This is a genomic window from Rossellomorea sp. LjRoot5, from assembly GCF_964253455.1.
Lineage (GTDB): Bacteria > Bacillota > Bacilli > Bacillales > Bacillaceae_B > Rossellomorea.
Map to the genome: position 1 here is coordinate 572,844 of NZ_CAXUQN020000001.1, position 57,671 is coordinate 630,514.

A 57,671-nucleotide genomic window follows, 5' to 3' on the forward strand; every position below is an offset into this window, starting at 1 on the left:
CGAGCTTCCGTACAGCGGGAAGATGAGAGTGACGGTCATGCATCAGAACATCCCGAACATGGTGGGACAAATCGCTACGGTCCTCTCAGGTTATGCCGTCAACATCGCCGATATGATCAATCGCAGTAAGAATACGTGGGCATACACCATGATCGACCTTGACCAGAAATTAGCGGAGCATGAACACGCCGACGTGAAACGAAAAATGAAAAACATCACCGGCGTCGTTTCCGTACGCCTCATATAAAGTCACAAACACTCTCTCAAATGCTGAGGGGGTGTTTTTTATCACCCTTACTATCCTGAAAAAATGTGGACAAGCAATCCAGCACGTATCATTCCACCGTAAAATACCATATTAGTAAGAGAAGTAGAAAAGGATAAGCCACCAATCGTTGCATCGGCCGACTCTCCTTGATACTATTTTCATAAAGTAAAGATAATCAGTGAGAGGAGAATACCATGGGAATTCATCATTATTTTAAAAGCTTATCAGATCTTGAGACCCTTATCCGCTGTCCGGGTCGATTCAAATACCACGAGCATAATGTGGCAAGCCATTCCTTTAAAGTAACGAAAATCGCCCAGTTTCTTGGGACGGTGGAGGAACAGAACGGAAAAGAACTGGATTGGAAAGCACTCTATGAAAAAGCATTGAATCATGATTACGCAGAACTGTTCACCGGTGATATCAAAACACCCGTGAAATATGCTTCGGGCAAATTACGGGAGCTCTTCAGCCAGGTGGAGGATCAGATGGTGAATAAATTCATCACAACGGAGTTCCCCCCGCAATTCCAGGAAGTATACCGGGAACGTTTTAAAGAGGGGAAGGATGAGACCCTCGAAGGAAGGATTCTATCCGTCGCAGATAAAATCGACCTTTTATACGAGTCATTCGGTGAAATCCAAAAAGGAAATCCTGAACCGCTGTTTATTGAAATTTATCAGGAGGCACTGACGACGATCGTAAAATATAAGGACATGGAATGCGTACAATACTTCCTCGAATACATCCTTCCTGATATGCTGTCTGAAAAATTCATCCCCCATCATGAGCTGAAAGAACGGACACAGAAACTGATCCGGGAGGCTGAAGAATAAGAACCCCCTTTCCAGATAGGGGAAACTTCGGTAGAATATGTGTTATTCCCTTATTTACAAGGAGAGTTGAACGTGTCCAAAATTATTTTAGGCTTATTTTTACCGGGATTGCTTGTCGTTCTGTTCACACGGGTGACATATAATCATTATGTCGGCTTGATTCTGACCGTTGCTCTCATAGCGGCTTCGGTGTCAAAGGGATATACGGATTCATGGTTGCTCATAGTCATAGACGCGGCATCGCTCACCGCCGGATTCTGGTATAGTGACCGGATGATGAAAAAAGCGAAGAGAAGTGCATAGGCACGATAAAAAACAAGGCCATCCTTTGGGGACGGCCTTGTTTTTTTATCGCTTATGGTGGTGTTTATGTTTGGGATTCTCCACAACATCCACATCTTCAGCTCTTACGAAGGCAAGACGGTGATTCAGGTGAATCAGATAAAATTCGTCGTCTCCCCAGACGATCTTGTGGGTCGTCTCCGGATTGTACGTATAAACCGGTGCGCTGTAATAGCTTCCTTTCACTTTCTCAGTGGCGACATATTTCTGTCCCGGTGTGAGTGTATATTGAAGTACATCCATTCCTCTTACCGGAATGCCTTCAGGAAATGCTTCTGCTTCGGGATAAGCCAAACCGTAAACTGGGATTTCCGTTTTCCCTTCTTTCAGGGTGATGACGATCCCTGAACCTTTTGTGGTGTTTTTTCCTTTTGGATTATAGAACCACGCTTTCTGGGCTCCATACCAGATCGCTGTCCAGTCCCCTTGGTCTTCCGCCTTATAAAATGTTTGACCTGTGACTGCTTTATTTCCCCAATTCGACGCATCTAAAGGATGGGCATTTGGCAGTGCCGCGTCTTTGATAAGAGGAGCATCAAAGCTCGGAGCGCTATACAGGTAGACGAAGTTTGCCGGTTGCTTTGGCACAGGCTCGCCCTTCGGTGTCTGAAGATCCGGCATGTTCTTGTTGAAGTTCGGATTGATCTGGACTACGTCTTTTTGCTTCTTCCCTGACTCAAGGGGTGCCCCCAAAATCTTCATATAATGAGCCCAATCCCAGAATGGGCCCGGATCCCAGTGCATAGTGGACTGTCTGGCTGCGGATGTACCCGGCACTTCATCATGGGCGATGATATGATCGCGGTCCAACGGGATATTGTACTCCCTTGATAGATGCTTTACTAAACGTGCGGAGGCATGGTACAGCTGCTCGTTGTACCAGTCTGCCCCTTCAATGGCGATTCCTTCATGTTCGATTCCGATACTTTTGGAATTGAAATACCAGTTGCCCGCATGCCAGGCTACATCTTTATTATCGATCATTTGAGTGATATCGCCATCTGAAGCGCGGATCACGTAGTGGGCGGAAGCCTGGGTCGTTTCCCGCTGAAAAACGGTTTTGGTTAGATCATAGCTGATTTCCGTATCGTGGAGGACGATGTACTTGATTTCCTGGTTATCATGTGGACGATTGGCTTTGTCGTAGTTGCCGTAAGACCACTCATAGAATGTTCCGTCATGATTGATTTTCTTGTATGCTGCAGGGACGAAATGGCAGGCAAGGCCTTTCGGACAGTCGGCTTTGTTTTCTCCGTCGTCTGTTTTTAAATGCAAAGGGTTGATGGTTTCTTTATCAGGAGTGATTGGTTTAGGAGCGAGATGGATGGAAGAGCCATCTTCTGTCTGTTTCGCCGCTCCTTCGTTGATCGTTTCATATACTCGATCGGCAAAATCCCTTGCTCCTGTCTCATCAGAAGAACCACTGTATTTGGCAACGGCCCCGTACCAATCGTCAAGACCCGTCGGAGTTTTACCGATTGTCTGATCCGCATACTTTGCAAGTAGTGCCGCAGCTCCACGGATGTTTTGCTTTTTATCTTTTTTCAGGTTTTCTGGTGGAAGGGAAAGCAGGTCCGCGGCCTCAGTTAATGTGTGAAGGGTCGGATCTGAGAGAGTCAGCTCGGTTACCTTACCAGTTGTCACCCCCTGCATGGGAGCGTCTTCCTTCCCTGAAAGAAACATATGTAACGGTTTGTCCGAGGTGCGAGGATCTTCCAAATTATCCACACTGACTTCAGTCAGATGCATCAATCCGTAGCCCCCCGAAGCGCTTGGCTTGCCATCGTGATGCTCCCATAAGGACATGTTATAACTCACTGAAAGGAGTATTTCGACGGGTACGCCAAATTCTTGAGCGGCTTGTCGGAATGCTTCCTGCAATTCGGATGAATCCACCGTGGCAGCACGTGCAATTCCTTGAGAAGAAAGTGAAGGGGACAAGGGTGTCACGGCGGCCCCCAATAAGAACCCCGTTAAACTAAGACTACCTGCGACTTGCAACCATTTCGATTTTTTCATACATTCCTCCTGTTTCGATGTATTTTAGTAGAATCTATAAAGAAGCTTATAGAAAAATAGACTGAATAGTCAATCAATTATTGGATATATGCCTAGATGAATATTCTTGGAAGAGGGATTGAGGGCACAAATGGTTGAATTGTGGATAAAGGAGGAATTATGTGAATAACATAGCATTTCAAATGGTTATTCACAGTATGAAATCGAATACACGGTAATTGTTCACAAGAAATTTGACGAATTGTGAATAAGTTTAAGGATTTTCCACAAAGGACATCGACTTATGCACATAGTTATACACAGGATGTGCATAGAAATGATCGAATACTGTCGAAAGAAGATGGTCAATCCTCTTTTCTTTGTCGAATGTATAATCCTTTCTTTCCTCTTTCTCAAACCGAAAAGTTATCCACAATGTTAAAAGGACTGATTTTGAAGGTCCGTCCCTGAAAAAAGAATAAACGAACTTTTGTTCGCTTATTGTTGGTTAATAGGGAAGGAAATGTGGTAGAATGGGTATAAATGAGTGTGCAGTGTTTAAGATGGGTATAAGTAGGTAAATACAAGGTAGCAGTCCTTTATTATAGGAGGTTTCACGGTGAAAGATCAATTCGAGCTCAAATCTAAATATAAACCAGAGGGTGACCAGCCCCTTGCCATAGAGAAGCTGGTACAGGGTATAAATGAAGGGAAACGACATCAAACATTACTTGGGGCAACAGGGACAGGAAAGACCTTCACCGTCTCCAATGTAATCAAGCAGGTTGAAAAGCCGACTCTCATCATCGCCCATAATAAAACGTTGGCGGGACAACTCTATAGTGAGTTTAAAGAGTATTTCCCTGATAACGCCGTTGAATATTTTGTAAGTTACTATGATTATTATCAGCCGGAAGCATATGTCCCTCAAACCGATACCTTCATTGAAAAGGATGCCAGCATCAATGATGAAATCGATAAACTGAGACACTCTGCCACATCTTCCCTTTTTGAACGGAAAGATGTCATCATCATTGCCAGTGTGTCCTGTATTTACGGTTTAGGTAATCCGGAAGAGTATCGTGAGCTCGTGCTTTCCCTCAGAACAGGGATGGAAATCGAACGGAATCAATTGCTTCGTAAGCTCGTGGATATCCAATATGAACGAAATGATATCGACTTTCAGCGCGGGACTTTCCGTGTGCGCGGAGACGTGGTGGAAATTTTCCCTGCTTCCCGTGATGAACACTGTATGCGTGTAGAATTTTTCGGGGATGAAATAGACCGGATCCGTGAAGTGGATGCCCTCACCGGCGAAATCATAGGCGATCGTAATCATATGAGATTATTCCCGGCATCCCACTTCGTAACCCGCCAGGAAAAATTGGAGGTCGCAGTCAAGAATATTGAAAAAGAGCTTGAAGAGCAGCTGACCATCATGAAGGAAGAGAATAAATTGCTTGAGGCCCAGCGTTTAGAGCAAAGGACCCGCTATGATCTGGAAATGATGAGGGAAATGGGCTTTTGCTCGGGAATTGAAAACTACTCACGACACCTTACGCTCAGACCGGCAGGATCGACTCCCTATACTCTCCTGGACTATTTTCCAGATGACTTTCTGATTGTGGTCGATGAGTCTCACGTTACGTTGCCTCAAATCCGGGGGATGTTCAATGGGGACCAGGCACGTAAAAAAGTGCTTGTGGACCATGGATTCCGTCTGCCTTCAGCCATGGACAATCGTCCCTTGCGCTTTGAAGAGTTCGAGAAGAAAACCAAGCAGCTTCTCTATGTTTCCGCAACTCCCGGACCATATGAGTTGGAACATAGTCCTGAGATGGTCGAGCAGATCATCCGGCCGACGGGACTTCTTGACCCTATCATCGAGGTGCGTCCGATCGAAGGCCAGATAGACGATCTATTAGGTGAGATCAATGAACGGATCGAGAAAAACGAACGGGTTCTCGTTACGACGCTAACGAAGAAAATGTCAGAGGATCTCTCTGCCTATTTAAAGGAAATCGGAATCAAAGTCCAATACCTCCATTCTGAAATCAAGACGTTGGAGCGTATCGAAATCATCAGGGATCTTCGTTTGGGAAAATACGACGTTTTAGTAGGAATCAACTTACTCCGTGAAGGTCTGGACATACCTGAAGTGTCGCTTGTCACCATATTGGATGCTGATAAAGAAGGCTTCCTGCGTTCTGAGCGGTCCCTGATCCAGACGATCGGCCGTGCAGCCCGTAATAGTAACGGAAGAGTCATCATGTATGCAGACAAAATCACCGACTCCATGCAAAAAGCGTTGGATGAAACCGAACGTCGCCGGACGACCCAACAGGAATACAACAAAAAACACGGCGTGACCCCGACGACCATACAAAAAGAAATCAGGGATGTCATCAAGGCGACTCATGCCGCTGAAGAAGCAGGGGTTTATGAAGGAGAACAGACAAAGGTTTCGAATATGTCTAAACCGGAGCGACAAAAACTTATTGCTAGCCTGGAAGTGGAAATGAAGGAAGCCGCCAAGGCACTGGACTTCGAACGTGCCGCGCAGCTTCGTGATACCATTCTTGAGCTCAAGGCGGAAGGATGAACGAGTTATGGCGCAGGATCAAATAATCGTACAAGGAGCTAGGGCTCATAATTTAAAAAATATAGATATCAATATCCCACGGGATAAACTGGTCGTTTTAACCGGACTATCGGGTTCGGGGAAATCTTCCCTTGCCTTTGATACCATTTATGCAGAGGGACAGAGACGATATGTTGAATCCCTTTCTGCCTATGCCCGTCAATTTCTCGGTCAGATGGATAAGCCCGATGTCGACGCCATCGAAGGGTTATCACCGGCGATTTCCATCGATCAAAAAACGACGAGCCGCAATCCCCGTTCAACAGTTGGAACCGTAACGGAGATTTATGATTATCTTCGTCTGCTGTTTGCGAGGGTCGGAAAACCGATCTGTCCGAATCACGGGATTGAAATCACTTCCCAGACGATTGAACAGATGGTGGACAGGGTCCTTGAGTATCCAGAGAGAACGAAACTGCAAGTACTTGCACCCGTTGTTTCAGGCCGGAAGGGCACCCATGCAAAGACACTGGAAGACATCAAGAAGCAGGGGTTCGTACGGGTTCGTATCAATGGTGAGGTACAGGATCTTGGGGAAGAGATCTCATTGGAGAAAAATAAAAAGCACTCCATCGAAGTGATCATCGATCGGATCGTAGTGAAGGAAGGAGTGGCAGCACGCCTCTCCGATTCCCTTGAAACGGCACTGAGACTGGCGGATGGTCAGGTAATCATCGATGTCATCGGGAAAGATGAGCTGTTATTCAGTGAACATCATGCCTGTCCATACTGTGGATTTTCCATCACTGAACTTGAACCAAGGATGTTTTCCTTCAACAGTCCGTTCGGGGCATGCCCAAGTTGTGACGGACTGGGAACCAAGCTTGAGGTGGATAAAGAACTCGTCATCCCAAATTGGGACCGTACCCTCGATGAGCATGCGATCGCTCCTTGGGAACCGACAAGTTCTCAATATTATCCATCCCTGCTGAAAGCGGTCTGTGACCATTATGAGATTCCCATGGATATCCCCGTAAAGGACATCCCGAAACATCAAATGGATAAGATCCTTTACGGATCGGGTAAGGATGAAATCTATTTCCGTTACGAGAACGATTTCGGCCAGGTCCGGGAAAACTATCTTCGCTTTGAAGGGGTCATCCCAAATGTGGAACGCCGCTACCGTGAAACAAGCTCGGATTATATCAGGGAGCAGATGGAAAAGTACATGGCGCAGCAGGACTGTCCTGCCTGCAACGGCCATCGCTTAAAAGAAGAGAGCCTCGCTGTGAAAGTGGATTCCCTTCATATTGGCGAAGTAACGGCTTTTTCGATTGAAGAAGCGGAGCAGTTCTTCCATAAGCTTGAGCTATCTGAAAAAGATATGAAGATCGCCAACCTTATCCTGAGGGAAATCCGTGAACGCCTTGGATTCCTTGTCAATGTAGGTCTTGAATATCTGACTCTCAGCCGGGCGGCAGGGACGTTATCAGGCGGGGAGGCACAGCGGATTCGTCTGGCCACTCAAATCGGTTCACGTCTGACGGGTGTTCTCTACATTCTCGATGAACCGTCCATCGGATTGCATCAGCGGGATAATGATCGTCTGATCGATACGTTAAAGAATATGCGTGAAATCGGAAATACGTTGATCGTTGTAGAGCACGATGAAGACACCATGATGGCTGCGGATCATCTGATTGATATCGGCCCTGGAGCGGGGGTTCATGGTGGAGAAGTCATTTCAGCAGGAACACCACAGGAAGTAATGGATGATCCTCACTCATTGACCGGTCAGTATTTATCAGGGAAGAAATTCATCCCTCTTCCACAGGAAAGACGTAAGCCCGACGGCCGTTACCTGGAGATTGTGGGTGCGAAGGAAAATAATTTGAGCAACGTCAAAGTCAAGCTACCTTTAGGGATCTTTTCAGCTGTGACCGGGGTATCAGGATCAGGGAAGAGTACGCTGATCAATGAAATCCTTCACAAGTCACTGGCTCAAAAGCTTCATAATGCGAAATCAAAGCCTGGTGAGCATAAAGAAGTGAAGGGCATAGAGCATCTTGATAAAGTCATTGATATCGATCAATCACCGATCGGCCGTACGCCGAGGTCCAATCCGGCTACGTACACCGGTGTGTTCGACGATATCCGAGATGTATTTGCCACCACTAACGAAGCAAAAGTCCGTGGTTATAAAAAAGGTCGCTTCAGCTTTAACGTCAAGGGTGGCCGCTGTGAAGCTTGTCGCGGAGACGGGATTATCAAGATTGAAATGCACTTCCTGCCGGATGTGTACGTTCCCTGTGAAGTTTGCCACGGGAAACGGTATAATCGTGAAACACTTGAAGTGAAATACAAAGATAAAAATATCTCCGACGTCCTTGAAATGACCGTCGAAGATGCTGTGAACTTCTTTGAAAACATCCCTAAGATCAAACGTAAGCTGCAGACCATTTTTGATGTTGGTCTAGGCTACATCACATTGGGTCAGCCGGCCACTACGTTATCAGGTGGGGAAGCCCAGCGTGTGAAACTGGCGTCTGAATTGCATCGCCGTTCGACTGGCCGCTCTCTCTACATCCTCGATGAGCCGACGACAGGACTTCATGTCGATGACATCGCCCGTCTCCTTGTCGTCCTTCAACGACTCGTTGAAAACGGGGACACCGTCCTTGTCATCGAACACAATCTCGATGTCATCAAGACAGCCGACTACCTTGTGGACCTTGGTCCGGAAGGAGGGGACAAAGGCGGTAAAATCGTCGCAACCGGCACCCCTGAAAAAGTGGCCAAAGTACAAGGTTCCTATACAGGTAAATACCTGAAACCCGTACTCGAACGCGATCGTGAACGGATGAAAAAGAAAATTCGCGAAAAAGAAGAAGTCACAAACTAAACATGAAGAGAGATGCACCATGCATCTCTCTTTTTTCGAACAATGAACAGGGCGTGAGTTTTCACTTCATCTTTATTTTAGTAAGGGGGGCTGTCATTGTTACATGATGGTTTATGACTGAGTTTCAGGTTGGAAAAACAAGCTTGGAAAATTGATTGAAGCGGAAGGTGCTCGACTCCTGCGGGAAAAGCGGGAAGGTTGAGACCCCGCAGGGCAAAGCCTGAGGAGGCTCAACTCACGCCCCGCGGAAAGCGAGCACCTGCAGCGGAAATCAACTACCACTCACTTCATTAGGAGTATCTTAACACAACCAAAACACCTCCCCATACCTATCCAAACTCAGCCTCCAGATGGAGTCGAATCACACTTCCCATATGAGAAAATAAGATTATAACAAATGCATTGAAACTTTTTGCCCAGCGTATCGTAAATAATAGTAGAGGAGATGATGAAGATGGAGACCAATAAGGTACTGTCAGCACTATGCTATTTTAGTATCTTTTTTGCCGGCTTCCTTTTTCCCCTGATCGTCTATTTTGTATCAGATCATCCATATGTGAAAAAGGACGCTAAATCAGCGTTTTTATCTCACTTGTTACCGGTCATAGCGGTTCCCCTTGTGTTCGCAGGTTTGGTTATGGATATGGGGGTTTTCGCAAGTGGTGCAGGATTGCCGGTTTTTACCGTCATTATGATCGGTTTAGCCATATTACTCAGTGTTGTCGTGGTCATTTGGAATGTGTATAAGGGCATCAAAGTACTTTTATAATCAATAAAGGGGATGAAAGAGTATGAATGAAGAACGTAAACGCATTTTGGATATGTTGGAAAATGGAACGATTTCGGCACAAGAAGCTGTGGCATTGCTGGAAGCACTTGAAGAAAAGCCGCATACATCCAAGCCGAAAAAAGAGAAGGATTTCCTTGATGAGTTTGTATCCATTTTTCAGGATGAAAAAAAGGGTGAAAAAGAGCACTCAACCCATTCAGGGAATCCGAAAGATAAGCTCCTTGATTTTATGAACTCGGCTCTCTCTAAGATCAAGAGTTTCGACTTCGACTTTCAATGGAATCAATCGGTAGAATTGTCCCATGTCTACCAACAGCCGAATACGGACTTTGAAAAAATCGATATCGATGTGGCCAATGGGAAGGTGGAGCTTATTCCATGGGATGGTGAGGAAGTCCGGGTGGAATGTGAAGCAAAGGTGTATCGTACGGAAGATCAAGAAGAAGCGAGAAAGCAGTTCATGGAGAATACGTCCTTTGCCATCGATGGGGATACACTTTATTACTCGACGCAATTAAAGTGGATGAAGGTAGACTCCAAGCTATATATCCCGAAACACCAGTATAAAAGGATTTCTGTCCGTTTATTCAATGGTGGGTTAAAAGCCGGGGATTTAGAGGTTCAGGACCTCCGCGCGAAGGCTGCCAATGGGAAGATCCAGATCGACCGCCTGACTTCGAAAAAAGCGGAAGTCGAAACGTCTAACGGTGCGATTTCCATTTTAAACGCAAAAGCAGATCATGTGGAGGCGGAATCCATTAACGGCAAAGTGCACGTTGAAGGGGATATCTCCTACTCAGATGTTCAATCCCTGAATGGAAATATCGTATGTGCACTGACCGGAGAGAAATCTGATACGGTATATGCGAAAACAGTAACGGGCAATATCGATTTGTTTGTTCCTGAAAACATCAATATTTCCGGAGAAGCCAAATCGAATTTCGGTAGTTTCAAGGTCGAACTGCAGGGTATTGATGTATTAGAGGAAAAAAATGAAGTGGTGCAGAAATCGATCCGATTCAGCCGTAAGACTGATTCAGCCGATAAGCTTCATCTTTTTGCGGAAACAAAAGCAGGATCTGTCCTCATAAAAAAACATGAACAGAAGAATGTTAATAAGGACAACGCATAAGATGAGAAAGAAGGAATAACGATGAAAAAACGATTAGCACGATCAAGGTCTGACCGAAAGCTTGCAGGGGTGATTGGAGGATTGTCCCGTTATGTAGGGATTGATTCAACGATCCTTAGGGTGATCTTCATCATCCTGCTCATTCCAACGGGATTTTTCCCTCTGGCTGTTGTATATGGTTTATTGGCCTTCGTGCTGCCACATGAGGAGGAAGCCATCAGATAATGAGATGGATTATTGGAATTTTAATCAATGCAGTGATCTTTATTGCATTAGCCGGCTTTTTTGACGGGTTTGAAGTGTCGGGGATCGGAGCGGCCATTGGAGCGAGCTTTATCCTGTCGATTCTGAATGTGCTCGTGAAACCCATTTTGATCATCCTGACATTGCCGGTCACGATTTTATCACTGGGACTGTTTCTATTTGTCATCAACGCCATCACGTTATTACTGACAGATGGACTGATGGGAAGCAGTTTTGAACTATCAGGTTTCGGCATGGCGTTTCTGGCATCAATCATTTTGTCACTTGCCAATTTGGTCATCCAGAAAGCGGTCCTCGACCCGATCAAAGAGAAATGAATGAAAAAGAACTCCGGTTTTCTCAAGCCGGAGTTTTTTTATGATCAAAAAAGGGGTTTTCTATTTTGAAATAGAAATACTTGGAAAGAGGAGGGGGTCATTTGAAAATGACAGCGGGTGTGATCAAGGGGTATGGGGAAATCGATGTACCGTACACACTATTATCTAAGGGAGTAAAGGCTGAAGGGATTGCCATCCTCTTGCCGGGGATCGGTTACACCGTGCAGGCACCTTTGCTTCATTATTCGACAGGCATTTATCTGGAGAAAGGATATGACGTGCTGCATGTTAACTATCAATATACGGGTGCGGACTACGAAAATTTTTCTGTAGAAGAGGTGGACGATGCTTTAAAGCACGATGTGAATAAAATCATCGGTCAGGTTTTGCAGAAGCATGCCTATCCGCATATCCACATAGTGGCTAAGTCGTTCGGCACACTGGCTTTAGGTAATGAAGCAGTAAGGGAGTCCTTGCAGGATGCCAAGTTCATCTGGTTGACCCCCCTTCTGAAAGAGGATGAAATCTTTCAGGCCATGTTGGATTGTAAGCAGGAGGGCCTTTGTATCATCGGGGATGAGGATCGTCATTATGATGAGGGGCGATTCAATGAACTTAAAAGGAATCAACGCCTGGAGGTGCATCTGGTCAAAGGGGTCAACCACAGCCTTGAACATGGCTTCAAGGTTCTCGATTCCATCTCCACCCATAAAGAGATCATGTCGATCATCAAAGCATTCTCAGAAGCGTAGCCTGTGCTGCGCTTTTCTTCATTCGTTTGACCAAGCAAGCCTCCTTGCGCTTTTCTCCATTATTGCTAAAATAGGTTAGAGTACGCTTATAAATGTGAAGCGGTGTAACGTGAAGGAGGAGCTACTTTTGGCTAAAGTTCGCACTAAAGATATCGTCGAGAAGTTCAATTTGGAGCTTGTCGGTGGAGAAGAAGGTTTACATAGACCGATTACGACGAGTGATATTTCCCGTCCCGGACTTGAAATGGCTGGATATTTCAACTACTATCCCGCCGAACGCATTCAATTACTGGGGAAAACCGAATTATCCTTTCTGGAATTGCTGGATGAAACAGAACGCAAGCGCAGGATGGAAGCGCTTTGTACAGATATCACCCCGGGTATCATTATTTCGAGAGACCTGGAGATACCGGATGAGCTGGTGGAAGCAGCGAATCGACATGATGTTCCTGTCATGCGATCATCCATGAAAACGACACGGTTTTCTTCAAGACTGACGAATTACTTGGAAAGTAAGCTTGCTCCTACAACGGCAGTCCACGGTGTATTGGTCGACATCTATGGGGTCGGTGTATTGATCACCGGGAAAAGCGGCGTCGGGAAAAGTGAAACCGCCCTTGAACTTGTGAAAAGAGGGCACCGCCTTGTGGCCGATGATTGTGTGGAAATCAGACAGGAAGACATGGATACGTTGATCGGCACTTCTCCTGAGTTAATCGAACATCTCCTTGAGATCCGGGGACTCGGCATCATCAATGTGATGACGTTGTTCGGTGCCGGAGCCGTGCGAAGCTACAAACGTATTACCCTGTGCATCAATCTTGAGCTGTGGGATAAAACGAAACAGTACGACCGCCTTGGACTGGAAGAAGAGAAAATGAGAATCATCGATACGGATATTACGAAATATACCGTGCCGGTCCGTCCGGGACGAAATCTTGCCGTCATCATCGAGGTTGCTGCCATGAACTTCCGCTTGAAACGAATGGGCGTCAATGCAGCCGAACAATTTACAAACCGTCTGGCTGATGTGATTGAAGACGGGGAGAATGAAGATATCTGAGCTTTACATATAATAAAAAAGGAGAGACACAATGAACGAGAATATTACGCCAATCGATCCTATTGCCATTTCCCTCGGTCCGATCCAGGTACACTGGTATGGAGTCATCATCGGACTTGGAATTGCACTGGGACTTTACTTAGTCATTCGTGAAAGCAAGCGTTTAGGTCTTCATCCCGATACCTTCATCGATTTGCTCGTCTGGGCGATTCCCATCGCCATTATTTGTGCGAGGATTTATTATGTTGCCTTTGAGTGGGACGAATATTATGCTGATCACCCTGGGGATATCATCAAAGTATGGAATGGCGGGATCGCCATCCATGGTGCGTTGATCGGATCCGTCCTCACCACGGTTGTTTTTGCAAAAATAAAAGGTTTGTCTTTCTGGAAACTGACGGATATCGCCGCACCAAGCATCATCCTCGGTCAAGCGATCGGACGCTGGGGGAACTTTGTGAACCAGGAGGCACACGGTGGTGAAGTGTCGCGCTCATTCCTTGAAAGTTTAAAGCTTCCTGATTTTATCATCAATCAAATGTATATTGACGGTGCCTATTACCAGCCTACCTTCTTATACGAATCTCTTTGGAGTTTCGCAGGGTTGATCCTGCTTCTTATCTTGAGAAGAAAAGCCGACTGGCTGCGACGGGGAGAATTGTTCCTCGTCTATGTGATCTGGTATTCAATCGGGCGATTCTATGTAGAAGGTTTAAGGACGGATAGTCTGATGCTCGGGTCTTTGCGATTCGCTCAAGTGATTTCCATCGTCCTGATCATTGCCGCAATCGCTGTGTTCGTTTACAGAAGAAAAGCGGGTCTTGCCCAAAAGGCGTACGATGAAAAGACAGATACAGTGAACGCATAATAAAAGGGGAGAAGAAACTATGTGGATGTCATCTTTGAAAAATGGCGGACTCACAGGATTGAAAACAACGTGGTCGCTGGGGAAAGTCATTTTTCCCATCACGCTGATCGTCTTTTTGCTGCAATACACGCCGGTCCTGCCATGGATCATGGAGAAAATCTCGCCGTTCATGAGGTTACTCGGTCTTTCTGGTGATGCGGCGATTCCCCTTGTCCTTGGAAATTTCCTTAACCTATATGCAGGGATCGGAGGGATATTGTCCCTTGATTTAACGGTGAAGGAAGTATTCATCATTGCGGTCATGCTGTCTTTCTCACATAATCTGTTCATTGAATCGACGGTGGCATCAAAAGTGGGCGTGAAGATCTGGCTGATTGTCACGGTAAGGATCGGACTTGCTCTCCTGTCTGCTGTCATCATCAATCTCGTATGGAGCGGGGGATCTGATATTGCCAAGTATGGGATGATGCCCCCACAACAGGCGGAGCCCGATGGCTGGGGAGAGATCGTCTTGCTTGGCCTTGAGAAAGCTGGGTTCGGTGTCCTTCAATTGGCCCTGATCGTCATCCCTCTGATGATCATCATCCAGGTGATGAAAGATTTGAAATGGATGGACGCATTTTCCCGCTGGATGTCCCCAGCTACACGGGCCCTCGGGATGAATGAGAATACGTCGACCACGATGGTGGCGGGACTCGTCATCGGTCTCGCCTACGGGGCGGGTGTCATGATCCAGGCAGTCAAGGAAGACGGGGTCAGTAAAAAAGATGTCACGATCGCCTTCCTCTTTTTAGTGGCGTGTCACGCAGTGGTGGAGGATACCGTGATCTTCATCCCCCTCGGCATACCTGTACTGCCACTTCTTTTGATCAGGCTGGTGACTGCGATCCTGTTAACCATGCTGGTCGCTTATATCTGGAATAAAGTTGATGCTAAGAAAGAAAAGGAGCTGCATTATGAGCAGGATTACAACAATTCTATTTGACTTGGATGGGACATTGATCAACACGAATGATCTGATCATTTCATCCTTTTTGCATACATTGAATCATTATTATCCGGGGCAATACGGGGAAGAAGACGTTCACCCATTTATGGGGCCGCCTCTTGAAGAGTCCTTCGGTGGATTGAACCCCGATAAGATGGAAGAAATGTGCGCTCACTACCGCGCTTACAATCACGAGCATCATGATTCCCTCGTGACAGAGTTTGAGGGAGTCTATGAAACCGTGAAGACCCTTTACGACAATGGATACAAATTAGCGATCGTGTCGACGAAGGTCCGTGATGTGGTATTGAAAGGATTGGATCTGATGAATCTTCGTCCCTTCTTTGACGTCATCATCACCCTGGATGAGGTGGAGAACGCGAAACCCCATCCTGAACCGATCGAGAAAGCATTGGTCGCATTGGGATCTTCACCTGGTGAAACCATCATGATCGGAGACAACCACCACGACATTTTAGCCGGGAAAAATGCAGGCGTCCTGTCTGCAGGCGTTGCTTGGAGTGCCAAGGGAAGAGAACATCTTGCACACTATGAACCGGACTTCATGCTTGAAAATATGAGGGATTTATTAGCGATTGTTGGAGTCCCGACTGTATGAGACGGACGACCCGCTATCCTGTTGAAGGAGCAAATTCCCTCTGGCATGTGTACAAAACCGTGCCATTCGGGAAGGTCGTCAAAAATTTCATCGTCATCCAGCTTGCCCGTTACACGCCATTTTTAGGAATGAAAAACTGGCTGTACAAGACGTTTCTAAGGATGAAGATCGGTGAACACACGTCTTTCGCCCTGATGGTGATGCTGGATGTGATGTTTCCGGAGAAGATTTCCGTGGGACGGAACACGGTCATCGGGTATAATACGACGATCCTTGCCCATGAATATCTGATCAAAGAGTACCGCCTTGGTGAGGTGGAAATCGGATCGGAAGTGATGATCGGGGCCAACACGACGGTTTTACCAGGTGTGAAGATCGGTGACGGTGCCATCGTCTCAGCAGGAACCCTTGTACATAAAGACGTGCCGGCAGGGGCATTCGTCGGGGGGAACCCGATGAAAGTCATCTATACGAAAGACGAGTTGGCCGAAAGATGGCGGGAAGATAGCATCTATGGGTTGAATAAAGAAGAATAAGGGAAAAGGCAAAGATAGAGTGGATTCTGTCTTTGCCTTTTTTATTTTTGCGAAAAGGGCAGGAAGTAAGGCGGAATTTGTCGAATGGCAGGTATAATCAGATATTTTTTGAAAACGGCAGATAACTCAGCACCCCCTCAGCACCTTCCAACTCCAGCAGTACTCCCACCGATAGTTCACCCCTTAAAAACGGTTGACGAATAAAAAAAGAAACGCTACACTACAACTAACTTTATTTTATTAGCACATTAGCGAACTAAAGGATTTCTGAATAATCGAGAAGTAGTAACAATCCCTCATTAAGGGAAAAATAGATGAATTAATACGCCAAAGGTGGTTCTTATGACTAAGTTATTTATGTTCGAGAAGCCATTGGGAATGAGAGATACATTTCCTGATTTATATGAGATCAAAGATCAGACGAAAAAGAAAATGGAACAGGCCATGAAACTGTGGGGTTACCGGTTCATTGAAACCCCGAGCCTGGAGTATTATGAGACCGTCGGGGAAGCATCGGCGATCCTCGATCAACAATTATTCAAGCTATTGGATCAACAGGGGCATACACTTGTGTTGAGGCCGGACATGACAGCCCCAATCGCACGGATTGCAGCATCGAAGTTATTGAAAGAAGAAGCGCCTCTCAGACTTGCCTATTCCAATTCAGTCTTCAGGGCCCAGCAGCGTGAAGGCGGGCGGCCGGCAGAATTCGAACAGGTAGGGATCGAATGCATCGGGGATGATTCCGTCAGTGCCGATGCCGAAGTGATTGCCCTTATGGTGTCGGTCCTCAAAGAAGCAGGCTTGGAGCATTTCAAGATTTCCATTGGGCATATCGGATTCGTACAGGAACTGTTCACTCAAATCGTCGGGACCGAAGAACGGGCAGACACGTTAAGAAGATATTTATATGAAAAAAATTATGTCGGCTACCGTCAGCATGTCAATGAACTGGCCCTGTCATCCATTGATAAAGAGCGGCTATTCAGGTTCCTGCAATTAAGGGGGTCAGAAGATGTGCTCGGTGAAGCGCATGCCCTCCTCGAAGGAGGAAAAGGACTGGGTGCATTGGAACAGCTGAAGGATCTGTGGCGTATTTTAAAAGATTATGAAGTCGAGAAATATGTCAAATTCGACTTGAGCCTTGTCAGCCATATGAGCTATTATTCCGGCATTTTATTTGAAGTGTACGGGGAAAATGTAGGGTTTGCCATCGGAAATGGTGGACGCTACAATAAGCTCCTTGAAAAGTTCGGCAAGAATTCCGGTGCGACAGGCTTTGGGTTACGTCTTGACTACGTACTGGAAGCCATGAAGGTAGAATTATCTTCCACTCTTCAGCAATGTGTACTGTTCAGTGATGAGCGCAGGAAAGAAGCCATCAGCCTGGCGCGTGACTTGAGAAATGAAGGGGTCGAGGTTGTGTTGCAGAACTGGAAGGGTGTTGGAGATGTGGACGAGTTCACGAAGGGATTCAGCAACGTCCACTTCGTCGTGGGGCAGGACCGGAAAGGCGGTGAGACATCATGAGTTCGTTAACCATTGCCATGCCTAAAGGCAGGATATTCGAAGAAGCAGTGGAGCTATTAAGGAAAGCCGATTACAATCTTCCGCCTGAATTCGATGATTCACGTAAGCTCATCATCGAAGTGCCTGAGGAGGACTTGCGTTTCATCCTCGCCAAACCGATGGATGTCCCGACTTATGTGGAACATGGAGTCGCTGACTTAGGGATTGCGGGGAAGGACGTCATGCTCGAAGAAGAAAGGGACGTCTACGAGCTCCTCGATCTGCGAATCAGCGGATGTTACCTGGCGGTCGCGGGACTGCCGAATACGAAGATGAGTGATGTGGCGCCTAAGATTGCGACTAAATATCCGAATGTCGCTTCATCCTATTTCCGGGAACAGGGAGAGCAGGTGGAGATCATTAAATTAAACGGATCCATCGAACTGGCCCCATTGATCGGACTTGCCGACCGCATCGTCGATATCGTCTCGACAGGCCGCACCCTGAAAGAAAACGGCCTGGTTGAATACGAAACCATCGTCGGCATCACCTCGCGACTCATCGTCAATCCTGTCAGCTACCGAATGAAAGACGAAAAAATCGAAGACCTCGTCACCCGACTCACACGCATCATCGGGTGAGAGGGACGGACCTCTCTTGTTCGAGTCCGGAATGTAGTGTTGGCAGGCATTAAAGAAGTTTTCGGGACGGATGATCGGTGAAAATCGAGGTCCGTCCCTCAAAATATATGATTACATAGGGAGACTGGTCCTGATACTAGGTCCGTCCCTCATAAAGGTTGGTGAATTCTGTGAAGATTATTAGGGATATAAGCGGGGCGTCGATTAAGCGTTCTGTGGATAGTGGTACGGAGGAGCAGCGCAGGGCGGTCCAGGGGATCATTTCTTCCGTGAAAAAAGATGGAGACAAAGCCATACGTGAGTATACAGAGACATTCGACGGAGTCCATTTAGAGAACTACAAAGTGTCTGAGAGTGAGATTGAGGAAGCTTTCTCCTCTCTCGATCCGGAAATGGTCTCCATCATTGAAGAAGCGGCTGATAATATTCGTGCCTTTCATGCACAGCAAAAGAGGTCGTCATGGTTCACGACAAATGAAGACGGAACGATGTTAGGTCAAAAGCTCACACCCCTTGATTCGGTTGGTGTGTACGTTCCGGGTGGAACTGCAGCCTATCCATCATCCGTATTGATGAATGTCCTGCCGGCAAAAGTGGCCGGAGTAAAGAGAATTACAATGGTTTCACCTCCAGGCAAGGATGGAACGTTATCTCCGGGTGTTCTCGTGGCCGCGAAGGTAGCAGGAGTGGAGGAAATCTATAAAGTCGGTGGTGCCCAAGCTGTAGCCGCACTTGCATACGGGACGGAATCCATCACACCCGTGGATAAAATAACGGGGCCGGGGAACATTTACGTCGCCTTGGCGAAACGGGAAGTGTTCGGTGATGTGGATATTGATATGATTGCCGGACCGAGTGAAATCGTGATCCTGGCAGACGGAAATCAGCGGGCAGATGAAATTGCTGCAGACCTTCTTTCCCAGGCAGAGCATGATGCGCTTGCCTCAGCAGTCCTGGTGACCCCTTCATCGGCACTTGCAAAAGAGGTATCCGCTGAGGTAGAGCGTCAACTGGCTACTCTGCCGCGGGAACAGATCGCCCGTCAATCCATCCTCGATTACGGTGCCATTTATGTGACGGGAGATATAGAAGAAGGGATCAGGCTCGTCAATGAGCTCGCGGCTGAGCATTTGGAAATCTTGACGGATAAGCCCTTTGAAACGATGGCGAAAATCCGCCATGCCGGAGCGATCTTCCTTGGACGATACAGCTCCGAGCCTGTCGGGGATTACTTTGCAGGACCGAATCATGTACTCCCAACGAACGGGACAGCCCGTTTCTCAAGTCCATTGAATGTGGATGAATTCATGAAAAAGACAAGTGTCATATCCTATAGTGAAACGGCACTGGAGAAAAACTATGGGAAAATCGCTAAACTTGCCCGCTTAGAGGGTCTTGAAGCCCATGCGAGGGCTGTGGAAATACGATTCGATAAAGAGAAATAGAGAAGAGGGACGGACCTCCAACAGGAGGTCGGTCCCTCCAAAAAAAGGAGGACATCATGGTGAGAAGTGCAGAGATTGTGCGTAAGACGAATGAGACAGATATCCGGTTGAGTTTTGGAATCGATGGGGAAGGGAATTCGAAGATCGAGACAGGGGTCCCGTTCATGAGTCATATGATGGATCTGTTCACGAAGCATGGACAATTTGATTGTACGATTGAGGCAAAAGGGGACACGGAGGTCGACGATCATCACACGACAGAGGATATCGGCATCTGCCTCGGACAGGCATTGCTTGAATCACTCGGAGACAAGAAAGGAATCAAGCGTTATGGATCGGCCATGGTCCCGATGGATGAAGCCCTGGCTCAAGTCGTGGTGGACCTGAGTAACCGTCCTCACCTTGAATTCCGTGCAGAGCTTCCCAGTCAGAAAGTGGGGACATTTGATACGGAGCTTGTTCATGAATTCCTTTGGAAGCTGGCCATCGAAGCAAGGATGAACCTTCATGTCATTGTGCATTACGGTCACAATACCCACCATATTATTGAAGCGATCTTCAAAGCGTTGGGACGTGCCCTGGATGAAGCGACCACGATCGATCCCCGGGTAAAAGGGGTACCATCAACGAAGGGAATGTTATGATTCATGATCGGAATTGTGGATTATGGAATGGGAAATCTGTTCAGCGTCAGTAAAGCACTGGAACGATTGAACGTCCCTTACTTTATAAGTGATGTACAAGAAGAGTTATTGAGAGCCGATGGGTTGATTTTGCCCGGGGTCGGGGCCTTTAAGGATGCCATGAGTCTCCTTGAAACCACCCATTTAAAAGAGACCATCCTGACGTTTGCGGAAAGCGGCAAGCCGCTCCTTGGCATTTGTTTAGGCATGCAGCTCCTATTTGAGGAAAGTAAGGAAAATGGAACGACGAAAGGATTGGCTCTGCTGCCTGGGGAAGTGCTTCGCATCCCGAAAGAGGACAGAGAAGGGAATGCCTATAAAGTTCCTCATATGGGCTGGAATCTTCTCCGTTACCAGAAAAGCTCTACCCTCTTAGAAGGGTTAATGGAAGGATATGTTTACTTCGTGCATTCTTATTACGTGCATGAAGGATCCAAAGACGTGATTGCGGCAAGCGCAGATTATGCGGGAGTGGAAATCCCTGCCGTCGTGAGTCGTGGCAATATTTACGGCATGCAGTTCCACCCTGAAAAAAGCGGGGAGCTTGGCATGCAGCTGTTAGAAAACTTTACAAAGCGAGTGAAGGAGAGGGTCTCATGAGTTTTACGATTTATCCAGCCATCGATATGCGGGGCGGGAAATGCGTACGATTGGTGCAAGGGGATTATAATCAGGAAACGGTGTACGGAGACTCCCCTTTCGATATGGCAAAGAAATTCGCAGGTGAAGGGGCAGAGTGGGTTCATATGGTGGATCTTGACGGGGCAAAGGAAGGCACCCGGATCAATGACGAATTCGTGATTGCCGTTGCAGAAAAACTCGATGCCAAGGTTCAAATTGGAGGCGGCATCCGATCCAAAGAGGATATCCAACACTATTTGAACAGGGGTGTCGACCGGGTCATCATTGGCAGCATTGCTGTTTCCAACACGGAATTAGTGAAAGAATGGCTTCGGGAATATGGTGATAAGATTGCCATCGGACTTGACGCGAAGGATGGCTATGTGGCGACCCACGGCTGGCTGGAAACCTCTGCTCTTAAAGCCGTCGATCTTGGAAAGGAACTCGCTGAAGCCGGTGCGGAAACATTCATTTTCACCGATATTGCCACAGACGGAATGCTATCTGGTCCCAATGTTGAAGCAGTTGTGGATCTTGCCGAACAAACGGGAAAATCAGTGATTGCGTCTGGAGGCATTAGCTCACTTGAAGATCTAAAGACGTTAAAGGAATATGAATCCCGTGGTGTTTCAGGTGCCATTTGCGGGAAATCCCTTTACACAGGGAAGTTCACTGTCGGTGAGGCTGTAAACGAGGTGAGGTCATGTTAACGAAACGTATCATACCTTGCCTGGACGTAAAGGACGGCCGGGTAGTAAAAGGCATCCAGTTCGTGGAACTGCGGGATGCGGGAGACCCCGTTGAACTTGCCAAAGTATACGATGAGCAAGGTGCGGATGAACTGGTGTTCCTGGATATATCCGCCTCACACGAAGGCCGCAAAACCATGGTCGAGGTCGTTCAACATGTGGCAGCCGAATTAGCAATTCCCTTTACAGTGGGTGGAGGGATCAATTCGGTGGAGGATATGAAAGCGATCCTCCGGGCCGGGGCAGACAAGGTCTCCCTGAACACAGCAGCCGTACTTCGGCCTGAACTGGTCCGGGAAGGGGCCGATTACTTCGGCTCCCAATGTATCGTAGTGGCAATTGATGCCAAATATGACGAAGGAACCAAGGGCTGGAAGGTTTACACCCACGGAGGCAGGAAGCTGAAAGACCTTGATGCCGTTGAATGGGCGAAGGAAGTAGAAGCACTCGGAGCGGGGGAAATATTACTGACAAGCATGGACAGCGATGGAGAGAAGAAGGGTTTTAACCTGGCTCTTACAAAGGCGGTCAGCGAAGCGGTGTCGATTCCCGTGATTGCATCCGGCGGTGCCGGGAATGCCGCCCACTTTAAAGATGTGTTCACAGAAGGTAAAGCCGATGCGGCCCTGGCAGCTTCCATCTTTCACTATAAAGAAACGAGTGTAGAAGAAGTGAAAAGCTACTTACGGAAAGAAGAGGTGCACGTACGATGACAAACACTGATTGGATCACATCCGTGAAGTACGACGACAAAGGCCTTGTGCCCGCCATCGTACAGGATGCTGTAACGAAGGATGTACTGACATTAGCCTATATGAATGAAACAGCACTTAAGAAAACCGTTGAGACCGGGGAAACATGGTTCTATTCCAGGTCACGCCAAGAACTTTGGCATAAGGGTGAAACGAGCGGGAATACACAAACGGTCGAGAATATCATGTGGGATTGCGATCAAGATGCCCTTCTGGTCCGCGTCACGAAGAAAGGTCCTGCCTGCCACAAGGGTGAGGACAGTTGTTTCCATGAAAAAGTCTTTGGTGAGGAGAGATTATCAAAAGAAAATATTCTTCCCACTCTTGAAAAACTCATCGAAAATCGTGAAATCGAGCGACCTGAAGGAGCATACACAACCTACCTATTTGAAGAAGGAGTCGACAAAATCCTTAAAAAAGTAGGAGAAGAAGCATCAGAAGTGATCATTGCCGCAAAAAACAGGGACAGTGAAGAGTTAAAATGGGAAGTCGCCGACCTCCTCTACCACGTCCTCGTCCTTTTAAGGGAACAAAAACTTCCACTCGAAGATGTGTTGGGTGTCCTCGTGGAACGTCATAATAAATAACACTCTTGAGGGACGGACCTTCGCGCCTGGCGCGAAGGTCCGTCCCTCAAAATATGGTAGTTTAGTACGGGTGTATTGTATGATATACTACTGTAGTTATACTATGAACGTTTCGGAGGACTTTGATGAGAAAAGGGTCAAAATTAAGTAGTGAAGAAGCGAAAGTGTTGTCTTTTGTCCCGACTGGTGAGTATTACTACAATAAAGGGATGAAAGCTTATCAACGTCGTGAACTTAAGAAATCGTTAAAATATCTAAATAGAGCATTTCAATTAGAACCGATTGAACCGATGATTGCCTGTCAATTATCGATTGTGTATACAGAACTGGGCGAATACAAGCGTTCCAATGATTTATTGCATAACATAATAGAGGATCTCGATCCCCATATGACGGAATGCCATTATTTCTTAGCCAATAACTATGCCCACCTTGGCTTATTTAAAGAGGCGTATGAACAGGTCTCCACATATCTTAATAAAGAAGAATACGGTGAATTCGTCGAGGATGCCGAAGACTTACTGGAACTTCTGGAACTTGATTCCGACTTGATTGTGGATGATCTATATGAGCATGATGAGCTCATCGTCCAACAGGAGAAAGCAAGGGAGCTCCTCGAATCCGGTCACTTTCAGAAAGCCGTGGATACCTTACAGGGGGTCATACGGGACTATCCGGAATTCTGGTCCGCTTATAATAATCTGGCCCTTGCTTACTTCTATCTGGGGGAAGTGGATAAAGCAACCGCCACTCTGGAAGAGGTGCTTGAGAAGAATCCGGGTAATCTTCATGCACTGTGCAATACGGCCGTCTTTTATTTCTATCAAAAGCGCCATGATGAGCTGGATGAATTGATCCAGGGTCTCGAGAAGGTCCGTCCCCTGCTTCATGAGCACCGTTACAAGCTTGGGGCCACGTTTGCACTTGTGGGGCATTCAAAGCGTGCGTATGACTGGTTGAAGTCCCTTCAGAAGATCGGCTTCGAAGGTGACGCGAGCTTCTATTACTGGTTGTCCTATTCAGCTTATGAAACGGGTCATGAAGATACGGCCCGCAATGCGTGGAAAAAGGTACTTGATATCAACCCTGAAAAAGAAGGGCTCGAGCCTTGGAACGACCAAAAACAGGAAGAAGGCTTTGAAAATCACGTCACATCCATTTTAAAAAAGCTTCAAAGTGAGTATACGGAAGAGAAATTATTCGGCCTATTCCTGACGTCCATCTCTGATAATCAAAGGGCCATCCTTACTCACGCAGATTTTTGTGATGTAGAGGACCTGTCGATTGTCGAGAAGGTGTATTTGGCGCAGGTATTGAATAGTAACGGCAACAGCTCGATCAAAGTAAATCAGGAAATCCAAAATATGCATCAGGTCGCCCTTCATCTATATGGCGATCATCATCCGATCACGAGCGTGGAATCCGGTTTGTTCCTGACGTGGTTCACAATCGCCTACCGGGGCATCAAAGAACGGGAAACCTTCAAGAATGCCAAAGCATTTGCAGCAGCAACAGAATTTGTCTGGAGTCGCCTGCGGAATGAAAAGGTGACGAAGAAGCAGCTTTGCGACCGGTTCGACTTATCCACGAGCACCCTGACAAAATATATAGCGGTCGTGGAAAGTTACCTTCCATGAGCATATTTTTGGACGATGTGAACGTATTTTTTATAGGATAGGTGTATAAAGTTCATACTATGGATGGATGTCATGAGCACCATCACAACCTATGGCCATAGTATTTAATGAAGAATGTGCTTACGATTGTTTCGGAAGGAGAATGTCATTATGTCTGAAGAAAAAATGTATGATGTGATCATTGTAGGTGCAGGCCCTGCAGGAATGACTGCAGCTGTTTATACGTCACGTGCAAGCCTTTCAACGCTTATGCTTGAAAGAGGAGTGCCGGGCGGACAAATGGCGAATACGGAAGAAGTAGAAAACTATCCTGGCTTCGACCATATTCTTGGACCTGATCTTTCAAATAAAATGTTCGACCATGCGAAAAAATTCGGTGCGGAATACGCATACGGAGACATCAAGGAAATCGTGGACGGCGAGGATTTCAAAATCGTCAAAACCGGTTCGAAAGAATTCAAGGCCCGTGCCGTGATCATCACAACGGGTGCAGAATACAAGAAAATCGGTGTCCCTGGTGAAAAAGAACTGGGTGGACGCGGAGTATCTTACTGTGCCGTGTGCGACGGAGCGTTCTTTAAAGGAAAAGACCTTGTTGTCGTAGGTGGAGGGGACTCTGCCGTCGAGGAAGGGGTTTACCTGACAAGATTCGCTAACAAAGTGACGATTGTTCACCGCCGCGATGAGCTCCGTGCTCAAAAGATCCTGCAACAGCGCGCCTTTGATAACGAGAAAGTTGATTTCATCTGGAACCATACAATAAAAGAAATCAACGATAAAGACGGTAAAGTCGGAAGTGTGACCCTTGTATCCACTGAAAATGGAGAAGAAACAGACTTCCAGGCAGATGGTGTCTTCATTTATATCGGAATGCTTCCATTGACGAAGCCATTCGCGAACCTCGGAATCATCAACTCTGAAGGATACATCGAAACAAACGAACAAATGGAAACAAAGGTACCTGGTATCTTTGCAGCCGGAGATGTCCGTGAAAAACAACTTCGCCAAATTGTAACAGCAACAGGTGACGGCAGCATCGCCGCGCAAACCGCTCAACACTACATCGAAGAGCAAAAAGAAAAAGTCAAAAACGGTTAATGTAACGAAGCCTTACGGAAGGGAATACCTTCTGTAAGGCTTTTTTGTCTTTTGGTTTGTTAAGTTTTCTACCAGAGATAAAGGAATTAAGAATACATTGCCGAATCCTTATATAGATAATGGAAAACTTGAACTTATGTTGTTCAGCACACTAACGAGGAGGTCTCACTTTGAAAAAAACAGTCATGTTGGCTGGTCATGCCAAGCTGCCACAAGGGATGGCAGCAAGTGATATTCATCAGACTTTAACAGTGACATTAGAGACAGATTTAAAGTATTGGGTGATTTTAGATGCATCTTGCACACTTGCAACCGGTCATGCCCAAAAGTTTCTGGATCAATTATTAAAGGGACATAGTTTACTCGATGATCTTGAACCTATCATTGAAGAGATTGAGGGACATTATCACGGGAAAGCCCAATCGGCATTGGTTGCTGCAGTAAAAGATGCTTATAAACAATATCTTTACATCAACCAGAATGAAAAATTAGAATTTTCTAATAAATAATTGACAAAATTCTTATCATCTAATACACTATATTTATCAGATTACTCCTAGGAAGGTTTCCCTTCCATGATCAGTAATTTATTTCTCTAGCTATAACTAAAATAAACTGTTAAGCCTATCGGACTTCCTGTCAGAAGCCGTAAGTAGGCCGTAGCCAGTTATATCATATTCTTTGCATACGTGTGTGCAAGGATTGATATAGCTGGCTATTTTTATTGCTTAAATAAAAAGGAGGAGAAAACATGAACGTAATTCAAGAGGGTTTAAAATCTTTTACGGGTCAATACGATACATTTGAGGTGAAGGAGCATCCTTATCATCATCGGCTTTACTCCATCGAAGTGAGTAACGGGGTACTTCGCACATTTTTGGAACAGAATCAGGATGTAAATGCGCAGCAGTTGGAATATGTCCCATATATGCGATTGGTGTTGGCAGAACGGCTGCAGAAAATTGCAGGTGAAACCTTTGTGGAGACGATCCGCTCCATTTTACATGATCGAACATCCGGAGGATTCACAATCGGAATGCAGAACCAAACGGTGTCTGATCAAGATTATGTTAAATTCTCCACAGCCCTTACCCATCTAGTAGGGGGAGTCAACTTTGATGCCATGTCCAACACCTATTATGCAAGGTTCAATGTGAAAGACACGGACAGCAGTGATTCATACTTACGTCAGGCCTATCGATTATTCACGTTGCATACAGATGGAACGTTCGTAGATGAGCCTACAGACTGGTTGTTGATGATGAAGTTTGCCGAAGAAAATGCAGTCGGGGGAGAGTCAAGATTGCTGCACTTGGACGACTGGGAGGACTTAGAGAAATTCTCAAACCATCCTTTGGCGACGACGCGTATTGAATACAAAGCGCCTTCAAGTAAAAATGTGAGTAAAACAATATACAATCAAACCTTCTATGAACAAAATGGGAAGCCCTGCATCTGCTTCATTGATCAGTTCGCTTATCCTGCAACATTAGAAGAAGCAACGTATTTAAAAGAACTTTCCGACTCCATGGAGAATAGTGCCGCTACAATTGCGCTACCTCTTCCAATAGGGGATATTGTCATGATTAATAATCACTTTTGGCTCCATGGAAGGGCGGCATTTGAGAAAAATCCAAACTTATATCGTGAATTATTAAGACAAAGAGGTTACTTTGCAAAAGTATAAGAGTGGCTGTCACTAGGAGGGAAAAGGATGAAAGATATTATTGTCATTGGAGGAGGCATTGTTGGTTTATCAACGGCTTTCTCATTAAGTAAGCGTTTCCCTCAAGCGAATCTTGCTGTGTTAGAAAAAGAAAGCGGCTGGGCCAGGCATCAAACGGGAAATAACAGCGGCGTGATCCACTCAGGGATCTATTACAAACCTGGGAGCTTAAAGGCGAAGTTTGCAACCGAGGGCAGTAGACAGATGATTCAGTTCTGCAGGGAACATGGGGTGGATTATGATCAATGTGGAAAAGTGATTGTTGCTACCAAACAATCCGAACTGTCATTGTTAGAAAATTTATTTCACCGGGGGATGGCAAACGGACTGGACATTTCTATTATAGGTGAGGAACAGATCAAGGAAGAAGAACCTTATGTGAAAGGGATAAAAGCGATAAAGGTACCACAGGCTGGAATTGTCGATTACAAACAAGTGTGTGAGAGGATGGTACAATACTTAGAAAAACGTGGGGCAGAACTGCATTTAAACACAGAAGTCAAAAAAGTGCTTGAGCATGATCAGAACGTGGAAATTGTGACAAACGATCAAACTTTCCAGGCAAGGTATGTAGTGAATTGCACGGGTTTGCACAGTGATCGGGTGACAAAAATGGCTGGAGTCGAAATTGATTTGCAAATAGTCCCGTTTCGTGGGGAATATTACGAGTTAATACCTGAAAAGCATCACCTTGTAAAAAACCTGATATATCCTGTGCCTAATCCGGACTTTCCATTTCTGGGCGTCCATTTCACAAGAATGATCGGTGGCGGGATCGAAGCCGGTCCGAATGCTGTGCTTAGTTTGAAAAGGGAAGGATACAAAAAGACAGATATCGATGTGAAGGACCTTTCTGAAGTGATGAAGTATAAAGGATTCTGGAAATTGGCCTCAAAGTATTGGAAAGAAGGCGCCAAAGAAATGTGGCGTTCTTATAGTAAAAAGGCATTTGTCAAAAGTCTTCAAGAGCTGATCCCTTCCGTACAGGAAAAAGATCTTGTGCCAGCTTCTTCAGGTGTCAGAGCTCAGGCACTTCAATCAGATGGAACATTGGTTGACGATTTCTTCATTGTTCCAGGTAAACGAAGCATTCACGTTTGCAATGCCCCCTCACCGGCAGCTACTGCATGTTTACCTATAGGAAAAGCTATTGCTGATAAAGTCCCTGAACTTGAAATGAGTCCAAGGATATTTATCCATTCTTAAGCCGCAACTCCTAAACGCAGGGCCCTATTTATATAACGGGGTCCTGTTTCTTTTTCCCGCCTTCATCCTTTCTTCCTATATGCCATTACTCATAGATTGATAGATAGGGGAGGTATTTCGGGATTTTTGGAGAAATAAGAAGAAATACAACTAAGTTTATCGAAATTTACTTGTTAATTGAAAGGTGGGGTTGTCGTGAGTACCGAATTATCCGAATTAGAACAAGTCACACAGGAATTAAAAGAGCTAAGGACGTTGAATCGTGAACTAGAGGCGATTATTGAAAGCTCATACGATGTCATCTACATTACGGATAAAAATGGAGTGACCCTTAAAACGAACTCTGCAATAGAACGGATTACAGGTATCCCAAAAGAATACTATATAGGCAAAAGTGTGGAGGCACTGATGAAAAGGGGAATTCTAAAGAGTTCTGTCACACAGAAGGTAATCGAACAAAAGCGATCGGTTTCTACAATTCAATATAATTACTCAGGGAAAGAAACTCTGATCACGGGTAATCCAGTCATTAATGATGATGGTGACATAGAAAAAGTAGTCACCAACATAAGGGATTTATCGGAACTGAATGAGTTGCAAACGGCATTAAAAAAGGCGAATGAATTAAATGATAGCTACAAAAAGGAAATTGAACGATTAAAAGGGGTAACCAAAAGAGCCGGAGATGTCGTGATTGCAAGCCATCAAATGAAACTGATTTTTGAGATGGCAGAACGCATTGCCGATGTGGATGCCACAGTATTGATTTTAGGTGAAACGGGTGTAGGGAAAGATGTATTGGCTAAATTTATTTATAGCCAAAGTATACGGGCTAAGCAGGGGGAGTTCATTAAACTTAATTGTGGGGCCATTCCTCCCGATCTTTTAGAGTCAGAGCTATTCGGATATGAAGGTGGAGCATTTACAGGAGCGAATTCCAATGGAAAGCCGGGAATGCTCGAGCTTGCAGATAACGGGATTCTATTTCTGGATGAAGTGGGTGAATTATCGTTAGCATTGCAAGTGAAGCTCTTAAGGACACTTCAAGAAAAAGAGATACGACGCGTGGGAGCCACCAAATCAAAGAAAGTGAATGTACGGATCATTGCCGCCACGAATCGTAATTTGAAAGAGATGGTGCAAAATGGTGAGTTTCGTGAAGACTTGTATTATCGCTTAAACGTCATCCCTATAGCGATTCCCCCATTGAAGGGGAGAAGAGATGATATATTGCCGCTGATTCAGCTGTTTTTACATCAGACAAATCGCAAATACGAAAAAGATAAAATAATCAATGTAAAACTGAACGAATTCTTTTACCGCTACAATTGGCCTGGAAATGTCAGGGAACTATCCAATCTGATTGAACGAATGGTCCTGACGACGGAAGAACAGGAATTAACCGTAAGAAACCTTCCTATAGAATATAAAGAGTCTCATAATTCAAGTTTGGCATTCACCGAGCTGATGACACTGAAAGAAGCGGTAGAAATAGCTGAGGAAAAAGTATTGTCGCTTGCTGTTAAAACATGTCATACCACATACGAAATAGCAAAGACCTTAGGGACGAGTCAACCTACAATAGTAAGAAAATTAAAAAAATATAGATTGAATGTAAGAGAATAAAACATTCCATAAGGCTCAGTCTTCCGTTTACGTCCCCAATGATTTATCAAAATCGCATTGGGCATTAGTGAGAGCCAGGATTACAATCAGAACTCGCTAACCATCTTTCTAAAAGGTAAAAGACCAATCAAAGACCGAGTAGGGTCCTTTGAATTGGTCTATTTTTATAAATGGCAACTCCTCGATTCAAAAATAAATCACCTGATTCAAATTTGAATCAGAAAAACGGCACTATCCCCTCCATATTGGACATTTTGATTCAAAAATGAATGCTCTCTCTTCTGTACATTCAAAGAAACCGCCCGGCTCAATGATTTCATAAGTTGGCACACTTCTTGCAATAACAATTAGTGAAAACTTGTTGAGGAAGGAAGATGACCAATGACGGTAGCATTAACAGAAGAAATGCAGCAAATGAAAAGTATGATTCGTAATTTTGTAGAAAAAGAAGTGGAACCATATGCACAGCAAATCGAAGAAGAAGACGCGATTCCCGATCATTTAGTAGAAAAGGCGAAGGAGTTGGGTCTGTTTGGGATCAGCATTCCCGAGGAGTACGGTGGAATCGGATTAAATACAGTAGAAAAGGCCAATGTTCTTGAGCAATTGGGAAGGACTCATAACGGGTTTGTTTCCTTAATAAGCGCGCATACAGGTATTGGGAGCACGGGACTTGTGAAATTAGCATCAGAGTATTTGAAGAATAAATATTTACCTGACATGGCTGCGGGCAATAAGATCGGTGCATTTGCCTTATCAGAACCCGGTGCGGGATCAGATGCGACGAATTTAGCGACGAGGGCAGAGAAGAAAGGCGATTATTGGGTAATGAACGGCACCAAACATTTCATTACCAACGGTCCGATTGCCGATGTATTTACCGTATTTGCTTTAACGGACAAAGATAAGGGAGCAAAAGGCGGAATAACCGCTTTCTTATTGGAAAAGGATTTCCCTGGGTTGATCATTGGGAAAAAAGACAAAAAGATGGGTCTGAGAGGTTCATATACGTCTCAAATTATCTTTGAAGACTGTATCATCCCCGAAGAAAATGTCATCGGCGAAGTAGGGATGGGATATATATCAGCGCTTAAAATACTGGGAGAAGGCCGCGTTGGTTTAGCCGCCAGAGCAGTCGGATCATGTGATAAGTTAATTGAATTATCAGCGGGGTATGCCAAAGAGCGGATTCAGTTCGGTAAGCCGATCGCTGATAATCAAGCGATTCAATGGATGCTCGCAGACATGGCAACAGAAACGGAAGCGGCAAGGACGTTGACTATGATGGCAGCACAAAAGATTGATGAAGGCAAAAAAGTGGTGAAAGAGGCCTCGATGGCAAAATTATTTGCATCGGACGTATTTAACAGAGTAGCCGACAAAGCCGTACAGATCCACGGAGGGATGGGATACGTATCCGACTATCCGGTGGAACGTTTTTATAGAGATGCAAGGATTACAAAAATTTATGAAGGAACAAATGAAATTCAACGTTTGATCATTGCCCGTAACGTTTTACAGGAGAGTTAGAAAAAGCCAGTCTCTATAAGGTATAGAACTGAATGAAAGAGGAAGGTGAAATCTCTTTGCATAACTTATTAGATCGGCCGTGGAGTAAATTTTATCCAACCAATAAGGATTTTCAAGTTCCGGAAATTCCCCTGTATAGCATTTTGGAGAAGTCAGCGGAACTATACGGAAAGCGTACAGCCATTATTTATGAACATCAAAAGATGACCTATCGTGAATTAAAGGATGGAGTGGATCGCTTGGCGGCATCCTGGAGAAGACTGGGGGCAAGCAAAGGGGAAAGGATCGGCCTCATGCTCTCGAATCATCCAGATTATATCACTTCCTATTACGCTGCTCAGGCACTTGGGCTGGTCGTCGTGCAGATTAATCCAATGTATACGGCCAGAGAACTCCTTCAACTGGCAAGCGATTCTCATGTAACCTATCTAGTCGTGGATCCGGGGGCAATCCAAGCTGTTAAGGAAGTATCCGGAATCTATCCGTTCCGGCATGTCTTTGTCTCACAAGCGGAAAAAGGTAGTGAAGGATCCGGGTTTCACAGCTTAGAAGAGTTAAAACATTCCTCCCATTCTCTGGATAAGCCCGCACCTGTATCTGTACATGAGGATGTAGCGGTTATCCAGTACACCGGAGGGACGACCGGTAAGATGAAGGGAGCGGTTCTGACCCACTACAACCTGATTGCCAATGTCGTTCAAAGTCAATATATGTATGGGGGGAACATGCTCCTGGGAGAGGAAGTCGTATTGACTGCGACACCACTGTATCATGTGTATGCCATGACAAGCGCCATGAACCTTGGTTTGTACATCGGGGGGACATTGCTGCTGATCAAGAAATTTGAAATAGAGAATGTGTTGGACAATATTCGTGAATACCGCCCTACTTACTTTCCCGGGGTTCCCAAAATGTACAGTGCATTTGTGAATCATCCTGGAGTAGAGGACTACGGGCTGGATTGTATAAAAATGTGTTCCTGTGGGTCGGCACCTCTTCCCATTGAAATTATTAAACGTTTTGAGTATTTAACGGGATCAGCCATATTAGAAGGATTTGGCTTATCTGAAGCGTCTCCATCCACTCATCGCAATCCCACTACCGGTGTAAGGAAGATAGGGAGTATCGGAATCCCGGTGCCAGGTACAGATTGTATGATCGTGGATCAGAATGGGCAGGAATTGCCGGCCAATTGTGTGGGGGAATTGCTCATTAAAGGACCCCAAATCATGAAAGGCTATTGGAACAATGAGAAGGAAACGAGTCGCTCCTTACGGGACGGATGGCTCTTCACAGGGGATCTGGCCACGATGGATGAAGAGGGTTACTTTTACATTGTCGGAAGAAAGAAAGAAATGGTGATTGTAGGCGGGTTCAACATTTATCCCCAGGAAGTAGAGAGTATCCTGTATGAACATCCACATGTGAAGGAAGCGGCTGTGGTTGGAATTCCGGATCAAACAAACGGAGAAATTGTAAAGGCATACATTGTTCCAAAAGATGATTGTCAAGTGGATTTAGAAGAAATCAAAGGTCATTGTTATATGAAGTTAACACGTTATAAAGTGCCAAAGGAGTTTGAAATAAGGGAGTCGCTCCCTCGGAATACAGTCGGGAAGCTGTTAAAGAGGCTGTTGGTTCAAGAGGAACGGAATAAGGAGGAGAGTAAGCGTGCAAATGAGCGAGATTAAAACAATAGGTGTCGTCGGATCTGGCGCAATGGGATCACAAATTGCCATGGTGTGTGCCTTGGGCGGGTATTCGGTTATTCTCCATGACGTGAGTGATGAGAGTCTGACAAAGGCCAAACACTCTCTGCAAGGTCATATGGATAGAAGGATCCAAAAAGGTAGATTAACAGAAAAAGAGGTGGCGGACGCCTTTAGCCGAATGATGTTTTCTTCTTCTTTGGAAGATCTTCAGCAGGCGGATTTTGTGATTGAAGCAATCGTCGAGAAGTTAGAGGCTAAACGGGAACTCTTTGCAAAACTGGATCAGATTGTCCCGAAGCATGCCATCCTGGCAACGAACAGCTCCACCATTGTCAGTTCGAAGATCGCCGATGTGACGGACAGACCTGAAAAAGTATGCAACGTACATTTTTTCAATCCGGCCCTTGTGATGGAACTGGTCGAAGTGGTACGGGGACCTCATACATCTGATGAGACAGCGGAACTTGCAGTGGAGGTAGTCAAAAAGATTCAAAAAGTACCTGTTCTTCTGAAAAAAGAGATTTCAGGATTTATTGCCAACCGGATCCTGGGGAAATTAATGGATGAAGCCGTGTATTTACTGGAAAACGGATATGCAGATCATGAAGAAATCGATCTGGTATGTACAAAAGCGTTAAACCATCCGATTGGCCCTTTTGCCCTCATGGATTTGACAGGCATTGATGTAAATTACTTTGTGCGGATGCAACGATATCAAGAAAGTGGGAATGAAGCCGACAAGCCGGCTCAAATCGTGGAGGACAAAGTCCATAAAGGGGAATTGGGACGGAAAACAGGAAAAGGATTTTACACCTACGACCATTCTGACGTCCGGGTATAAGCCCGAAGAAGAAGTCAAAAACGGAAAGGGGGCGTGAACATGATCAAGAAGGTAGCCATCATCGGTGCGGGCACGATGGGGCGGGGGATCGCTTACACGTGCGCAGCATCCGGCCTATCGGTTACCGTACAGGATATTCATTCTCATACCCTTGAAGCATGCAAAGAGTATATAGACAGCCAATTTCAAAAAGCAGTACAAAAAGAATTCCTGACAGTCGAACAAGCAAACGCTTATGGCGAAAACATTATATATACGAGACAACTTCAGGAAGCGGTTGAGCAAGCAGATTTAGTCATTGAAGCGGTTCTTGAAGTAATGGAACTGAAGGTCGGGATTTTTAAGCAATTGGATGAATACGCTCCTAAGCACGCCATCCTGGCAACCAATACTTCTACCATGAGTCCAACAGAGATTGGAGCTCAAACGAACAGACCACCTCAATGTATCGCCCTTCACTTTTTTAACCCCGTTCCAAAAATGAAATTAATTGAAGTGATCTGTGGATTAGAAACTTCCGAAGAAACGGTGGCTAAAAGTTTTCAGTTCGGAGAAACCATTGGGAAAGAATGTGTCAGGATCAACGAATTTCCCGGCTTTGCCGTCAGTCGCATGAATTGCCTGATCGGCAACGAAGCGATGAAGATGGTAATGGAAGGCGTAGGGAGTATCGAAGACATCGATAAAGCGATGAAGCTGGGACTGAATCATCCCATGGGGCCTTTGGAGTTAGCGGATTTAGTCGGATTGGATACGAGGCTCCGTAATATGGAGTATCTCTATAAGACACTCGGTGAAACCTATCGTCCCTGCCCTATTCTTACAAAGTACGTGAAAGCGGGAAGATTAGGCAGGAAAACAGGCAGAGGTTTCTACGAATATAGCAAACAATAGTGAAAGAGGTGAACAGGATGGACTTTCGTCTAAGCGAAGACATTCAATTTTTGAAAAAAGGTGTACGTGATTTTGTCCAAACAGAGGTAGAGGCTGTGGCAATGCAGATCGAACAAGAGGATAAAATCCCCGACCGGATTAAAGAAATGTCAAAAGAATTGGGCCTGTTCGGATTAAGCATTCCGGAAGCCTATGAGGGGCTTGGAATCGGGATGGTGGGAAAATGTGCACTGTATGAGGAGATCGGAGCTACGCACAACGGTTATACCACTCTGATTGGGGCACATACGGGGATCGGGACGGTCGGTATTGTAGAAATGGGCAACGAGCAACAAAAGCGTAAGTATTTGCCTGCCATGGCCAGGGGTGAAAAAATCGGGGCGTTTGCGTTGACTGAGCCTGGTGCAGGTTCTCATGCCACGAATCTAAAAACATCGGCTGTAAAAAAGGGAGACAAATACATCTTAAACGGTACGAAGCATTATATTACAAACGCGACAGAAGCAGATATATTCACAGTGATGGCTGTGACAGATCCGGAAAAGGGTGCAAAGGGTATTACATCCTTCATTATAGAAAAAGATTTCCCGGGGTTTCACGTCGGGGCAGTGGAGCGGAAGATGGGGCTCAGGGGATCCCATTCAGCTGAAATCATTTTAGAAGATTGTGAAGTGCCTGTTGAAAACGTATTGGGAGAAGAAGGACAGGGATATGTCAACGCACTAAAGATACTGGCAAACGGGCGTGCCGGATTGGCAGCGCGCAATCTTGGTTCGTGCCAGAAACTTCTGGATTTAACTGCAACATACGCGCAAGAACGAATTCAATTTGATGTCCCGATCTTCGAACATCAAGCTGTGTCTCATATGATTGCTGAAATGGCAGTAGATGTTGAGTCACTAAGGTCATTTACATACAAGGTAGCATGGATGGTCGATGAAGGAATGAAAGTGATAAAAGAAGCGGCTATGCTGAAACTATTTGGTTCAGAAGTATACAACCGTGTAGCAGATAAAGCTGTTCAAGTTCACGGAGGCATCGGGTATATTGCAGATTATCCGATTGAGCGTTTTTTCAGGGATGCCAGAATCACAAGGATATATGAAGGAACATCTGAAATACAGAAAAACATCATAGCTGGGCAATTAAAGAAAGAGTATAGCTGACGAGAGCAGGGTGGGAGGAAAAAGATGCGAGAGGAAATCGTCATTGTAAGCGCTGTCCGGACGCCGATCGGCCGCTATGGAGGTGCTTTAAAAGAAATCAGCTCCGGTCATTTAGCGAGTCTTGTTATAGAAGAGGCAGTAAAAAACGCGAACATAGCGGCTGAACAAGTAAGTGAAGTCATTTTAGGAGAAGTAAGACAATCAACGGAATCATCGAATGTTGCCAGAGTAGCGGCATTAAGGGCAGGGATACCGGCCACTTCACCAGCATTTACAGTCAACCGATTATGTGCGTCCGGCATGCAGGCCATTACCTCAGCTGTACAGCAGATAGACTCCAACCAAGGAACAATCATTGTGGCTGGGGGAACAGAAAGTATGAGTCGAGCCCCCCTTTATTTAAGGAATGCGCGCTTTGGAGGAGATCGGTCAATTCTAGTAGATTCAAACAAAGAAAACGGTCAGCAACCACAAGAATTATATGGACATCATTTGGGAATGGGAATCACAGCGGAAAATGTAGCTGAAAGATATGAGATCTCAAGAGAAGATCAGGACACTTTTGCAGTAGAGAGTCAACAAAGAGCTGCAAAAGCTATGGGAAATGGAACTTTCAAAGATGAAGTCGTCCCGGTAATGATCCAACAAAAAAAGGGAATGGTTACAATCGATCGAGACGAACATCCCCGTCCTGAAACAACGATTGAAAAACTGTCGGGTTTAAAGCCCGCTTTCAAGGAAAGTGGAACGGTTACAGCAGGTAATGCCTGCGGACGAAATGACGGAGCTTCTGCATTAGTATTAATGAAAAGAAGTGAAGCTGAACGATTAAAGAGTAAGCCACTAGTAAGGATAGTAGACTGGGCCACCACGGGAGTTTCACCAGAAGTCATGGGGATTGGACCGGTGCCGGCGGTAAAGAAATTACTGCAAAGAACAGGGAAGACAATAGAGGATATCGGGCTTTTTGAGCTGAATGAAGCTTTTGCTTCTCAAGCATTGGCTGTCATTCGAGAGCTGAGTCTGAATGTTAATAAAGTGAATGTAAATGGAGGCGCGATTGCCCTTGGTCACCCTGTTGGAGCAACTGGAGCCCGGATAGTCACTACCTTATTACACGAGATGGTACGCAGACAAGAAAGGTATGGGATTGCTACCCTTTGTGTGGGTGGTGGGCAAGGCATGGCGATTATGCTTGAAACCATTTTATAGATTTAAATAAGGAGAGGATGTTATGAAACAGCCTGTTATTGTATCCGCCGTTCGGACCGCCATTGCCAAACAAGGAGGGACTCTCGCTAATATGGATCCTTCCATGTATGGAGCTGCTGTGATGAAGGAAGCGATTCAGCGTGCACATATAAGAGCAGAGGACATTGATGATGTCATCTTTGGAAACTGTCTGGCTGGGGGAGGGAATATGGCCAGGCTGACACTGCTTGAAGCTGATTTACCTCTTTCCATACCCGGCATGACCATTGATCGTCAATGTGGTTCAGGAATTAATAGTATAGGTCTTGCTGCTGATCAAATCCGGGCAGGTCGTGGAGAGGTCTTTCTTGCAGGTGGCTCCGAAAGCATGTCACGGTCACCATATTTACTTGCACCCCAAAGTAGACCCTATGATCGAATGCCTCCTCAATTTGTAAAAAGAAAACTTTCACCAGATCGTATCGGTGATCCTCCTATGGGAATAACAGCGGAAAACTTAGCTGAAAAGTATGAAGTAACGAGGGAGGAACAGGATTCATTTGCATATGAAAGCCAACAAAAGATGGCCAAAGCGATCAATAGTGGGTATTTCAAGGAACAGATTGTCCCAATTTCTATTACGAATAGAAAAGGAGAATCCTATTCTTTCAATCAAGATGAACATGTTCGTCCGAATACGACATTAGAAGATTTATCAAAGCTTTCTCCCGTATTTAAAAAAGGGGGAAGTGTAACAGCCGGGAATTCTTCTGGTGTCAATGACGGGGCATCAGCTGTTGTTCTTATGTCAGAGGATCGGGCAAATGAAAAAGGAATAGCCGTATTAGCGAAAGTGAAGGAGTGGGCAGTTGCGGGAGTGGACCCAAATACAATGGGAATTGGTCCAGTCCCTGCTGTTCAAAAAGTACTTCGAAGAACAGGTCTATCTCTTCTTGATTTCGATTTAATTGAGTTTAATGAGGCGTTCGCTGCTCAGGTGCTTGCTTGTCAGCGGGAACTATCCATGGACATGAAAAAGGTTAATGTAAATGGAGGGGCCATTGCTCACGGTCATCCCATCGCAGCAACCGGGGCCATGCTCATTACAAAGTTAATATATGAAATGGAAAGACGTGATGCAAAACGTGCTCTTGCAGCAGCTTGTATAGGCGGAGGACAAGGCATTGCTTTAATACTTGAACGGTAGAGAAATGAAGAATGGAGGGATATAGGTATGTTTACATTTGCAAATATAGACGTGATTAAAAAAGGACAGCTCGCTTATATCGTAATCAATCGTCCTGAACAGAGAAATGCTCTGACGAAGGAAACATTAGGAGAAATAACAGAGGCTTTAGAAGAAATAAGGAAAGATGAAACAGTAGCGTGTCTGGTCTTTACAGGGCAAGGAGATAAATCGTTCGCTGCCGGAGCTGATATTGGCCAGCTGCGTGAAAAATCGGCGCTTGATGCATTAAGTCCATGCGGAATGCAAGATGTGTACAATTTAATAGAGTCTTTCGAGAAGCCTACTATTGCTATGATTAATGGGTATGCTTTGGGCGGCGGATGTGAATTAGCCATGGCATGTGACATACGGGTCGCCTCGACCACTGCCAAGCTTGGTTTGCCGGAACTTAATTTATCCATTATCCCCAGTGCGGGAGGAACGCAGCGTCTAGTCAGGATTGTAGGAAAAGGAAAAGCACTGGAAATGATATTAATGGGTAAGGTGATGGATGCCGAAGAGGCGTGCCGAATTGGTCTTGTGTCAGAAGTAACCAAGCCTGAAGACCTTGAAGAAAAGGTAGAAGAAGTGGCGGGTCAAATCCTGTCAAAAGGCCCTTTAGCTGTAAAGTTGGCTAAGATTGCTGTAAATCTGGGATCTGACGTGGACATGAAGACGGGGTTGATGATCGAAAAGCTTGCTCAAGCCGTCCTCTTTTCTTCAGAAGACAAAAGAGAGGGAACGACGGCATTCCTGGAAAAACGAAAACCAGAGTATCAAGGCAGATAAGAAGGGGGAGGCGGAAGTTGCCAATTACAATAGAGGATATCCGCGAAAAATTTAAAGATAACCCGTTTTTTTCCCATATAGGGTTTGAAATCGTGAATTTTGAAGAAGGAAATGTGAAAATCAAGCTGGATATTAAAGACTATTTGCTTAATATAAACGGAACCCTCCATGGGGGTGTTCATGCCACTATGCTGGATTATATTCTCGGCATGGTCACGCGGTCCGTCACGAAAGCAAAGGTAGTGACAACGAGTTTAACCGTTCATTATCTTTCCAGTATTTCAGAAGGTGAAATCTTCGCAGAGGCCAAAGTTCTTCAGCAAGGATATAAACTTGCTTTCACTGAAGGGGAAATTAAGGATAGTCAAGGTAATATTCTGGCAAAGGGAATGGGGACGTTCAAGCTGGTTCGGGAGAAGTGATTTTTTGTTCATTATATTAGTAATCGTTTCCACTCCTAACTCCTTTTTTAACCTAATAAATAATAACCAAGAAAAGAGGGATTCATATGCGGTGGTTTGTTCTTCTAATGTTATTTTTCGGTGCAGTGATTAATTTCGCTGATAAATCAATCATTGGGCTTGCGGCACTTTCCATCATGAAAGAACTGGATTTATCCTATGCAGAGTGGGGGCTTGTAGGAAGCAGTTATTACTGGCTTTACCCTGTAACCGGAATTTTTGGAGCTGCATGGGCAGATCGAATTGGAGCAAAAAAAGTCCTTGGATTATTAATGTTAACATGGGCCATCCTGCAATTTGGTGTCTTAGCGATTGCTGCTTTACCACTATTGGTTGTATACCGGGTTTTATTGGGGGCATTCGAAGGCCCATTTAGTCCAGTTGCCTACAATCATGCAGATAAATGGTTCCCGGCAAAACAAAGAGGATTTGCAAACTCTGTTGTAGTTGCTGGTGGAACTGTCGGAGCAATGATTGTTGCACCGCTGCTGGTGGCATTGATTACTATATTAGGATGGAAGGCAGCTTTTGCCTGTCTCGGTCTGGCAAGTATTGTATGGTTCTTCTTATTTCAATTTTTCACGAAGGAAAGTCCTGTTAAAAAATATCAGGAGGTTCAGAAGAAAAAGAAAGAAAAGCTGGGGAAAATAAATGTAAAAGATTTCTTAAAGCTTCTTGGTTCTCATTCAGCTTTATTTACGACATTAGCGTATTTTTCCACATATATCCTTGTTGTCTGGTTTTCTGTCTGGCTACCTATTTATCTAGTAGAATCAGTGAAAATGTCTCCAGGAGAAATGGGATACAGTGTGGCGGTTATTGGAATTGTTTCAGTCTTTATATATACAGGGGTTTCAATGCTATCTGATTATTTATTTAAGAAAAGCGAAAACTGGCGTGTATCAAGGATTTTTGTAGTTGCTGGAGCGATGATACTGGGATCTCTCTTATTGGCATCCATTACTATTTTTCAAAATCCGTTATGGGTCATCATCGCCATGTGTTTAGCTAAAGGGTTAACCTATTCTATTTTACCGATTGGACCAACCATTATGATTAATGAGTGGCCAGAACGTGGTGCATTGATGACAAGTATTTTAACTTCTTCAGGTAATGTCGCAGGAATCATTGCTCCGATTTTAACTGGTTATATAGTTGGATTGGCTGGAGCAAATAAAATTGCAGGTTATAACTTATCTATTATGTCAATGGCCTTTCTTGTTCTGATTTTTGGTATATTATTTGCTCTTTTTGTTAAACCGTCTATAGCGAAAAATAAGGTTGAACTGCATGATGATTTATCTGAAAATTCTAATATTAAGTATTCGTGACGACGATTTCCCCCACTACTTTTTTAACCAACGGCAAAAGTAGAAGAGCATGTGAATGTTAATAACTTTTCTTTAGATGTTTCCCATTCTGTTGTCTACCCTGGTTGCATGCCTTTGGATAGGGCATGCATCTTCTTTTTTAGACTGGTTATTGTGAATTGCGAAAGTAGAGGAATGGTTGCAAACCGAATTAAAAGTTTGGAGGAGGAAAATATGAAAACACGTATTACAGAACTACTGAAAATTCAATATCCAGTTATTTGTGGTGGTTTATACAGAATTGGGCGTGCTCCTTTAGTAGCTGCTGTTTCAGAGGCGGGAGGGCTTGGGATAATGACCTCTGCCACTTTTGAAACGGCGGAGGAACTGCGTCATGAAATAAGAAAAGCAAGAAAATTAACAAAAAAACCGATTGGCGTAAATATCAATTTATTTCCCAGCGTGAAAAAAATGCCAAACGAGGCATATATAGATGTATTGCTGGATGAAGGGATACGGATTGTGGAGACCTCGGGCAGAAATCCTGAACCTTATATGAAGATATTAAAAGATAATAACGTAATCGTTATCCATAAAGTCGCAGGAGTAAAATATGCCAAGACAGCCGAGAGGGTAGGATGCGATGCAGTAACTGTAGTGGGATTTGAAGCTGGGGGTCATCCAGGGATGGAAGATGTGGGGAATATCGTTTTAGTTCCCCAGACAGTGGATGCAGTTTCTATTCCGGTTCTTGCAGGAGGTGGGATCGCAGATGGACGCGGATTGGCTGCGATGCTTGCTTTAGGGGCAGAAGGTATAGTAATGGGTACGAGATTTTTAGCATCTCAAGAAGCAATGGTCCACGACAATGTGAAGAGATGGATGGTACAAGCATCAGAAATAGATACGGCATTGATTCAGAAATCAATTGGTTCAACTTCGAGAGTGGGCAGAAATGCGATTGCTCTTAAAGTGCTGGATGCAGAAAGTAGAGGAGCTACATTGGAGGAACTCTTACCTTTTATTTCAGGCAAGAGGTCGGCAAAGGTCTTCAACGAAGGAGACCTCGATGCGGGTGTTTTTTCATGTGGTCAATCCGTAGCAAGAATCCGGGAAATTCAAACTGTAAAAGAAATCATTTCAGAGGTGGTAGGTGAAGGAAGACAAACAACGGACAGGATGAGAAATATTTGGAGTGATACATAGACACACCTATAATCCAGAGGTCCGTCCCTCTTCACTTCTTCTGCACCCCAAACCGGCAACTAATTTCCATAAATATACAGGGTTATAACCCCTCCAACAGGGAATAACGACTATTATGAAAGTCATCTCAGTTTATTTCGGAAGGTCGGATCAATAATGAAAATGTTAAAAATCGCAGGGGTTGTCGTACTGTTTGCTCTTATTCCTGTCGTCTACTTCAGTTTTTTTGCAGATGAGACAGAGTCCTCATCAAAAAAACGGGTGATTGCATTGGGGGATTCCCTCACTTACGGCTATGGTGATAAGAAGGAAACAGGTTATATCGGGCGGTTAGAAGAGAAAGTAAATAAAGAACAAACCAAGAAGTCGTATAACTTTCAAAACCTTGGGATACCGGGACAGCAGTCGGATCAATTACTCGCACAAATCGTAAAGCCTGAGGTTGCCGAGGATTTAAGTGAAGCGGATGTATATATCATCAACATTGGAACCAATGATCTAATCAAGAACAATGGTGGAGACTTGTTCCCTTTACACCACGATGAAATAATGGAAGCGAAAAAGGACTATCTCGATCATCTGGATAAGATCCTGAATATTGTCGGGACAGCGAGCAAAAAAGCGGATATCATCGTGTTGGGATTGTATAATCCGTATCCTGACAAGGACAGCGATAAAATTGAAGCTTATGTGGATGATTGGAATAAGTCAATGAAGAAGGAAGCAGAAAAACATGAGAATGTGAAATATGTATCAACCAATCCACTATTTAAAGGAAAGTCTAAAGAAAACTATTTCCATGACTCCCTGCATCCTAATGGAAAAGGATATGAATTAATGGCAGATCAAATTATGAAGAATTATGACTTTTAACTTTATTTTTACAATGTTCGGGGGAATTCGGGGTGGTTTGCGAATCTCCGATTGAAACATTAACAATTCCGTAATACCGTTTTAAATCTGTTGTAACACTAGTGAAACAATTTTCGGGTAATATAGATAATAAGAAATTGACCCCCTTTTAAGTAATAAATCCCGTAGATGACACAGGAATCGCCTGTGTCTATTTTTTTTGCCTTTTTTTCTGTTATAGTGATTGGGGAATACCTGTACCAATCATTTGCAGACTCCTCAACATGTCAAAACCTGTCCCAATATCTTTCGATTTCAATCGACACGTTTTCAGGCAGGCGGAGACATTGTAGCTTGTCTTCAATCATAGTATAATGTAAGGAATGAAGTTGACTGTAATCGGGACTGATCCATTCATCGATCCCGAATCATCAAGATTGAGGTGAAGGTAGTGCAACGTGTCACAAATTGTTTATATCTGGATGGAGACAAGGTGCTCCTTCTCCAAAAGCCAAGAAGAAACTGGTGGGTAGCCCCGGGTGGAAAGATGGAGTCCGGAGAATCGATCAGGGATGCCGTCATCCGGGAGTATCGTGAGGAAACGGGCATCTATTTAAAGAATCCTGATTTAAAAGGCGTCTTTACGTTCATTATTAAAGACGGTGATCAAATCGTTTCGGAGTGGATGATGTTCTCTTTCTTCGCAACAGAGGCGGATGGAGTCAATCTTCAAGAATCAGCAGAAGGTAAGATCAAATGGCATCCTATTGAAGACATCAAGAATTTGCCTATGGCTGAAGGGGATTATCATATTCTGGACTACCTTTTGCACGGAAAGAATACGATATATGGAACCTTCACCTATACTCCAGATTTTAAATTATTATCATATCGACTGGATCCAAGTTAAACAACGAACTTTTTATATAGAATATTACGATAGAAAAGCGGGGGAAGAGCATGAGTACAGGTTCTGCAAACGATGTTCAATTGGTCATCATAACGGGTATGTCCGGAGCTGGCAAAACCGTTGCCATTCAAAGCTTTGAGGATTTGGGATTCTTCTGTGTGGACAATCTGCCGCCCACTCTTCTGCCAAAATTTTTGGAACTGATGAAAGAGTCCGGTAATAAAATGAATAAGGTCGCCCTTGTCATGGATCTCAGGGGAAGGGAATTCTTCGATCATCTATTTAAAGCATTGGATGAATTGGCGGAAACATCATGGGTATCGCCTCAGATCCTCTACCTTGATGCAGATGATTCATCCCTGGTCAGACGCTACAAGGAAACACGCCGTTCACATCCATTGGCTCCATCAGGCTTGCCTCTTGAGGGGATCCGTCAGGAAAGGGAGCTCCTCGAGGAATTGAAGGGGCGTGCCCAGCTGATCTATACCACTTCCACCATGAAGCCAAGAGAACTTAGGGAAAAGATTTTAACGGAATTCTCGGTGAACAAGAAAACGATCTTCACGGTGAACGTCGTATCCTTCGGTTTCAAACACGGGATTCCCATCGATGCCGATCTGGTGTTTGATGTACGCTTCCTCCCGAATCCCCATTATATCGATCATATGAGACCGAAAACGGGATTGGATGAAGAGGTATCAACCTATGTGTTGAAATGGAATGAAACGAATAAATTCATCGAAAAAGTAACCGATTTACTCTCGTTCATGCTTCCCCAATACAAGCGTGAAGGGAAGAGTCAGCTTGTCGTGGCCATTGGATGTACAGGCGGGCAGCATCGTTCGGTTGCGTTAGCAGAGTATCTTGGACATCATTTCGAAAATGACTACCAAACAAAAATTTCTCATCGAGACATCCAGAAGAGAAAGGGTCTAACAACATGACACATACACCCAAGGTCGTCGTGATCGGGGGAGGGACCGGCCTGCCGGTCCTTCTCAGGGGATTGAAGCGACACCCGATTGATATATCGGCCATCGTCACCGTTGCAGATGACGGCGGCAGTTCCGGTCGTTTGCGGGACAGCCTGGACATACCTCCACCGGGGGATATACGGAATGTCCTCGCTGCCCTGTCGGAAGTAGAGCCACTGGTTGAACAAATGTTTCAGCATCGATTTGAAACGACGAATGAACTTTCCGGTCATGCCCTCGGGAACTTGATCATCGCGGCCCTTGCTTCCATTACGGGAGACTTTGTCCATGCGATTCAGGAAATGAGCAGGGTATTGAATGTGAAGGGAAAGGTACTTCCGTCAGCGAACCAGAGTGTCATCCTCAAGGCTGAAATGGAGGATGGGACGATCGTGACGGGGGAATCCGCCATTCCGAAAGCCGGCAAGAAGATCAAACGTGTCTTCCTGAAGCCGGACAGCATCAAGGCATTAGGTGAAACGTTGCGGGCCATCAAAGAAGCCGATTTAATTGTGATGGGACCGGGAAGCCTATATACTAGTATCTTACCGAATCTCCTTGTCCCTGGAATTGGCGAAGCCGTCTGTCAGGCGGAAGCCAAAAAGATGTACATTTGCAACATCATGACCCAGGCAGGGGAGACACTGGATTATTCAGCGAGCGACCACGTGAAGGCGTTATACGATCATTTAGAAACTCCAAGCATTGATTATATCTTGGTAAACAAGAAACAGGTGCCTAAAGAGGTACAGGAAAGATATAATGAAGAGCAGGCAAGCCCCGTTCATTTTGATGTGGATAAATTAAAATCCATGGGCTTGGAAGTGATCGCAGAAGAGATCCTTTCCTATGAAAATCATCTCGTCCGTCATAACACAGAGAAGGTCGCGGATATTATTTATTCTTATTTGAAAGAATCAACCAACTGATATACAACGGAAATTTCCTGCGTAAAAGGTTGTGCAAGCGTTTGCTAGGAGGTGATGGGGATGTCGTTTGCGTCTGAAACGAAAAAAGAACTGACTAATATTGAAGTGAAGGATTGCTGTGCAAGTGCAGAGCTTTCCGCATTGATTCGGATGAATGGTTCATTGTCCTTCTCGAATCAAATGCTCGTCGTCAATATTCAAACCGAAAACGCCGCCATTGCCAGAAGAATCTATACATTAATCAAAAAAGGGTACGACACCCCGGTAGAGCTTCTGGTTCGGAAGAAAATGCGGCTGAAGAAAAATAATGTGTACATTGTACGAATCAAAGAAGATACCAAGATGATCCTCGAGGACCTGAAAATACTGGGTGAACATTTCACCTTTATCCATAATATAGCGGAAGATCTGATCAAAAAGAAATGCTGCAGGCGCTCGTACCTACGGGGAGCGTTCCTTGCCGGCGGTTCGGTCAACAATCCGGAAACATCATCGTATCATTTAGAAATCTTTTCTCTTTATTCTGAACACAACGAAGCGTTGTCCGAGCTGATGAATTCCTTTGGCTTGAACAGTAAGACACTTGAACGGAAAAAAGGCTTCATTACGTATTTGAAGGAAGCGGAGAAAATCACGGAGTTCCTGAATATCATAGGGGCACACAACGCCCTGCTTCGATTTGAGGATGTACGGATCGTCCGTGATATGAGGAATTCCGTTAATCGTCTGGTGAATTGCGAGACGGCTAACTTGAATAAAACCATCGGTGCAGCCTTGAGACAAGTAGAAAACATCAAGTTTATCGAAAGACATGTAGGATTGCAGGTTTTACCCGATAAATTAAGGGAGATAGCAGAGCTTCGAGTGAACTATCAGGATGTCACGTTGAAAGAACTGGGGGAAATGGTGTCAGGCGGCACGATCAGTAAATCAGGAATCAATCACCGCTTACGGAAAATCGATCAGCTGGCAGACAAGTTAAGAGCGGGAGAAAAGCTCAATACCTAATTAAGGACAAAGGGGAGAGAAATGATTATGGTGGAAAAACAAGTAGAAGTGAAATTGAAGACGGGTCTTCAGGCGCGACCGGCGGCATTATTCGTGCAGGAGGCAAACCGCTTCTCATCTGAAATCTTCTTAGAAAAAGATGGGAAGAAGGTCAATGCCAAAAGCATCATGGGTTTAATGAGTCTAGCGATCTCCACCGGATCTGCCATCACATTGGTAGCAGACGGAAGCGACGAAGAAGAAGCGCTCGACGCCCTTGAAGGATTCGTTCAAAAAGAGGCGTAAACGTTCAACTTCAGAAAAAGCCGGTGACCAGGGAGTGGTCATCGGCTTTTTCTATCGGTAGAGGATACAAAAAAACCCCCTTCCCGGAGTCTGGAAAGGGGGTTTTTTGGTTCTTATTTATTATCCATTTCGTTACGGGTGATGATGCGGTCGATCAATCCGTATTCAAGCGCTCTTTCAGCTGTCATGAAGTTATCGCGGTCCGTATCTTTTGAAATCACTTCAAGAGGTTGACCAGTGCGATCAGCAAGGATTTGATTCAATTTTTCGCGAAGGAATAGAATGCGCTTCGCAGCGATTTCGATTTCCGTCGCCTGACCTTGAGCACCACCAAGTGGTTGGTGAATCATCACTTCAGCGTTTGGAAGGGCTAAGCGCTTGCCTTTTGCACCAGCTGCAAGAAGGAACGCTCCCATTGAAGCCGCCATACCGATACAGATCGTCTGTACATCAGGCTTGATGTATTGAATCGTATCGTAAATAGCCATACCTGCCGTGATGCTTCCGCCAGGAGAGTTTATGTAGATTGAGATATCCTTCTCCGGATTTTCAGATTCAAGGAAAAGAAGTTGTGCTACAATGGAGTTCGCCACATTGTCGTCAATGCCGCTTCCAAGCATGATGACACGGTCTTTCAATAAACGTGAATAAATGTCATACGCACGCTCACCACGGTTTGTTTGTTCAATAACTGTAGGAATTAAATTCATCCTCGTTCCTCCTTAGAAATTCTTTTTATTTGTTGGAATTACTTATTCACTTTGTATTGTAATCATACACCCATGGTCAATAAAGGTCAAACTAAACGATTCCTTTATTACCCTGTATATAAATCCTTTCTACATGATACCCATTGATACCTTTTTTAAACAGTTCGCTATTTGTAAAGTTTATGAGTTCCTATATGTGAGATAGCACTCACTTCTTCAAGATATAGAGAAGGTCCTTCTTAGAAAAGTATCGTGTAGAATTGAAGACCGTTTCTTTCCGCTGCAGGCACTTGCTTTCCGGCGGGGCGTGAGTTGAGCCTCCTCGGGCTTTGCCCTGTGGGGTCTCAACTTTCCCGCTATTCCCGCAGGAGTCAAGTGCCTTCCGCTTCAATCCACTTTGTGGTCCTTTAAAAGGATAGAGAATGAGTAACAGCAAATCCTGTTAGAATTAACTAATTACAAGGAAATCCCCACTACGCTTTTAAATGATATTAATTGGAAAGTAAAAAAAGACATATACGATAATATCTATTGCAAACAAGTAATATCTGGCTTATAATATATATTCGTGACGGTTATTCATTTCATGCCCTCGTGGTGCAACGGATAGCACGTAAGATTCCGGTTCTTGAGATGGGGGTTCGATTCCCTCCGAGGGCGTACTAAATTTTTGAAACCATTGCGTTTTTTACAAACGTGATGGTTTTTTTATGCTCATTTTTAATGGGTACAGTTCATTCATAAATAACGAAAAGCACCACGTATACCTCAAATCGTTCCTATAAGTAATTTTAGGAGTGATTCCCATCAAACGAAGAAAATCGGTCTCCATCTCTCTAGCCAAACAAACCTTCTAATCTATCTCTGCAGTTACACAAGATTCTTCAAACGAAGAAGCAGCAGAAGAATTTTTTAGACATTTGTTCTGCAAATCACAACATTGCCAATATATGATTTTTTGTTTTTTCCTATTTTGGCTAAATTCCCAGCTCTATCTATAATTTCATATTCATTATTATCTTGCTCGTCCAAATAAAACAGCTCCTTTTATTTTATAGAAAAATTAATGTATCGAGCTGGTATCAATATGAATGTTATTGATATTAACAAAATTAAATTCAAGAAATTATCTACTCAGAAGAAACTAGACTATGTCTATAACTTAGCAGCGGGTTGGACCTTAATCGATATATTTAAGTGTTGTTGGTATAATTAGGGAAGTGTAAAAGAAATGGTATAGAACAAAAGTTCATTTAGAAAGGTGAAGATAATGCCCATTAACAGAGGTTCGATAAAAAAGTATATAAATAATATAAAATTTGGAAAATACTTTTCAATAAGCTACCTTATAAAGTATGGTTATTTTGATTTTAAATACAATTCAAAACAATATAAAGAAGATTATATATTATCGAATATGTTATTTAAAAAGGTATTTAATACAAATGGGTTAGAAGGTAAATATATAGAAATAGAGAAAAAGGTAAATTTCAGTTCAAAAAAAGAAACAGTACCTATCGAGTTATCAATCTATAAAAACGAAGATGAAAGGAGAATATATAAGCTCCCCAATATTTATTCTTATATTTGTCTGTGTAGACACCTTTCAGAATACAAAGATATATATATGGGAATTTTGGGTTCAAGTAATCAGTCAATCTCAAAGGGATTTTATAGTTCTTCCTTTTTAACAGGTAAAATTATGCGTGAGGATAACAGGATAGGAAAGAGGAGACTTTTTAAAACTGACGTTCAAAATTTTTATCCAAGTATATATACCCATTCAATTCCATGGATTTTAGTAGGTAAAACTGAAGCGAAAAAGAATAAGAATGATAAAGGAAAATACTATAATATACTTGATGCTTTAATTCAAAAATGTCAAATAGGGGAAACACATGGTATACCTACAGGAAGCTTTGCTTCTAGATTAATTGCAGAAATTTATATGTGTAAGCTTGATGGGAAATTAAGTGAATATAAATATGTAAGGTATGTTGATGATTTTGAGTTTCCTTACAATTATGAAAGTGAAAAGAGTGAATTTTATAAGGATCTAAATAAGGAACTAAATAGTTTGAATTTAAAAATCAAAGTTGAAAAAAATCAAGTAGACTCATTTCCCTTTAAAGAGGGTAACAATTTAGCTTTTTTCTTCGACTATTTTGAAAACAGTGAAAAGAAAATTAAAACTCAACAAAAAAGAATTTATAACTTTATTGACGAGAGCATTTTTAAAGAAAGAGAAGGTTATAAAGGTTCATTAATCTTAATGTTTAAGGCGTTGAAAGATAGTATAGCTAAAGGACAGTTACATCAAGATACTTTTACAACTCCTATGTTAAATAAGTTATTTAATTTAGTTTTGATGAAACCTAATTTGTCAGTAAATTATCTAGAATTTGTAGATGTTTTGGAAGAGGAAAAAATAGAAAATGAATTGAAATATGGAATTTATAAAATAAAAAAGCAAATTCAGGAAAATATAAATCTATATATTGATTTGAATTACAGTCAAGAATTATATTCATTACTAACTATATTTTTCTATCTAGATGTTTTCACAGTTTGTTCTAGACAACAATTATTAAAAGTTATACAAAATATGGATGATTTAAGTTCGATTTTGGCATTAGAAATATTAATAAAAAATGCAAGTAATATTGATGACAACCTATTTAAGTTAATTGAAATAAAGCTTCAAAATTCAACATCTTGGGAGGAAGAGTTCTGGCTTTTTAAATATCATTTATTTTTTAGAGTTCATGAAGATAAAAATACAAACTTATATAAGGAATATAAAAATTATCTCTACAATAATTACAATAATGGAGTTCAAAAATCCAGATTTTTCAATCAGAATAACTTGAGAAAAATTGATACACCGATTAACGTAGTATGGCAACACGCAAATAGTGACCAAGATATTTCAAAGTTTTTTAAGATTTTACTCGACATGAAAATTCGGTTCATTGATGGGGATTAATGTTATTTCAATAGGTTACTGAGATAAAGGAATTTTTTATTGGGATGTTGAAGACCCGATCCATTAGTAAAAGGTTCTTTTTTCAATGTTTGAAAATAAGAACTTGATCAATCATCATAATATATAGGTATAACATGCGAAATTACTCAAACATACACCATTGATATAAAGACGCCTAATGGATTTATAAAACGAAAATGGTGCAACGGATACACTTAAGATGTTTGATTCCCTCCGAGAGCGTAGTTGAAAGATATGAAGGTGTTCCTGCAAGTTTTTAATTTGTGGAGGCATCTTTTTTCAATTCTAAGATTAAGGGTGTTTTAATTCTATATATTGTATAATCATATAATATACCTATTTTGAAGAAGTGCAGGATCAGTTTTGAGTTATATATATAGGAAAGTTACATAAAAAATTTATGTGTTGAGATGTATTGGTTTTGGTAGAATCTATTTCCCCATACAGCAGAAGAATTAGAGAAGAGGAAACTCGTTGATATAGCAAAGAAGAACAATCTAAAACCGGGATGGTGGCTTAGTATGAAAGATTTTGTAGCTTTTGATTTTGAAACGGCTAATCGTGCAAGACACAGTATATGCTCAGTCGGAATGGTGTTTGTAGAAAACGGTGAAATTGTTGATTCAATTTATCAATTAATCGATCCGGAAGAGGGATTTGATAGGTTTAATATCAGCATACATGGAATTACACCACAAGATGTTGAAGGCGCGATCACGTTCGATGCTTTCTATCATTCTATCAAGGGGAAAATAGAGAACAAGTTGATGATTGCTCATAATCTTTCCTTCGATGGATACGCTTTGAGGGATAATTTAGCTCGTTATGAAATGAAGCCCGTATACAACCAATTTCTCTGCACCTATCAAATGTCCAGAAAAATGGTGAAGGGTCTTCCTGCCTATCAGCTATCGTCTATGTGCAATTACTTTGGAATCGAATTAGATAATCATCATCATGCTGCAGATGACGCAAAAGCATGCGCTCAATTAATGCTAAAGCTGGCAGAAGAGTACAAGATCACGGACTTTGATTCTCTCTACAATAAAACTCGAATTAAACCCGGAGAAATGTCCGAAGGCATCTATCGCTCTTCATTAGTAAGTAAATCTGCTAAATAACTAAACTTTAGTCGTTTTTTTTACAGATTCTATTGAATATATTAAGAGTATGGTGTTGAGATGGACGGAGAACACCCACACTCTGACAGTTGATTGAAGCGGAAGGTGCTCGACTCCTGCGGGAAAAGCGGGAAAGTTGAGACCCCGCAGGGCAAAGCCCGAGGAGGCTCAACTCACGCCCCGCGGAAAGCGAGTACCTGCAGCGGAAATCAACCAGCACATTCTTTTTTGAAAATATCATATATATAATACTACCAACGAATTCCCATTAACGAACCACCAATTTTATTGTAGAATAGATAAATGGGAGGTTAGTAATCATGAATTTGAAAGCAGGACTTTTTCAAAATCAACAACTGAAACTTCAAATGACACAACAACTTTCTCAAGCCATCACCATCCTCCAATATTCTACGATGGAACTGAATGCTTATTTAGAAGCTAAGCAATTAGAGAACCCCCTTATCCAAATAGAACCGCCTAAACAAGACTCCCTTTATCAACGAGAACCTTATACATATAAACGAAATGCCGGCAATCCCGATCCTGCGGTTGATTGGTATGAATATGTATCCGTGCCAACGAGAACCCTTGGGGATGCGCTGTCTGTTCAAATAAATTTGAAATCGCTTACTTCTTTGGATAGAAAGGTAATGGAAGAATTAATATATAGCCTGGATGACAATGGGTACCTAATAATAGATGAAGAACCCTTCCTTCAAAAACATGGTTTTGAAAGAGTTCAACTTGATCACTATATAAATAAGTTGCAGGAATTAGAACCGGCCGGCGTCGGAGCAAGGAGCCTGCAGGAGTGTATTTCTCTTCAGCTGCAGCGGAAGTCCGATGTTCCCCCATTGGTAAAGACAATGATAAACAATCATTTTCAAGCTTTTGCCGAAAAGAAGTGGAAGTCGATCAGCAAGGATCTTGGGGTTGAACTGAAAGACATCCAACAGGCTGCTGATTACATCCAGCACTGCAACCCGAGGCCGGGATCGAAATACTCACAGCATATTGCTGAATACATTATCCCTGAGCTTGTGGTGAATGTGATCGACGGTCATACCGTGGCCGTATCGTTATATGATGGAACTACCGTGAACGTCACTTATAATGAAGAGTACACTGATTTCTTGAAACATCATCCTGAAAGGGAAGTCCAAACCTATCTTCAAGAGAAGGAGCAGGATTTCCAGTGGCTTCTGCAAAGTTTACGTCAGCGAAAACAGACGATCCTGAAAGTGGGGAAGATGCTTGCTGAGAAACAGAAGTCTTTCTTTTTGGAAGGGCCATCTGCAATCCAGCCCCTGACGTTAAAGCAGGTGGCCGATGAAATCGATGTGCATGAATCGACGATCAGCCGTGCCGTGAAGGGGAAGTATATGCAAACCCCCTTTGGGATCTTCGAGTTGAAGTACTTCTTTACCTCAGCAATAAAGTCGGTCAAACTTGAGGATTCAGAAGCGGCGTCTGCCCGGACAGTGAAAAACGAGCTTCAAAAACTAATTGATGAAGAAGACAAGAAAAAGCCCTTGTCAGACCAGAAGATTGTGAATCTACTTTTGGATAAAGGCTATGATGTTTCCAGAAGGACCATCGCCAAATACCGTGATCAAATGGGGATCACTTCTTCGACGATGAGGAAGAGGTATGAATAGAGGATCTTTGCATGGAGATTGTACCAGGTACAAAATAGTTAGTTTGTACCTGGTACACCGAAGCCGGTTTGTACCTGGTACACCGAAGCCATTTTGTACCAGGTACACGAATGCACGATTGTACCAGGTACAAGGATAAAAAATCAACCTGACGCTACCTACAACTAAACAAAGCGAGGCAACAATATGAAGCAAGTGATTTTCTACACACGAACCCAATGCGGCCTTTGCGAAGACGCAAAAATCACCCTGAAACTTCTTCAGGATGAGATGGGCTTTTCCATTGAAGAAGAGGACATCGATAAAAGCGATGACCTCACGGAACGTTTCGGACTGATGATCCCGGTCGTGGAACTGGACGGGGAAATCCTTCAGTATGGGCAGATTGATTATTTTACGCTCAGCAAGCGTTTACATGAAAAAACCCGATAGTTTCTAGTTGAATTACGATTCATACCCTGATAAAATGAATCTTGAAAGCAGGGATGAATTTTTTTTGGAGGTAGTGGGACATAATATGTCTATGCGGGACTGAATGAGTCCAACGCATCCGCGCACTTCATTTGAAGGAGCTTTTAATTATGGAATCTTTAATTGACATACAAAAGCGATTATTACCTGACCTGCTTGAAGTTATGCAAAAGAGGCATCAAATTCTACGTTCCATCCGGTTCATGCAGCCTGTCGGACGCAGAAGTCTTGCTCAGAATATGGGCCTGACCGAACGCGTGCTGAGAAGTGAAGTGGAGTTTTTGAATAATCAAGATCTCATTGATATCAAAACTTCCGGGATGATCATGACGGAAGAGGGTATCCAGCTTTTAGAGAATCTTGAAAGCATGATGAGAGAGATTTCCGGAATCAACGTAATGGAACAGGAATTAAAATCGTTACTAAATCTTCATCAAATTGTAATCGTTCCTGGGAATAGTGATGAGTCTCCTTGGGTAAAAGAAGAATTGGGGCGTGCGTCAGCTGCTAGTATGAAACGCCGACTTAAAGGGAATACTATCATCGCTGTGACTGGAGGTTCGACGATGGCAGCCGTAGCAGAAAGGCTGACACCTGATTTCTCTGATGAAACTTTGTTTGTTCCTGCACGGGGTGGAATTGGAGAGGACGTTAAGAACCAGGCCAATACCATTTGTGCCAAGATGGCCGAGCACACAGGAACGCGACATCGTGTTTTATATGTGCCGGATCAGGTTAGTAAAGAAGTATACAAATCCTTTTTGAAAGAACCGATGATCAAAGAGGTTCTTAATCTGATCAAATCGGCTAACATGGTTCTCCATGGAATTGGAGATGCTATTACAATGGCTGAAAGACGAAAGACCACGGACGAAGATTTCGAGAAAATCACCAGGGGTCATGCCGTCGGGGAAGCATTTGGTTATTATTTTGACGAAGCAGGTGAAGTGGTACATAAGGTGCCGACGATCGGCCTGCAATTAGAAGATCTTAGTCACATTGAGAACGTCATCGCCGTCGCTGGCGGCAGCTCGAAGGCGAAAGCGATTCGGGCGTATATGAAGGGTGCTCCTCATAAAACCGTGCTCATCACGGATGAAGGAGCAGCGAGAGAGCTTTTAAAAGGGTAAGCCCTTTTGAAATATAAAAAAATCATCCTTAACTATCTAAAGGAGGAAATTATTCATGGCAACAAAAATTGGTATTAACGGATTTGGACGTATCGGACGTAATGTATTCCGTGCAGCACTTAAAAATAACGACGTAGAGGTAGTAGCAGTTAATGACTTAACTGATGCAAACATGCTTGCTCACCTTTTACAATATGATACAGTTCACGGAACTCTTCAAGAGAAAGTAACTGTTGACGGTGACTACCTTGTAGTTGGCGGTAAGAAAGTAAAAGTATTGGCAGAGCGCGATCCTGCTCAACTTGGTTGGGGAGATCTTGATGTAGATATCGTTGTTGAATCTACGGGCCGTTTCACAAAACGTGCTGACGCAGCGAAGCACATCGAAGCTGGTGCGAAGAAAGTCATCATCTCTGCTCCTGCATCTGATGAAGACATTACAGTGGTTATGGGTGTTAACGAAGATAAATACGACGCGGCTAGCCACGACGTTATCTCTAACGCATCTTGTACAACTAACTGCTTAGCGCCATTCGCGAAAGTTCTTAACGATAAATTCGGAATCAAGCGTGGAATGATGACAACGATCCACTCTTACACAAACGACCAACAAATTTTAGATTTACCACATAAAGATTACCGTCGTGCACGTGCAGCTGCTGAGAACATGATTCCAACAACTACAGGTGCTGCGAAGGCTGTATCTCTAGTACTTCCTGAGCTTAAAGGGAAATTGAACGGTGGAGCGGTTCGTGTTCCAACTCCAAACGTTTCTCTAGTAGACTTAGTTGCTGAACTTGATAAGAACGTAACAGCTGAAGACATTAATGCCGCTTTCAAAGAAGCTTCTGAAGGCGATCTTAAAGGAATCCTTGCTTACAGCGAAGAGCCTTTAGTATCAACTGATTACAATGGCAGCCCTGCTTCTTCTACAATCGATGCACTTTCAACTATGGTTCTAGAAGACAACATGGTGAAAGTCATCTCTTGGTATGACAACGAGAGCGGATACTCTAACCGTGTTGTAGACCTAGCTGGTTATATCGCTTCAAAAGGACTTTAATTCATAAAGTTTTGTAAATTGACATCATTAGCATGGTGATTGATGGATAAATTTTGTCCCACCATCTATAATGAAGATGTGATAAAGGGGAGCGGGGAAGATTCCCCTCTCCCTTTTCTTGTTGTTGTTTCTATTTTTTTGAAAAAGATGTAGAAATTGAAAACCAAAGGAGGCCTTTCACGATGAACAAAAAGTCGATTAAAGATGTCGATGTACGAGGAAAACGCGTATTTTGCCGTGTGGACTTCAATGTACCGATGTCAGAAGGCAAAATCACAGATGAAACCCGCATTCAAGCTGCTCTCCCTACGATCAAGTATCTAGTAGACGGCGGAGCAAAGGTCATTCTGGCTAGTCACTTAGGCCGTCCGAAAGGTGAAGTGGTGGAAGAACTGCGCTTGACACCTGTGGCTGAAAGACTTTCCGAACTTCTCGGGAAAAACGTAGTCAAAGCAGACGAAGCTTATGGTGACGCTGTTCAATCAAAGATCGGCGACATGTCTGAAGGTGACGTTCTTGTACTTGAAAACGTTCGCTTCTATCCTGGTGAAACGAAGAATGACCCTGAGCTTGCGAAAGAATTCGCAGCGCTAGCTGACCTTTATGTGAACGATGCGTTCGGTGCTGCTCACCGTGCACATGCTTCTACTGAAGGAGTGGCGAAACACCTTCCGGCTGTAGCAGGA

55 protein-coding genes and 1 tRNA gene (2 of these 56 cut by a window edge) are annotated in these 57,671 nt (G+C 43.9%); 54 read left to right on the top strand and 2 right to left on the bottom strand.

Annotated elements, in window-relative coordinates; all coding sequences use genetic code 11:
* From ACSQ2E_RS02795 to ACSQ2E_RS02805, 3 genes are all read left to right on the top strand, one after another.
* Positions 1–247, top strand: the end of a protein-coding gene (locus tag ACSQ2E_RS02795; protein ID WP_435989252.1) for a phosphoglycerate dehydrogenase. Its footprint begins 929 nt before the window's first position; the window shows 247 of its 1,176 coding nt (coding positions 930–1,176); its start codon lies beyond the left edge, outside the window; its stop codon occupies positions 245–247.
* Between the two features lie 215 nt (positions 248–462).
* Positions 463–1,104: an HD domain-containing protein gene (locus ACSQ2E_RS02800; RefSeq protein WP_060672544.1), complete on the top strand. Its 642-nt coding sequence runs from the start codon at positions 463–465 to the stop codon at positions 1,102–1,104.
* A gap of 72 nt (positions 1,105–1,176) precedes the next feature.
* Positions 1,177–1,407 carry a CsbA family protein gene (locus ACSQ2E_RS02805; protein WP_034764322.1) on the top strand — a complete coding sequence of 77 codons (231 nt, stop codon included), beginning with the start codon at positions 1,177–1,179 and terminating at the stop codon, positions 1,405–1,407.
* 45 nt (positions 1,408–1,452) lie between these two features.
* On the opposite strand, the gene ACSQ2E_RS02810 is transcribed toward ACSQ2E_RS02805, so the two are convergent.
* Positions 1,453–3,465: an N-acetylmuramoyl-L-alanine amidase gene (locus ACSQ2E_RS02810; RefSeq protein ID WP_435989253.1), complete on the bottom strand. Its 2,013-nt coding sequence runs from the start codon at positions 3,463–3,465 to the stop codon at positions 1,453–1,455.
* Between the two features lie 598 nt (positions 3,466–4,063).
* Here ACSQ2E_RS02810 and uvrB point away from each other — a divergent pair.
* The 43 genes from uvrB to ACSQ2E_RS03025 all read left to right on the top strand — a co-directional run bounded on the left by uvrB (position 4,064) and on the right by ACSQ2E_RS03025 (position 47,822).
* Positions 4,064–6,046 carry an excinuclease ABC subunit UvrB gene (uvrB, locus tag ACSQ2E_RS02815; protein ID WP_435989254.1) on the top strand — a complete coding sequence of 661 codons (1,983 nt, stop codon included), beginning with the start codon at positions 4,064–4,066 and terminating at the stop codon, positions 6,044–6,046.
* A 7-nt stretch (positions 6,047–6,053) separates the two neighbouring features.
* Positions 6,054–8,927 (top strand): excinuclease ABC subunit UvrA, encoded by a 2,874-nt coding sequence (gene uvrA, locus ACSQ2E_RS02820; protein WP_435989255.1) that lies wholly within the window; start codon positions 6,054–6,056, stop codon positions 8,925–8,927.
* 454 nt (positions 8,928–9,381) lie between these two features.
* On the top strand, positions 9,382–9,696 hold the full coding sequence (locus ACSQ2E_RS02825; RefSeq protein WP_061810170.1) for a DUF4870 domain-containing protein: 315 nt from the start codon (positions 9,382–9,384) through the stop codon (positions 9,694–9,696).
* Between the two features lie 22 nt (positions 9,697–9,718).
* Positions 9,719–10,849, top strand: a complete 1,131-nt coding sequence (locus ACSQ2E_RS02830; RefSeq protein ID WP_435989256.1) for a DUF4097 family beta strand repeat-containing protein — start codon at positions 9,719–9,721, stop codon at positions 10,847–10,849.
* 21 nt (positions 10,850–10,870) lie between these two features.
* Entirely contained in the window at positions 10,871–11,074 is a 204-nt protein-coding gene (locus tag ACSQ2E_RS02835) for a PspC domain-containing protein (RefSeq protein ID WP_061810172.1), read from the top strand.
* The gene (locus ACSQ2E_RS02840; protein WP_435989257.1) at positions 11,074–11,430 is read left to right on the top strand and encodes a phage holin family protein; all 357 of its coding nucleotides are present in this window, start codon (positions 11,074–11,076) and stop codon (positions 11,428–11,430) included. Before ACSQ2E_RS02835 ends, ACSQ2E_RS02840 begins: the two co-directional genes overlap by 1 nt.
* A 101-nt stretch (positions 11,431–11,531) precedes the next feature.
* A complete protein-coding gene (locus ACSQ2E_RS02845; RefSeq protein WP_435989258.1) occupies positions 11,532–12,182 on the top strand; it encodes an alpha/beta hydrolase in 651 nt (216 codons plus the stop codon).
* Positions 12,183–12,309: 127 nt separating this feature from the next.
* Positions 12,310–13,245, top strand: coding sequence for an HPr(Ser) kinase/phosphatase (gene hprK / locus ACSQ2E_RS02850; protein WP_435989259.1), 936 nt, complete (start codon positions 12,310–12,312; stop codon positions 13,243–13,245).
* Positions 13,246–13,276: 31 nt separating this feature from the next.
* Complete coding sequence (gene lgt / locus ACSQ2E_RS02855; protein WP_435989260.1) at positions 13,277–14,113, top strand: prolipoprotein diacylglyceryl transferase; 837 nt, start codon at positions 13,277–13,279, stop codon at positions 14,111–14,113.
* A gap of 19 nt (positions 14,114–14,132) precedes the next feature.
* The gene (locus ACSQ2E_RS02860) at positions 14,133–15,098 is read left to right on the top strand and encodes a nucleoside recognition domain-containing protein (protein ID WP_061810174.1); all 966 of its coding nucleotides are present in this window, start codon (positions 14,133–14,135) and stop codon (positions 15,096–15,098) included.
* Entirely contained in the window at positions 15,070–15,720 is a 651-nt protein-coding gene (gene ppaX / locus ACSQ2E_RS02865) for a pyrophosphatase PpaX (RefSeq protein WP_435989261.1), read from the top strand. The genes ACSQ2E_RS02860 and ppaX overlap by 29 nt, the downstream gene beginning before the upstream one ends.
* Positions 15,717–16,256 (top strand): acyltransferase, encoded by a 540-nt coding sequence (locus tag ACSQ2E_RS02870; protein WP_060672556.1) that lies wholly within the window; start codon positions 15,717–15,719, stop codon positions 16,254–16,256. The genes ppaX and ACSQ2E_RS02870 overlap by 4 nt, the downstream gene beginning before the upstream one ends.
* A gap of 342 nt (positions 16,257–16,598) precedes the next feature.
* Positions 16,599–17,786, top strand: a complete 1,188-nt coding sequence (locus ACSQ2E_RS02875) for an ATP phosphoribosyltransferase regulatory subunit (RefSeq protein ID WP_435989262.1) — start codon at positions 16,599–16,601, stop codon at positions 17,784–17,786.
* Positions 17,783–18,406, top strand: a complete 624-nt coding sequence (hisG, locus tag ACSQ2E_RS02880; RefSeq protein ID WP_034764282.1) for an ATP phosphoribosyltransferase — start codon at positions 17,783–17,785, stop codon at positions 18,404–18,406. The genes ACSQ2E_RS02875 and hisG overlap by 4 nt, the downstream gene beginning before the upstream one ends.
* 170 nt (positions 18,407–18,576) lie before the next feature.
* A complete protein-coding gene (gene hisD / locus ACSQ2E_RS02885; protein WP_435989263.1) occupies positions 18,577–19,851 on the top strand; it encodes a histidinol dehydrogenase in 1,275 nt (424 codons plus the stop codon).
* A gap of 59 nt (positions 19,852–19,910) precedes the next feature.
* Positions 19,911–20,495: an imidazoleglycerol-phosphate dehydratase HisB gene (hisB, locus tag ACSQ2E_RS02890; protein ID WP_435994368.1), complete on the top strand. Its 585-nt coding sequence runs from the start codon at positions 19,911–19,913 to the stop codon at positions 20,493–20,495.
* A 3-nt stretch (positions 20,496–20,498) separates the two neighbouring features.
* Positions 20,499–21,134 (top strand): imidazole glycerol phosphate synthase subunit HisH, encoded by a 636-nt coding sequence (gene hisH, locus ACSQ2E_RS02895; RefSeq protein ID WP_435989264.1) that lies wholly within the window; start codon positions 20,499–20,501, stop codon positions 21,132–21,134.
* Positions 21,131–21,865 (top strand): 1-(5-phosphoribosyl)-5-[(5-phosphoribosylamino)methylideneamino]imidazole-4-carboxamide isomerase, encoded by a 735-nt coding sequence (gene hisA, locus ACSQ2E_RS02900; RefSeq protein ID WP_435989265.1) that lies wholly within the window; start codon positions 21,131–21,133, stop codon positions 21,863–21,865. The genes hisH and hisA overlap by 4 nt, the downstream gene beginning before the upstream one ends.
* Positions 21,859–22,617 carry an imidazole glycerol phosphate synthase subunit HisF gene (gene hisF / locus ACSQ2E_RS02905; RefSeq protein ID WP_435989266.1) on the top strand — a complete coding sequence of 253 codons (759 nt, stop codon included), beginning with the start codon at positions 21,859–21,861 and terminating at the stop codon, positions 22,615–22,617. The genes hisA and hisF overlap by 7 nt, the downstream gene beginning before the upstream one ends.
* A complete protein-coding gene (gene hisIE, locus ACSQ2E_RS02910) occupies positions 22,614–23,243 on the top strand; it encodes a bifunctional phosphoribosyl-AMP cyclohydrolase/phosphoribosyl-ATP diphosphatase HisIE (protein ID WP_435989267.1) in 630 nt (209 codons plus the stop codon). The genes hisF and hisIE overlap by 4 nt, the downstream gene beginning before the upstream one ends.
* Before the next feature lie 125 nt (positions 23,244–23,368).
* Positions 23,369–24,880 carry a tetratricopeptide repeat protein gene (locus ACSQ2E_RS02915; RefSeq protein ID WP_435989268.1) on the top strand — a complete coding sequence of 504 codons (1,512 nt, stop codon included), beginning with the start codon at positions 23,369–23,371 and terminating at the stop codon, positions 24,878–24,880.
* A gap of 150 nt (positions 24,881–25,030) precedes the next feature.
* Positions 25,031–25,978: a thioredoxin-disulfide reductase gene (gene trxB / locus ACSQ2E_RS02920; protein ID WP_435989269.1), complete on the top strand. Its 948-nt coding sequence runs from the start codon at positions 25,031–25,033 to the stop codon at positions 25,976–25,978.
* A 170-nt stretch (positions 25,979–26,148) separates the two neighbouring features.
* Positions 26,149–26,487 carry a DUF3870 domain-containing protein gene (locus tag ACSQ2E_RS02925; protein WP_435989270.1) on the top strand — a complete coding sequence of 113 codons (339 nt, stop codon included), beginning with the start codon at positions 26,149–26,151 and terminating at the stop codon, positions 26,485–26,487.
* Positions 26,488–26,729: 242 nt separating this feature from the next.
* Complete coding sequence (glaH, locus tag ACSQ2E_RS02930; protein ID WP_435989271.1) at positions 26,730–27,665, top strand: glutarate dioxygenase GlaH; 936 nt, start codon at positions 26,730–26,732, stop codon at positions 27,663–27,665.
* A 27-nt stretch (positions 27,666–27,692) separates the two neighbouring features.
* Positions 27,693–28,910: an L-2-hydroxyglutarate oxidase gene (lhgO, locus tag ACSQ2E_RS02935; protein WP_435989272.1), complete on the top strand. Its 1,218-nt coding sequence runs from the start codon at positions 27,693–27,695 to the stop codon at positions 28,908–28,910.
* 195 nt (positions 28,911–29,105) lie between these two features.
* On the top strand, positions 29,106–30,536 hold the full coding sequence (locus ACSQ2E_RS02940; RefSeq protein WP_435989273.1) for a sigma-54 interaction domain-containing protein: 1,431 nt from the start codon (positions 29,106–29,108) through the stop codon (positions 30,534–30,536).
* A 381-nt stretch (positions 30,537–30,917) separates the two neighbouring features.
* A complete protein-coding gene (locus ACSQ2E_RS02945; protein ID WP_435989274.1) occupies positions 30,918–32,066 on the top strand; it encodes an acyl-CoA dehydrogenase family protein in 1,149 nt (382 codons plus the stop codon).
* A 56-nt stretch (positions 32,067–32,122) separates the two neighbouring features.
* Positions 32,123–33,757 carry a long-chain-fatty-acid--CoA ligase gene (locus ACSQ2E_RS02950; RefSeq protein ID WP_435989275.1) on the top strand — a complete coding sequence of 545 codons (1,635 nt, stop codon included), beginning with the start codon at positions 32,123–32,125 and terminating at the stop codon, positions 33,755–33,757.
* Positions 33,738–34,619, top strand: a complete 882-nt coding sequence (locus ACSQ2E_RS02955) for a 3-hydroxyacyl-CoA dehydrogenase family protein (protein ID WP_435989276.1) — start codon at positions 33,738–33,740, stop codon at positions 34,617–34,619. Before ACSQ2E_RS02950 ends, ACSQ2E_RS02955 begins: the two co-directional genes overlap by 20 nt.
* 39 nt (positions 34,620–34,658) lie before the next feature.
* Complete coding sequence (locus ACSQ2E_RS02960) at positions 34,659–35,513, top strand: 3-hydroxyacyl-CoA dehydrogenase family protein (RefSeq protein ID WP_435989277.1); 855 nt, start codon at positions 34,659–34,661, stop codon at positions 35,511–35,513.
* A gap of 17 nt (positions 35,514–35,530) precedes the next feature.
* A complete protein-coding gene (locus tag ACSQ2E_RS02965; protein WP_435989278.1) occupies positions 35,531–36,679 on the top strand; it encodes an acyl-CoA dehydrogenase family protein in 1,149 nt (382 codons plus the stop codon).
* 24 nt (positions 36,680–36,703) lie between these two features.
* A complete protein-coding gene (locus ACSQ2E_RS02970; protein ID WP_435989279.1) occupies positions 36,704–37,891 on the top strand; it encodes a thiolase family protein in 1,188 nt (395 codons plus the stop codon).
* A 22-nt stretch (positions 37,892–37,913) separates the two neighbouring features.
* Positions 37,914–39,077 carry a thiolase family protein gene (locus ACSQ2E_RS02975; protein ID WP_435989280.1) on the top strand — a complete coding sequence of 388 codons (1,164 nt, stop codon included), beginning with the start codon at positions 37,914–37,916 and terminating at the stop codon, positions 39,075–39,077.
* A 27-nt stretch (positions 39,078–39,104) separates the two neighbouring features.
* Positions 39,105–39,887, top strand: coding sequence for an enoyl-CoA hydratase/isomerase family protein (locus tag ACSQ2E_RS02980; protein WP_435989281.1), 783 nt, complete (start codon positions 39,105–39,107; stop codon positions 39,885–39,887).
* Positions 39,888–39,904: 17 nt separating this feature from the next.
* Entirely contained in the window at positions 39,905–40,309 is a 405-nt protein-coding gene (locus ACSQ2E_RS02985) for a PaaI family thioesterase (protein ID WP_435989282.1), read from the top strand.
* Positions 40,310–40,395: 86 nt separating this feature from the next.
* Complete coding sequence (locus tag ACSQ2E_RS02990; protein ID WP_435989283.1) at positions 40,396–41,679, top strand: MFS transporter; 1,284 nt, start codon at positions 40,396–40,398, stop codon at positions 41,677–41,679.
* Positions 41,680–41,730: 51 nt separating this feature from the next.
* Positions 41,731–42,864 carry an NAD(P)H-dependent flavin oxidoreductase gene (locus ACSQ2E_RS02995; RefSeq protein ID WP_435989284.1) on the top strand — a complete coding sequence of 378 codons (1,134 nt, stop codon included), beginning with the start codon at positions 41,731–41,733 and terminating at the stop codon, positions 42,862–42,864.
* A gap of 156 nt (positions 42,865–43,020) precedes the next feature.
* Complete coding sequence (locus ACSQ2E_RS03000; RefSeq protein WP_435989285.1) at positions 43,021–43,737, top strand: GDSL-type esterase/lipase family protein; 717 nt, start codon at positions 43,021–43,023, stop codon at positions 43,735–43,737.
* 430 nt (positions 43,738–44,167) lie between these two features.
* Positions 44,168–44,626, top strand: coding sequence for an 8-oxo-dGTP diphosphatase (locus tag ACSQ2E_RS03005; protein WP_034764665.1), 459 nt, complete (start codon positions 44,168–44,170; stop codon positions 44,624–44,626).
* Between the two features lie 50 nt (positions 44,627–44,676).
* A complete protein-coding gene (gene rapZ, locus ACSQ2E_RS03010; protein ID WP_435989286.1) occupies positions 44,677–45,570 on the top strand; it encodes an RNase adapter RapZ in 894 nt (297 codons plus the stop codon).
* Positions 45,567–46,529, top strand: a complete 963-nt coding sequence (locus ACSQ2E_RS03015; protein ID WP_435989287.1) for a gluconeogenesis factor YvcK family protein — start codon at positions 45,567–45,569, stop codon at positions 46,527–46,529. The genes rapZ and ACSQ2E_RS03015 overlap by 4 nt, the downstream gene beginning before the upstream one ends.
* A 60-nt stretch (positions 46,530–46,589) precedes the next feature.
* The gene (whiA, locus tag ACSQ2E_RS03020) at positions 46,590–47,537 is read left to right on the top strand and encodes a DNA-binding protein WhiA (protein WP_034764240.1); all 948 of its coding nucleotides are present in this window, start codon (positions 46,590–46,592) and stop codon (positions 47,535–47,537) included.
* 27 nt (positions 47,538–47,564) lie between these two features.
* The gene (locus tag ACSQ2E_RS03025) at positions 47,565–47,822 is read left to right on the top strand and encodes an HPr family phosphocarrier protein (RefSeq protein ID WP_435989288.1); all 258 of its coding nucleotides are present in this window, start codon (positions 47,565–47,567) and stop codon (positions 47,820–47,822) included.
* A 113-nt stretch (positions 47,823–47,935) separates the two neighbouring features.
* On the opposite strand, the gene clpP is transcribed toward ACSQ2E_RS03025, so the two are convergent.
* Entirely contained in the window at positions 47,936–48,532 is a 597-nt protein-coding gene (clpP, locus tag ACSQ2E_RS03030; RefSeq protein ID WP_098439082.1) for an ATP-dependent Clp endopeptidase proteolytic subunit ClpP, read from the bottom strand.
* Between the two features lie 588 nt (positions 48,533–49,120).
* Between clpP and ACSQ2E_RS03035 the strand changes: the two genes are divergently transcribed.
* The 8 genes from ACSQ2E_RS03035 to ACSQ2E_RS03070 form a co-directional block, all read left to right on the top strand.
* Positions 49,121–49,192, top strand: a tRNA-Arg gene (locus tag ACSQ2E_RS03035).
* A 610-nt stretch (positions 49,193–49,802) separates the two neighbouring features.
* Positions 49,803–51,518: an RNA-directed DNA polymerase gene (locus tag ACSQ2E_RS03040; RefSeq protein ID WP_435989289.1), complete on the top strand. Its 1,716-nt coding sequence runs from the start codon at positions 49,803–49,805 to the stop codon at positions 51,516–51,518.
* 542 nt (positions 51,519–52,060) lie between these two features.
* Positions 52,061–52,660 (top strand): 3'-5' exonuclease, encoded by a 600-nt coding sequence (locus tag ACSQ2E_RS03045; protein WP_435989290.1) that lies wholly within the window; start codon positions 52,061–52,063, stop codon positions 52,658–52,660.
* Positions 52,661–52,980: 320 nt separating this feature from the next.
* Complete coding sequence (gene rpoN, locus ACSQ2E_RS03050; protein WP_435989291.1) at positions 52,981–54,321, top strand: RNA polymerase factor sigma-54; 1,341 nt, start codon at positions 52,981–52,983, stop codon at positions 54,319–54,321.
* A 186-nt stretch (positions 54,322–54,507) separates the two neighbouring features.
* Positions 54,508–54,753: a glutaredoxin family protein gene (locus ACSQ2E_RS03055; protein WP_061809793.1), complete on the top strand. Its 246-nt coding sequence runs from the start codon at positions 54,508–54,510 to the stop codon at positions 54,751–54,753.
* 149 nt (positions 54,754–54,902) lie between these two features.
* The gene (locus tag ACSQ2E_RS03060) at positions 54,903–55,922 is read left to right on the top strand and encodes a sugar-binding transcriptional regulator (RefSeq protein WP_435989292.1); all 1,020 of its coding nucleotides are present in this window, start codon (positions 54,903–54,905) and stop codon (positions 55,920–55,922) included.
* A 55-nt stretch (positions 55,923–55,977) separates the two neighbouring features.
* The gene (gene gap, locus ACSQ2E_RS03065; RefSeq protein ID WP_435989293.1) at positions 55,978–56,985 is read left to right on the top strand and encodes a type I glyceraldehyde-3-phosphate dehydrogenase; all 1,008 of its coding nucleotides are present in this window, start codon (positions 55,978–55,980) and stop codon (positions 56,983–56,985) included.
* Positions 56,986–57,167: 182 nt separating this feature from the next.
* Positions 57,168–57,671: the start of a phosphoglycerate kinase gene (locus ACSQ2E_RS03070; RefSeq protein WP_435989294.1), read on the top strand. Its footprint extends 681 nt past the window's final position; the window shows 504 of its 1,185 coding nt (coding positions 1–504); its start codon is at positions 57,168–57,170; its stop codon lies off the right edge, out of view.

Bases quoted from the DNA above. Each gene is read 5' to 3' on its own strand.
- hisF (WP_435989266.1), top strand. From the start codon at position 21,859: ATGTTAACGAAACGTATCATACCTTGCCTGGACGTAAAGGACGGCCGG.
- ACSQ2E_RS02965 (WP_435989278.1), top strand. From the start codon at position 35,531: ATGGACTTTCGTCTAAGCGAAGACATTCAATTTTTGAAAAAAGGTGTA.
- ACSQ2E_RS03025 (WP_435989288.1), top strand. From the start codon at position 47,565: ATGGTGGAAAAACAAGTAGAAGTGAAATTGAAGACGGGTCTTCAGGCG.
- trxB (WP_435989269.1), top strand. From the start codon at position 25,031: ATGTCTGAAGAAAAAATGTATGATGTGATCATTGTAGGTGCAGGCCCT.
- clpP (WP_098439082.1), bottom strand. From the start codon at position 48,532: ATGAATTTAATTCCTACAGTTATTGAACAAACAAACCGTGGTGAGCGT.
- ACSQ2E_RS02800 (WP_060672544.1), top strand. From the start codon at position 463: ATGGGAATTCATCATTATTTTAAAAGCTTATCAGATCTTGAGACCCTT.
- ppaX (WP_435989261.1), top strand. From the start codon at position 15,070: ATGAGCAGGATTACAACAATTCTATTTGACTTGGATGGGACATTGATC.
- ACSQ2E_RS02830 (WP_435989256.1), top strand. From the start codon at position 9,719: ATGAATGAAGAACGTAAACGCATTTTGGATATGTTGGAAAATGGAACG.
- ACSQ2E_RS02825 (WP_061810170.1), top strand. From the start codon at position 9,382: ATGGAGACCAATAAGGTACTGTCAGCACTATGCTATTTTAGTATCTTT.
- ACSQ2E_RS02945 (WP_435989274.1), top strand. From the start codon at position 30,918: ATGACGGTAGCATTAACAGAAGAAATGCAGCAAATGAAAAGTATGATT.
- ACSQ2E_RS03055 (WP_061809793.1), top strand. From the start codon at position 54,508: ATGAAGCAAGTGATTTTCTACACACGAACCCAATGCGGCCTTTGCGAA.
- rpoN (WP_435989291.1), top strand. From the start codon at position 52,981: ATGAATTTGAAAGCAGGACTTTTTCAAAATCAACAACTGAAACTTCAA.
- lhgO (WP_435989272.1), top strand. From the start codon at position 27,693: ATGAAAGATATTATTGTCATTGGAGGAGGCATTGTTGGTTTATCAACG.
- rapZ (WP_435989286.1), top strand. From the start codon at position 44,677: ATGAGTACAGGTTCTGCAAACGATGTTCAATTGGTCATCATAACGGGT.
- ACSQ2E_RS02835 (WP_061810172.1), top strand. From the start codon at position 10,871: ATGAAAAAACGATTAGCACGATCAAGGTCTGACCGAAAGCTTGCAGGG.
- whiA (WP_034764240.1), top strand. From the start codon at position 46,590: ATGTCGTTTGCGTCTGAAACGAAAAAAGAACTGACTAATATTGAAGTG.
- hisG (WP_034764282.1), top strand. From the start codon at position 17,783: ATGAGTTCGTTAACCATTGCCATGCCTAAAGGCAGGATATTCGAAGAA.
- uvrA (WP_435989255.1), top strand. From the start codon at position 6,054: ATGGCGCAGGATCAAATAATCGTACAAGGAGCTAGGGCTCATAATTTA.
- glaH (WP_435989271.1), top strand. From the start codon at position 26,730: ATGAACGTAATTCAAGAGGGTTTAAAATCTTTTACGGGTCAATACGAT.
- ACSQ2E_RS03060 (WP_435989292.1), top strand. From the start codon at position 54,903: ATGGAATCTTTAATTGACATACAAAAGCGATTATTACCTGACCTGCTT.
- ACSQ2E_RS02970 (WP_435989279.1), top strand. From the start codon at position 36,704: ATGCGAGAGGAAATCGTCATTGTAAGCGCTGTCCGGACGCCGATCGGC.
- ACSQ2E_RS02915 (WP_435989268.1), top strand. From the start codon at position 23,369: ATGAGAAAAGGGTCAAAATTAAGTAGTGAAGAAGCGAAAGTGTTGTCT.
- ACSQ2E_RS03000 (WP_435989285.1), top strand. From the start codon at position 43,021: ATGAAAATGTTAAAAATCGCAGGGGTTGTCGTACTGTTTGCTCTTATT.
- ACSQ2E_RS03015 (WP_435989287.1), top strand. From the start codon at position 45,567: ATGACACATACACCCAAGGTCGTCGTGATCGGGGGAGGGACCGGCCTG.
- gap (WP_435989293.1), top strand. From the start codon at position 55,978: ATGGCAACAAAAATTGGTATTAACGGATTTGGACGTATCGGACGTAAT.
- hisH (WP_435989264.1), top strand. From the start codon at position 20,499: ATGATCGGAATTGTGGATTATGGAATGGGAAATCTGTTCAGCGTCAGT.
- hisA (WP_435989265.1), top strand. From the start codon at position 21,131: ATGAGTTTTACGATTTATCCAGCCATCGATATGCGGGGCGGGAAATGC.
- ACSQ2E_RS02990 (WP_435989283.1), top strand. From the start codon at position 40,396: ATGCGGTGGTTTGTTCTTCTAATGTTATTTTTCGGTGCAGTGATTAAT.
- ACSQ2E_RS02810 (WP_435989253.1), bottom strand. From the start codon at position 3,465: ATGAAAAAATCGAAATGGTTGCAAGTCGCAGGTAGTCTTAGTTTAACG.
- ACSQ2E_RS03045 (WP_435989290.1), top strand. From the start codon at position 52,061: ATGAAAGATTTTGTAGCTTTTGATTTTGAAACGGCTAATCGTGCAAGA.
- ACSQ2E_RS02860 (WP_061810174.1), top strand. From the start codon at position 14,133: ATGTGGATGTCATCTTTGAAAAATGGCGGACTCACAGGATTGAAAACA.
- ACSQ2E_RS02875 (WP_435989262.1), top strand. From the start codon at position 16,599: ATGACTAAGTTATTTATGTTCGAGAAGCCATTGGGAATGAGAGATACA.
- ACSQ2E_RS03040 (WP_435989289.1), top strand. From the start codon at position 49,803: ATGCCCATTAACAGAGGTTCGATAAAAAAGTATATAAATAATATAAAA.
- ACSQ2E_RS02975 (WP_435989280.1), top strand. From the start codon at position 37,914: ATGAAACAGCCTGTTATTGTATCCGCCGTTCGGACCGCCATTGCCAAA.
- ACSQ2E_RS02870 (WP_060672556.1), top strand. From the start codon at position 15,717: ATGAGACGGACGACCCGCTATCCTGTTGAAGGAGCAAATTCCCTCTGG.
- hisIE (WP_435989267.1), top strand. From the start codon at position 22,614: ATGACAAACACTGATTGGATCACATCCGTGAAGTACGACGACAAAGGC.
- ACSQ2E_RS02960 (WP_435989277.1), top strand. From the start codon at position 34,659: ATGATCAAGAAGGTAGCCATCATCGGTGCGGGCACGATGGGGCGGGGG.
- ACSQ2E_RS02840 (WP_435989257.1), top strand. From the start codon at position 11,074: ATGAGATGGATTATTGGAATTTTAATCAATGCAGTGATCTTTATTGCA.
- lgt (WP_435989260.1), top strand. From the start codon at position 13,277: ATGAACGAGAATATTACGCCAATCGATCCTATTGCCATTTCCCTCGGT.
- ACSQ2E_RS02980 (WP_435989281.1), top strand. From the start codon at position 39,105: ATGTTTACATTTGCAAATATAGACGTGATTAAAAAAGGACAGCTCGCT.